This is a genomic window from Arcicella sp. LKC2W (genome assembly GCF_034931005.1).
GTDB lineage: Bacteria > Bacteroidota > Bacteroidia > Cytophagales > Spirosomataceae > Arcicella.
Window position 1 is genome coordinate 57,672 of the sequence record NZ_JAYGIN010000009.1, and the last position, 56,857, is coordinate 114,528.

At 35.3% G+C, this 56,857-nt stretch carries 64 protein-coding genes and 1 tRNA gene (2 of these 65 only partly in view); 9 read left to right on the plus strand and 56 right to left on the minus strand.

Annotated elements, in window-relative coordinates:
* Positions 1 to 1,104, minus strand: partial view of a DNA primase gene (gene dnaG, locus VB796_RS08555; protein ID WP_323346110.1) — the 5' portion only. It extends 990 nt beyond the left edge of the window; 1,104 of the gene's 2,094 nt are visible here — the first part of the coding sequence; it begins with the start codon at positions 1,102 to 1,104; its stop codon lies off the left edge, out of view.
* Positions 1,105 to 1,480: 376 nt separating this feature from the next.
* On the opposite strand from dnaG, the gene VB796_RS08560 reads away from it, so the two are divergent.
* Positions 1,481 to 2,407: a cation diffusion facilitator family transporter gene (locus VB796_RS08560; protein ID WP_323346111.1), complete on the plus strand. Its 927-nt coding sequence runs from the start codon at positions 1,481 to 1,483 to the stop codon at positions 2,405 to 2,407.
* 96 nt (positions 2,408 to 2,503) lie between these two features.
* On the plus strand, positions 2,504 to 2,986 hold the full coding sequence (locus tag VB796_RS08565) for a hypothetical protein (protein ID WP_323346112.1): 483 nt from the start codon (positions 2,504 to 2,506) through the stop codon (positions 2,984 to 2,986).
* Between the two features lie 95 nt (positions 2,987 to 3,081).
* Here the strand turns inward: VB796_RS08565 and VB796_RS08570 are convergent, their stop codons facing one another.
* Together VB796_RS08570 and VB796_RS08575 are read right to left on the minus strand one after the other, a co-directional pair.
* Positions 3,082 to 3,498 carry an OsmC family protein gene (locus VB796_RS08570; protein ID WP_323346113.1) on the minus strand — a complete coding sequence of 139 codons (417 nt, stop codon included), beginning with the start codon at positions 3,496 to 3,498 and terminating at the stop codon, positions 3,082 to 3,084.
* Between the two features lie 131 nt (positions 3,499 to 3,629).
* Complete coding sequence (locus VB796_RS08575) at positions 3,630 to 4,232, minus strand: Crp/Fnr family transcriptional regulator (protein ID WP_323346114.1); 603 nt, start codon at positions 4,230 to 4,232, stop codon at positions 3,630 to 3,632.
* A 154-nt stretch (positions 4,233 to 4,386) separates the two neighbouring features.
* Here VB796_RS08575 and VB796_RS08580 point away from each other — a divergent pair, with 154 nt between their 5' ends.
* The 4 genes from VB796_RS08580 (at position 4,387) to VB796_RS08595 (ending at position 7,468) form a co-directional block, all read left to right on the plus strand.
* Positions 4,387 to 4,806 carry a thiol-disulfide oxidoreductase DCC family protein gene (locus tag VB796_RS08580; RefSeq protein ID WP_323346115.1) on the plus strand — a complete coding sequence of 140 codons (420 nt, stop codon included), beginning with the start codon at positions 4,387 to 4,389 and terminating at the stop codon, positions 4,804 to 4,806.
* 131 nt (positions 4,807 to 4,937) lie between these two features.
* Positions 4,938 to 5,813, plus strand: coding sequence for an ACP S-malonyltransferase (fabD, locus tag VB796_RS08585; protein ID WP_323346116.1), 876 nt, complete (start codon positions 4,938 to 4,940; stop codon positions 5,811 to 5,813).
* Between the two features lie 252 nt (positions 5,814 to 6,065).
* Positions 6,066 to 6,136 (plus strand) — tRNA-Gln (locus VB796_RS08590).
* Between the two features lie 108 nt (positions 6,137 to 6,244).
* Positions 6,245 to 7,468 (plus strand): site-specific integrase, encoded by a 1,224-nt coding sequence (locus VB796_RS08595; protein WP_323346117.1) that lies wholly within the window; start codon positions 6,245 to 6,247, stop codon positions 7,466 to 7,468.
* Positions 7,469 to 7,519: 51 nt separating this feature from the next.
* On the opposite strand, the gene VB796_RS08600 is transcribed toward VB796_RS08595, so the two are convergent.
* The 47 genes from VB796_RS08600 to VB796_RS08830 all read right to left on the minus strand — a co-directional run bounded on the left by VB796_RS08600 (position 7,520) and on the right by VB796_RS08830 (position 50,007).
* Positions 7,520 to 9,439 carry a hypothetical protein gene (locus tag VB796_RS08600; RefSeq protein ID WP_323346118.1) on the minus strand — a complete coding sequence of 640 codons (1,920 nt, stop codon included), beginning with the start codon at positions 9,437 to 9,439 and terminating at the stop codon, positions 7,520 to 7,522.
* Positions 9,432 to 10,475 carry a hypothetical protein gene (locus VB796_RS08605; protein ID WP_323346119.1) on the minus strand — a complete coding sequence of 348 codons (1,044 nt, stop codon included), beginning with the start codon at positions 10,473 to 10,475 and terminating at the stop codon, positions 9,432 to 9,434. Before VB796_RS08605 ends, VB796_RS08600 begins: the two co-directional genes overlap by 8 nt.
* Entirely contained in the window at positions 10,472 to 14,386 is a 3,915-nt protein-coding gene (locus VB796_RS08610; protein WP_323346120.1) for a phage tail tape measure protein, read from the minus strand. Before VB796_RS08610 ends, VB796_RS08605 begins: the two co-directional genes overlap by 4 nt.
* Positions 14,376 to 14,804, minus strand: a complete 429-nt coding sequence (locus tag VB796_RS08615; RefSeq protein WP_323346121.1) for a hypothetical protein — start codon at positions 14,802 to 14,804, stop codon at positions 14,376 to 14,378. Before VB796_RS08615 ends, VB796_RS08610 begins: the two co-directional genes overlap by 11 nt.
* Positions 14,805 to 15,288: 484 nt before the next feature.
* The gene (locus VB796_RS08620; protein ID WP_323346122.1) at positions 15,289 to 15,837 is read right to left on the minus strand and encodes a hypothetical protein; all 549 of its coding nucleotides are present in this window, start codon (positions 15,835 to 15,837) and stop codon (positions 15,289 to 15,291) included.
* Positions 15,838 to 15,877: 40 nt separating this feature from the next.
* Positions 15,878 to 16,315, minus strand: coding sequence for a hypothetical protein (locus VB796_RS08625; RefSeq protein WP_323346123.1), 438 nt, complete (start codon positions 16,313 to 16,315; stop codon positions 15,878 to 15,880).
* A gap of 1 nt (position 16,316) precedes the next feature.
* Positions 16,317 to 16,889 (minus strand): hypothetical protein, encoded by a 573-nt coding sequence (locus VB796_RS08630; protein WP_323346124.1) that lies wholly within the window; start codon positions 16,887 to 16,889, stop codon positions 16,317 to 16,319.
* A gap of 185 nt (positions 16,890 to 17,074) precedes the next feature.
* Positions 17,075 to 17,491, minus strand: a complete 417-nt coding sequence (locus VB796_RS08635) for a phage holin family protein (RefSeq protein ID WP_323346125.1) — start codon at positions 17,489 to 17,491, stop codon at positions 17,075 to 17,077.
* Entirely contained in the window at positions 17,488 to 17,949 is a 462-nt protein-coding gene (locus VB796_RS08640; protein WP_323346126.1) for a hypothetical protein, read from the minus strand. Before VB796_RS08640 ends, VB796_RS08635 begins: the two co-directional genes overlap by 4 nt.
* On the minus strand, positions 17,946 to 18,377 hold the full coding sequence (locus VB796_RS08645) for a DUF5675 family protein (protein WP_323346127.1): 432 nt from the start codon (positions 18,375 to 18,377) through the stop codon (positions 17,946 to 17,948). The genes VB796_RS08640 and VB796_RS08645 overlap by 4 nt, the downstream gene beginning before the upstream one ends.
* Position 18,378: 1 nt before the next feature.
* Complete coding sequence (locus VB796_RS08650; RefSeq protein ID WP_323346128.1) at positions 18,379 to 18,891, minus strand: hypothetical protein; 513 nt, start codon at positions 18,889 to 18,891, stop codon at positions 18,379 to 18,381.
* A complete protein-coding gene (locus VB796_RS08655) occupies positions 18,888 to 19,760 on the minus strand; it encodes a hypothetical protein (RefSeq protein ID WP_323346129.1) in 873 nt (290 codons plus the stop codon). The genes VB796_RS08650 and VB796_RS08655 overlap by 4 nt, the downstream gene beginning before the upstream one ends.
* Positions 19,748 to 20,695: a DUF6712 family protein gene (locus tag VB796_RS08660; protein ID WP_323346130.1), complete on the minus strand. Its 948-nt coding sequence runs from the start codon at positions 20,693 to 20,695 to the stop codon at positions 19,748 to 19,750. Before VB796_RS08660 ends, VB796_RS08655 begins: the two co-directional genes overlap by 13 nt.
* Positions 20,695 to 20,940, minus strand: a complete 246-nt coding sequence (locus VB796_RS08665) for a hypothetical protein (RefSeq protein WP_323346131.1) — start codon at positions 20,938 to 20,940, stop codon at positions 20,695 to 20,697. Before VB796_RS08665 ends, VB796_RS08660 begins: the two co-directional genes overlap by 1 nt.
* Before the next feature lies 1 nt (position 20,941).
* On the minus strand, positions 20,942 to 22,348 hold the full coding sequence (locus VB796_RS08670) for a hypothetical protein (protein WP_323346132.1): 1,407 nt from the start codon (positions 22,346 to 22,348) through the stop codon (positions 20,942 to 20,944).
* 2 nt (positions 22,349 to 22,350) lie between these two features.
* Positions 22,351 to 22,713 carry a hypothetical protein gene (locus tag VB796_RS08675; protein WP_323346133.1) on the minus strand — a complete coding sequence of 121 codons (363 nt, stop codon included), beginning with the start codon at positions 22,711 to 22,713 and terminating at the stop codon, positions 22,351 to 22,353.
* A gap of 401 nt (positions 22,714 to 23,114) precedes the next feature.
* Positions 23,115 to 23,480 (minus strand): hypothetical protein, encoded by a 366-nt coding sequence (locus tag VB796_RS08680; RefSeq protein WP_323346134.1) that lies wholly within the window; start codon positions 23,478 to 23,480, stop codon positions 23,115 to 23,117.
* 1 nt (position 23,481) lies between these two features.
* The gene (locus VB796_RS08685) at positions 23,482 to 23,946 is read right to left on the minus strand and encodes a JAB domain-containing protein (RefSeq protein WP_323346135.1); all 465 of its coding nucleotides are present in this window, start codon (positions 23,944 to 23,946) and stop codon (positions 23,482 to 23,484) included.
* Positions 23,943 to 24,770, minus strand: coding sequence for a DUF932 domain-containing protein (locus tag VB796_RS08690; RefSeq protein WP_323346136.1), 828 nt, complete (start codon positions 24,768 to 24,770; stop codon positions 23,943 to 23,945). The genes VB796_RS08685 and VB796_RS08690 overlap by 4 nt, the downstream gene beginning before the upstream one ends.
* A gap of 99 nt (positions 24,771 to 24,869) precedes the next feature.
* On the minus strand, positions 24,870 to 25,262 hold the full coding sequence (locus VB796_RS08695) for a hypothetical protein (protein ID WP_323346137.1): 393 nt from the start codon (positions 25,260 to 25,262) through the stop codon (positions 24,870 to 24,872).
* A 262-nt stretch (positions 25,263 to 25,524) separates the two neighbouring features.
* Positions 25,525 to 27,141, minus strand: coding sequence for a hypothetical protein (locus VB796_RS08700; RefSeq protein WP_323346138.1), 1,617 nt, complete (start codon positions 27,139 to 27,141; stop codon positions 25,525 to 25,527).
* Complete coding sequence (locus tag VB796_RS08705) at positions 27,138 to 27,722, minus strand: hypothetical protein (RefSeq protein WP_323346139.1); 585 nt, start codon at positions 27,720 to 27,722, stop codon at positions 27,138 to 27,140. The genes VB796_RS08700 and VB796_RS08705 overlap by 4 nt, the downstream gene beginning before the upstream one ends.
* Before the next feature lies 1 nt (position 27,723).
* On the minus strand, positions 27,724 to 27,972 hold the full coding sequence (locus tag VB796_RS08710) for a hypothetical protein (RefSeq protein ID WP_323346140.1): 249 nt from the start codon (positions 27,970 to 27,972) through the stop codon (positions 27,724 to 27,726).
* Positions 27,965 to 28,408, minus strand: coding sequence for a hypothetical protein (locus tag VB796_RS08715; RefSeq protein ID WP_323346141.1), 444 nt, complete (start codon positions 28,406 to 28,408; stop codon positions 27,965 to 27,967). Before VB796_RS08715 ends, VB796_RS08710 begins: the two co-directional genes overlap by 8 nt.
* 97 nt (positions 28,409 to 28,505) lie before the next feature.
* On the minus strand, positions 28,506 to 29,189 hold the full coding sequence (locus VB796_RS08720; protein WP_323346142.1) for a hypothetical protein: 684 nt from the start codon (positions 29,187 to 29,189) through the stop codon (positions 28,506 to 28,508).
* Positions 29,190 to 29,257: 68 nt separating this feature from the next.
* A complete protein-coding gene (locus VB796_RS08725) occupies positions 29,258 to 29,485 on the minus strand; it encodes a hypothetical protein (RefSeq protein WP_323346143.1) in 228 nt (75 codons plus the stop codon).
* A 37-nt stretch (positions 29,486 to 29,522) separates the two neighbouring features.
* Positions 29,523 to 30,089 (minus strand): hypothetical protein, encoded by a 567-nt coding sequence (locus VB796_RS08730; RefSeq protein ID WP_323346144.1) that lies wholly within the window; start codon positions 30,087 to 30,089, stop codon positions 29,523 to 29,525.
* 39 nt (positions 30,090 to 30,128) lie between these two features.
* Entirely contained in the window at positions 30,129 to 30,467 is a 339-nt protein-coding gene (locus VB796_RS08735) for a hypothetical protein (RefSeq protein ID WP_323346145.1), read from the minus strand.
* Positions 30,468 to 30,526: 59 nt separating this feature from the next.
* Positions 30,527 to 31,552, minus strand: coding sequence for a hypothetical protein (locus tag VB796_RS08740; protein WP_323346146.1), 1,026 nt, complete (start codon positions 31,550 to 31,552; stop codon positions 30,527 to 30,529).
* A gap of 43 nt (positions 31,553 to 31,595) precedes the next feature.
* Positions 31,596 to 32,921, minus strand: coding sequence for a S49 family peptidase (locus VB796_RS08745; RefSeq protein ID WP_323346147.1), 1,326 nt, complete (start codon positions 32,919 to 32,921; stop codon positions 31,596 to 31,598).
* Positions 32,922 to 33,012: 91 nt separating this feature from the next.
* Positions 33,013 to 34,287: a hypothetical protein gene (locus tag VB796_RS08750; RefSeq protein ID WP_323346148.1), complete on the minus strand. Its 1,275-nt coding sequence runs from the start codon at positions 34,285 to 34,287 to the stop codon at positions 33,013 to 33,015.
* Complete coding sequence (locus tag VB796_RS08755) at positions 34,287 to 37,703, minus strand: hypothetical protein (protein WP_323346149.1); 3,417 nt, start codon at positions 37,701 to 37,703, stop codon at positions 34,287 to 34,289. Before VB796_RS08755 ends, VB796_RS08750 begins: the two co-directional genes overlap by 1 nt.
* Positions 37,704 to 38,603: a hypothetical protein gene (locus VB796_RS08760; RefSeq protein WP_323346150.1), complete on the minus strand. Its 900-nt coding sequence runs from the start codon at positions 38,601 to 38,603 to the stop codon at positions 37,704 to 37,706.
* Positions 38,600 to 39,058, minus strand: a complete 459-nt coding sequence (locus VB796_RS08765; RefSeq protein WP_323346151.1) for a hypothetical protein — start codon at positions 39,056 to 39,058, stop codon at positions 38,600 to 38,602. Before VB796_RS08765 ends, VB796_RS08760 begins: the two co-directional genes overlap by 4 nt.
* Positions 39,059 to 39,222: 164 nt before the next feature.
* On the minus strand, positions 39,223 to 40,956 hold the full coding sequence (locus tag VB796_RS08770; protein ID WP_323346152.1) for a hypothetical protein: 1,734 nt from the start codon (positions 40,954 to 40,956) through the stop codon (positions 39,223 to 39,225).
* An 18-nt stretch (positions 40,957 to 40,974) separates the two neighbouring features.
* Positions 40,975 to 41,505, minus strand: a complete 531-nt coding sequence (locus VB796_RS08775) for a hypothetical protein (protein ID WP_323346153.1) — start codon at positions 41,503 to 41,505, stop codon at positions 40,975 to 40,977.
* Between the two features lie 202 nt (positions 41,506 to 41,707).
* Positions 41,708 to 42,907, minus strand: a complete 1,200-nt coding sequence (locus VB796_RS08780) for a phosphoadenosine phosphosulfate reductase family protein (RefSeq protein ID WP_323346154.1) — start codon at positions 42,905 to 42,907, stop codon at positions 41,708 to 41,710.
* Positions 42,888 to 43,217 (minus strand): hypothetical protein, encoded by a 330-nt coding sequence (locus tag VB796_RS08785; RefSeq protein WP_323346155.1) that lies wholly within the window; start codon positions 43,215 to 43,217, stop codon positions 42,888 to 42,890. The genes VB796_RS08780 and VB796_RS08785 overlap by 20 nt, the downstream gene beginning before the upstream one ends.
* Positions 43,214 to 43,546, minus strand: coding sequence for a hypothetical protein (locus VB796_RS08790; protein ID WP_323346156.1), 333 nt, complete (start codon positions 43,544 to 43,546; stop codon positions 43,214 to 43,216). Before VB796_RS08790 ends, VB796_RS08785 begins: the two co-directional genes overlap by 4 nt.
* Positions 43,536 to 44,141 (minus strand): hypothetical protein, encoded by a 606-nt coding sequence (locus VB796_RS08795; RefSeq protein WP_323346157.1) that lies wholly within the window; start codon positions 44,139 to 44,141, stop codon positions 43,536 to 43,538. Before VB796_RS08795 ends, VB796_RS08790 begins: the two co-directional genes overlap by 11 nt.
* A 110-nt stretch (positions 44,142 to 44,251) precedes the next feature.
* The gene (locus VB796_RS08800; RefSeq protein ID WP_323346158.1) at positions 44,252 to 44,437 is read right to left on the minus strand and encodes a histone H1; all 186 of its coding nucleotides are present in this window, start codon (positions 44,435 to 44,437) and stop codon (positions 44,252 to 44,254) included.
* Between the two features lie 37 nt (positions 44,438 to 44,474).
* Complete coding sequence (locus VB796_RS08805) at positions 44,475 to 45,305, minus strand: hypothetical protein (protein ID WP_323346159.1); 831 nt, start codon at positions 45,303 to 45,305, stop codon at positions 44,475 to 44,477.
* A 37-nt stretch (positions 45,306 to 45,342) separates the two neighbouring features.
* Positions 45,343 to 45,549, minus strand: a complete 207-nt coding sequence (locus VB796_RS08810; RefSeq protein ID WP_323346160.1) for a hypothetical protein — start codon at positions 45,547 to 45,549, stop codon at positions 45,343 to 45,345.
* A gap of 396 nt (positions 45,550 to 45,945) precedes the next feature.
* The gene (locus VB796_RS08815; protein WP_323346161.1) at positions 45,946 to 48,825 is read right to left on the minus strand and encodes a DUF3854 domain-containing protein; all 2,880 of its coding nucleotides are present in this window, start codon (positions 48,823 to 48,825) and stop codon (positions 45,946 to 45,948) included.
* Positions 48,818 to 49,030, minus strand: coding sequence for a hypothetical protein (locus VB796_RS08820; protein ID WP_323346162.1), 213 nt, complete (start codon positions 49,028 to 49,030; stop codon positions 48,818 to 48,820). Before VB796_RS08820 ends, VB796_RS08815 begins: the two co-directional genes overlap by 8 nt.
* A gap of 11 nt (positions 49,031 to 49,041) precedes the next feature.
* Positions 49,042 to 49,440 carry a hypothetical protein gene (locus tag VB796_RS08825; protein WP_323346163.1) on the minus strand — a complete coding sequence of 133 codons (399 nt, stop codon included), beginning with the start codon at positions 49,438 to 49,440 and terminating at the stop codon, positions 49,042 to 49,044.
* A gap of 351 nt (positions 49,441 to 49,791) precedes the next feature.
* Positions 49,792 to 50,007: a hypothetical protein gene (locus VB796_RS08830; protein WP_323346164.1), complete on the minus strand. Its 216-nt coding sequence runs from the start codon at positions 50,005 to 50,007 to the stop codon at positions 49,792 to 49,794.
* A gap of 153 nt (positions 50,008 to 50,160) precedes the next feature.
* Here VB796_RS08830 and VB796_RS08835 point away from each other — a divergent pair, with 153 nt between their 5' ends.
* The 3 genes from VB796_RS08835 to VB796_RS08845 are packed head-to-tail and all read left to right on the plus strand — an operon-like array spanning position 50,161 to position 51,432.
* A complete protein-coding gene (locus tag VB796_RS08835) occupies positions 50,161 to 50,532 on the plus strand; it encodes a helix-turn-helix transcriptional regulator (protein ID WP_323346165.1) in 372 nt (123 codons plus the stop codon).
* A 32-nt stretch (positions 50,533 to 50,564) separates the two neighbouring features.
* The gene (locus VB796_RS08840) at positions 50,565 to 51,062 is read left to right on the plus strand and encodes an HIRAN domain-containing protein (protein ID WP_323346166.1); all 498 of its coding nucleotides are present in this window, start codon (positions 50,565 to 50,567) and stop codon (positions 51,060 to 51,062) included.
* Between the two features lie 4 nt (positions 51,063 to 51,066).
* The gene (locus tag VB796_RS08845) at positions 51,067 to 51,432 is read left to right on the plus strand and encodes a hypothetical protein (protein WP_323346167.1); all 366 of its coding nucleotides are present in this window, start codon (positions 51,067 to 51,069) and stop codon (positions 51,430 to 51,432) included.
* A gap of 191 nt (positions 51,433 to 51,623) precedes the next feature.
* Here VB796_RS08845 and accC read toward each other — a convergent pair whose 3' ends face one another.
* The 6 genes from accC to plsX all read right to left on the minus strand — a co-directional run.
* Positions 51,624 to 52,967 (minus strand): acetyl-CoA carboxylase biotin carboxylase subunit, encoded by a 1,344-nt coding sequence (gene accC, locus VB796_RS08850; protein WP_323346168.1) that lies wholly within the window; start codon positions 52,965 to 52,967, stop codon positions 51,624 to 51,626.
* A 119-nt stretch (positions 52,968 to 53,086) separates the two neighbouring features.
* On the minus strand, positions 53,087 to 53,542 hold the full coding sequence (gene accB, locus VB796_RS08855) for an acetyl-CoA carboxylase biotin carboxyl carrier protein (RefSeq protein ID WP_323346169.1): 456 nt from the start codon (positions 53,540 to 53,542) through the stop codon (positions 53,087 to 53,089).
* Between the two features lie 89 nt (positions 53,543 to 53,631).
* Positions 53,632 to 54,198: an elongation factor P gene (gene efp / locus VB796_RS08860; protein ID WP_323346170.1), complete on the minus strand. Its 567-nt coding sequence runs from the start codon at positions 54,196 to 54,198 to the stop codon at positions 53,632 to 53,634.
* Positions 54,199 to 54,408: 210 nt separating this feature from the next.
* On the minus strand, positions 54,409 to 55,572 hold the full coding sequence (locus VB796_RS08865; protein WP_323346171.1) for a hypothetical protein: 1,164 nt from the start codon (positions 55,570 to 55,572) through the stop codon (positions 54,409 to 54,411).
* 79 nt (positions 55,573 to 55,651) lie between these two features.
* Positions 55,652 to 56,641, minus strand: a complete 990-nt coding sequence (locus tag VB796_RS08870; RefSeq protein ID WP_323346172.1) for a beta-ketoacyl-ACP synthase III — start codon at positions 56,639 to 56,641, stop codon at positions 55,652 to 55,654.
* 179 nt (positions 56,642 to 56,820) lie between these two features.
* Positions 56,821 to 56,857 carry the 3' end of a phosphate acyltransferase PlsX gene (plsX, locus tag VB796_RS08875; protein ID WP_323346173.1) on the minus strand. Its footprint extends 902 nt past the window's final position, so only the last 37 of its 939 coding nucleotides appear in the window; its start codon lies off the right edge, out of view — the gene reads right to left on this strand; its stop codon occupies positions 56,821 to 56,823.

Genomic DNA, 56,857 nt, shown 5'->3' on the forward strand with positions numbered 1-56,857 from the left:
ATGCTTGACAAATGCGTCTGAACCAATTTTCTGAACATAACTATCAGGGTCTTCTCCTTCTGGAAAAACGACTAATTTTACATTCAGTCCTTCTTCCAAAATCATGTCCATTCCTCTTAAAGACGCTTTTATCCCCGCTGAGTCACCGTCGTACAAAACGGTAATATTTTGCGTAAAGCGACCAATCAAGCGAATTTGCTCCGTAGTCAACGACGTTCCCGACGATGCCACCACGTTTTCAATACCTGCTTGATGCAAAGAAATTACGTCGGTATAACCTTCCACCAAATAACAAACGTCTTTGGTTCTGATAGCATTTTTGGCTTGAAAAATACCGTAAAGAACATTCGACTTATGATAAACTTCGGTTTCGGGCGAGTTGAGATATTTGGCTTGCGATTTATCTGCTTTCAGAATCCTTGCCCCAAAAGCAATCACTTTTCCCGCAACGTTATGAATCGGAAAAGTTACCCGATTTCTAAAACGGTCGAAGGATTTTTGAGCATTTGGATTGGTAGTTTGTTCATTTTCTTTCAAAATTGTTAAACCTGCTTTTGCCAAAATATCTAAGCTATACCCATTTTTGAGAGCTTCTTTCGTAAATGCGTCCCAACCTTCAAGGCTATAACCCAATTCAAAAGTATTAATGGTTTTATCCGAAAAACCTCTTTCTTTAAAATACGGATAACCGATAGATTGTCCTTCTTCATGTTTGAAAAGATTATCTTGGAAGTAATTTTTGGCGTAATTTAAGACAATCAAAAGGCTTTCTCGTTCATTTTGAGCCAATTGTTGCTCGTCCGTCAAAACCGTTTCTTGAATTTCGATACCGTATTTTTTGGCTAAATGTCGCAGAGCCTCACCGTATCCCAATCCTTCAATATCCATAATAAAACGGATAGAATCACCTGCTTTGCCACAGCCAAAACACTTATAAATACCCTTTGCGGGCGATACCGAAAACGATGGAGATTTCTCTCCGTGAAAAGGACAACACGCCCAAAGGTTCGCTCCTTTTTTCTTCAAAGAGACATAATCGCCAATCACATCGGCGATGTCAGCACTTTGTCGGATACGTTCTATGGTTTGTTCGTCTATTCGCATGGGGTTTGATTATTTGTTCAAAATTACGTTTTTTTTGTGAAGATTTATTGTGTTTGCCACGAAGACACTAAGGCTCTAAGATTTATATTAGACTTTGCCACAAAGACACGAAGACACAAATTTTGCATTCTATTTTCAAAAACTTAGAGCCTTCGTGGCAGAATTTATTGGGGTTTAGCCACGAAGACACAAATATTTTCAAAAACTTTGAGCCTTCGTGCCTTTGTGGCTACAAATATTTTCAAAAACTTTGAGCCTTAGTGCCTTCGTGGCTACAATTAGTTAAAACCTTCTCAACAAAAAACAACTCATTAAATATCCTTTTAGGAAAGAGTTAACGTAAATTTGTTTTTAGAAATTCACTTACCTTATCATTATGTCAAAAGAAAAATCAAGCGACCACGGTACGGGTCACATCATTCAAAGTTTAATTGTTAATGTTTTAATCGCATCCTCAAAAGGTTTTGCGGCATTTATGACAGGTTCGGGTTCTATGCTTGCCGAAACAATTCACTCATTCGCCGACTGTGCCAATCAAGGACTTTTATTAATGGGCGTAAAACAAGCCCAACGCCCAGCCGACCAAAAACACCCTTTAGGATATGGACGTTCAGTTTATTTTTGGTCTTTCATGGTGGCAATGTTGTTATTTTCTATCGGTGGAATGTTCTCAATTTATGAAGGTGTACATAAATTTAACAATCCAGAACCCGTAGAAAATATCGCTTGGGGCGTTGGTATTTTATTATTTTCATTGGCATTAGAAGGTTATGCAACGTATTCAAACGTTGTCGAATTGAATCAGCGAAGAGGTACAACGGGTTTTGTAAAATATATCAGAAGCACCAAAGACAGTGATTTAATTGTGATTTTTGGCGAAAACTCTGCGGCAGTTTTTGGCTTAATACTTGCCATTACGGCACTGCTTACTTCGTATTACACAGGCGATGGACGCTATGATGCTTTAGGTTCATTGGCGATTGGCTTTGTCTTGATTGCAGTGGCTATTTTCCTTTCAGTAGAAGTAAAATCTCTTTTAATTGGCGAAAGTGCTGATGATGAAATTAATAATTTAGTAGAAAATGAAACCCAACAAAGCCCTGAGATTTTAGAATTAATTAACTGTATCACCATTCAACAAGGGCCAGGAGAAGTTTTAATGTGTATCAAAATTAAATGCAAACCCGATTTGTCAGCTCTGCAAATTAGCAAAATGATTAATAAATTGGAAAGCAATATTAGAAGTAAAGCCCCAGAAGTAAAATGGATTTATATCGAACCAGATTTACAAGAATGGAAGTAATTTTATTTAGTGATTTGTGAATGAGTGATTGTGTGAATTGGCAAGTCCTTATCTTAAATCACTAATTCACTCAATCTCAATTCACAAAATTTAATCATGAAAACACGAATATTTTGGATTGAAGAAAACCTCGGCATCATGTCCAGACCTTTGGGTGGCGACGACCTTCAAGAAGAAATTATTCATTGGAAAAAGTTAGGGATTAACACCATTGTAAGTTTTTTGACGGATGAAGAAAACGAAGAATTGGATTTAGAATATGAACGAATGGATTGCCGAAGAGAAGGCTTTGAATTCATCAAATTCCCGATTGAAGATGGTGATATTCCAGACAGTTATTTAAAAACGAAAGAATTAGTCATTTCTCTGGCTGTAAAAATGAGAGAAAATCAAAAAATCTTACTTCATTCAAGGGGAGGAATCGGACGAACTTCCATGATTGCAGCGAGTATTTTAGCCAAAAATGGATTACGAATAAAAGATGCTTTTGAATTCATCACGAAAATCAGAGGTATCAAAGTTCCTGATTCTGATGCTCAAAAAAACTGGGTAGAAGAGTTTGTTTTGAAAATAAAATAAAATAAAATTCCCCTTGATGTAATTTCAACTATCATCAGGGGGAATTTACTTTTTAGAACCAGAAGAAATTATTTCTAACAACCTCCTATCTAAATTTACACCAAAGTAGCAGTCAAAGTAATTTCGGTATTCAATAATTGAGAAATCGGGCAATTCGCTTTTGCATCTAAAGCCGCCGCTTGAAATTGCTCTTCCGTGATATTTGGAATTGAAGCCTGTAAATCTAAATGGATATTCGTGATTTTTCCATCTTCAAAAAGCACTTTTGCATTCGTGTCAATATTATCTGCCGTAAAACCAGCTTCATTCAAAACAAAGCTAAATTTCATTGAAAAACAACCTGCGTGAGCCGCTCCGATTAATTCTTCTGGATTTGTACCAACACCGTCAGCAAAACGAGTTTTAAATGATAATTGAGCTTTATCTAAAGTTGTGCTTTGTGTAGAAACAGTTCCTACGCCTTCCATTCCTGTTCCTTTCCAATTTGCCGATGCTTGTCTTGTAAATTTCATGTTCTTTGTGTTTTTGAGTTTTATTTTGTTTGATTATGATACAAATTTCGGCATCAAATATTACCAAAACTTTAACCCAAGTTAAAATCGTTTGAATTGATAAAAATAATTTAATATTTCTCTTAACCCTCCTAAGGATTAAAACTCCCCTTCCCTGATAACCTTTTCCTAATTCTACTCAAAGAAGGCCCTTGAATACCTAAATACGAAGAAATATGATATAAAGGAATAGCATTCATAATATCTGGATGTTGCGAAACTAAATCTATATATCGTTGTTCTGCCGTTTGAAAAAGTAAACTTTCAGTTCTATTCAAAGCAACATTTGAGGCTTGCTCGGCAATCAAACGTCCAAATCGTTCCCATTCGTGCGACTGCCGATAAAGTCCCAACAAATAGTCGATATGAATATAAATCACCTTTGAAGTTACCATTGCTTGCGTATAAAAATGACAAGGCACTTGATTGATAAAACTGGCATACGAAACCACAATTTGATTATGAGTATAGAAAAAAACATTCTTTTCATCACCTGATTTTTCATCTAAATAATATGTCCTAAAAACACCGTCCACCACAAAACCCAAGTATTTACACACTTGTTGAAAATCATTATAGAGTTCTCCTTTTTTGTATTCTCTAACTTGCCAATGTTGCTCCGACAAATCAAATGCGTCATCGCTCATTCCTGCAAATGATTTTAGGGAATTTCTTAGTAAATTTATTTCCGTCATCGTTTGTTATTTTGTACGACAGCTTTCTAAACTGTCAATAAACCTGTGGTACTTTAAAAAACAAGTTAAAAACCTGTGGTACATTAAAGGTAAAGCAAACAATCTTTTGAACAAGTTTCATGTTTAAATTATATACAAAAAAAATATCTTGAAAATGCAAAAATCAAATCAGTACCAAATAATCCTTTTTGATGGAGTTTGTAATTTTTGCAACGCTTCCATTAATTTCATCATCGACCACGACCCCGAAAAGCACTTTAAATTTGCTCCATTACAATCTGATTTTGGGCAAAAAATTTTAGGTCAATTCAATAAAAATACCGAAGATTTTGATTCAGTAATTCTTCTTAAGAATAATCAATTATATCAGAAATCAGAAGCCGCTTTAGAAATTACCAAACACCTTTCTGGATTTTGGAAATACCTTACAATTTTCAGAATTCTTCCTACTTTCGTTCTCAATTTTTTCTACGACATTATTGCTACAAATCGCTACCTAATATTCGGCAAATCAGATTCTTGTCGAATGCCCACACCCGACCTAAAAGAAAGATTTTTAGTAGAGAATAGTTAATAGCAGGGCAGAATAGTTAATTTTGTCATCAAGAAAATGAGATAATGCGAGCTTATGGGAAGTTGTATTCGCTTTTCGCAAATCGCTTTTCGCTCACTATATCCACACAATCACTCAATTACTCATTGAATATGAAAGCATACGTTTTCCCTGGTCAGGGTTCTCAATTTAAAGGTATGGGCAAAGACCTGTACGACAATTCAGCATCTGCAAAAGCTCTTTTTGAGCAAGCCAACGATATTTTAGGCTTCCGCATTACCGACATCATGTTTGAAGGTACCGACGAAGAACTCAAACAAACGAAAGTTACGCAACCTGCCATTTTCTTACATTCAGTTATTTTAGCGAAAGAAACTGCGGATTTTAACCCTGAAATGGTTGCGGGACACTCATTAGGCGAATTTTCAGCTTTGGTTTCAGCAGGTGCATTAAGTTTTGAAGATGGTTTACGTTTAGTTTCTGCTCGTGCTTTGGCAATGCAAAAGGCTTGCGAAGCGAATCCTTCAACAATGGCAGCGGTACTAAATTTAGCCGATAAGGTTATCGAAGAGATTTGCGCTTCAGTAACCGACGAAGTGGTCGTAGCAGCCAATTATAACTGCCCAGGACAAGTCGTAATCTCGGGTTCAAATGAAGGCGTTGCTCAAGCAGGTGAAAAATTGAAAGCAGCAGGAGCAAAAAGAGTATTGCCATTGCCAGTTGGCGGAGCATTCCACTCTCCTTTAATGCAACCCGCTCGTGAAGAATTAGCCGCAGCTATCGAAGCAACAACATTTGCAAGTCCATCTTGTCCAATTTACCAGAATGTAAATGCTCAACCTTCAACTGACGTGGAGACAATCAAAGCTAATTTGATTGCTCAATTAACGGGGGCAGTTCGTTGGACACAATCAGTACAAAATATGATTGCCGACGGTGCAACGACCTTTGTTGAATGTGGTCCAGGTAAAGTTTTACAGGGTTTAGTTAAAAAAATCAATGCTGAAGTAGAAACAGCAGGCGTTTAAATTTAAGAATGATATTCTGAGAAAGGGCTAAAAGGCATAAATGTTATGTTTTTTAGCCCTTTTTCTATTTTTCCTAATTTCAAACATTTCCAACCTATTTTTTTATCAATTTTAAATCCCACAATTTCAACAACTTAGCAAATATTATTATTTTTTTTCATTTTTTTTCTTGAATAGACTTGACACATAACGATTAAAAGCGTAATTTTGCATCACTTTTCAGAAGGACATTAAGTCAAAAAGAAAATAGATTGACCGATGGTGTAATGGTAACACAACGGTTTTTGGTACCGTTATTCATGGTTCGAATCCATGTCGGTTAACAATTTCCAAATTAAACGAATGAAAACCCCTCATACTACAAATTTGAGGGGTTTTTTATTGTGTTTTTCACTTTCAAATTATTCTACTTTCAAAATACTTTCAAGAAAATGAGCCTAATAACACAAGTGATTTGCCGTCAGAATAAGGATTATATTAAAAAAAATGGTCGGTCAGCCTTATACCTTTTAGTTCGGGTAAATGATGACTGGGATAAGTTTGCACTGAATTTGGATTGGCAGGCTGGCAAGTTTGATGATGCGACTGGATCTGTTCTTCCAAGACAGAAGAGTGATATTGATGTGAATGATTATAACTTAATCATCAGGACTGAAGTAGCAAGGGTAAATGAAATCTTTAAAAGATATCGTTTATCTGGACAGGATCTTACCATTGAGCTTTTGAATACTGAGTATTATGAACCTAACAAGGCAAAGGATTTCCTGGAGTATATGAGTTCTAAGATTAAGTCAAGGTTGAAAAATAAGGAAATATCTCAAGGTTCTCATAAAGTACATTTTACTGTGTATAGACAGTTACTTAAGTTCAGAACTAAGATTTCTTATCAGGACCTTACGGTTAAATTCGTTGAACAATTCCAGACTTTCCTTAGAAAACAGTTAGCTCAAAATACTTGTGCATCTTACCTCAGAACTCTCAAGAGTTACATCACCTTAGCAAAAAATGATTTCAGTTTGGCTATTGATAACCCTTTCGGTAAAGCAAAGGTTGACCTGAGCGATTCGGACACGGCTTGTGAGCATTTGTTGAAAGATGAATTAAAACTACTCTTCAGGTATTATGATTCTTTGGATGAGGGAACAATGAACAAAGTTATCTTGAGCCGTTTTTTTGTGGGCTGTTACACAGGTTTGAGAATTTCGGATATTACAAGGATTGATGAGAAAATGTTGGAGTCTGCAAAAACACAAAATCAGTTGGTTTTATTTCCGCAAAAGACTGCACGTTATAAAAAAATATTGTACGTAAATCTTCATGAAAAGGCTTTGTTCTTTATAGAGGAAATGTTTAGCAATTTGAAAGATTATCAAGCTATTCAGCCAAAACATAGAGCTACAGTTAAGGTTACAGAACAGGTTGCAAACAGGAAATTAAAAGAGATATCGGAAGAGCTGGAGTTAAATAAAAAGCTTACGTATCATGTGAGCCGTCACACTTTTGCCACAAATTATCTTAGAGCTGGCGGAAGAGTTGAACATTTACAAGATGCTTTGGGACATTCAAGTATCAGTATTACAATGCGTTATGTTCATATTGTTAATGCTGAGAAAGCAGATGCAATGAATAAATTAGCAGATTTTTATAATAGCTAAAAAATGAGTGGTAGCAATTTCGATTCCTACCACTCCTACAATTCCTACAAATTATCTTCTCCACAATCTTACTACGCAAGATTCCTTGAGTGGGAGTTTTACTTCAATTTGCCAAATAAACAAATCTACATTGTAAGCAAAAATTGGTTTGTCCAATTCAATAGCTGCTTGTTGGTAAGGATTTAATTTGATGGTGGTTTCGTATTCTTCGATGGTATTCAGGAAGTCCAAAAATTCTTTCAACCTTTTCTGATAAACACCTTTTTCACCGTTGATTCTCAAGTCAAGATTTATTCCATTGGTACTTATTTTTTCTCCTTTTTTATAGAAAATTCTATGCTGGATAGATTCTGAGTCTTGAGCATAGATAGGAGAATTTACCTTTTGGTCAAACATTAAAGTTTCAATTGGCTCTGGTAATATGGTTTGACCTCGGTTAATTCCCCAGTCGGAACCTGTTGAGGTTCTAACTTTGGTAAGTGCTGGAATAAATTTAATTGGTATAGTTTGGACAGATTCTTCGTTTTTCAAATTATCATCCGTAGGAATAGGATTATATCTTTCGTCTGAAATTGTTTCAGCAAATTTAACTTGGTACTTCTTTTTGTACAGAACATTATTACCTATCATAAAGCCAACAAATTGGCTTTTGTCAATTTTATTACTGTTTTTAATAACATCCTTTAAGAGCTTTACATATACTTTACTTTCAGATTCTTTAAAGTCTAATCCTGTACCTGTCAGTGCTTTGAAAGATTCAAGAAACTCTTTGATTGTCCAGTCTGGAAGGTAGTCTTTATATACTATCGTTTCGTCGTAGATATTGAATGGCAACTTTGTGGCTGGACATTGTTTGTCTTGAGCTTTGCTTGAGACAAGATAAATTGATTTAATATCCTCATCATTGAAAATATCAGTAACAATATTAAAGCCTAAGTATTTACATACTTTTTCAAAAATAAACTTGAGCTGAAAAGCTGGAGTTAATCCGAAATAGTCTCTTTGTAAATAGGTATTTAGGTAAAAAGAATTGGTAGTGGTGGTGGTGGTTTGTCCTCTGACTGGTGTTACTCCAGCTCCAGTATTGTTATTGAATGTTCCTGAATAACTTTCAGAATCGTAGGCTTTATCGTTTTGGATAAATGGATAAAAGAACGGTTCTGACCATGTTGCTTCTAAGGTTTTGTTTGGAAAATCTCCAATAGATTGGTAAGAAACTTGAACGGCCTTGTATTCTGTCGAGCTGTCAAAAATATCACGGGGTCTATCTTCTGTACCACCTCTTACATATCTATCAATTTTGATTTTGCAGGAATGTACAAGGGTATTGTTAAAGATAAAATGTAAGTTTTGTTCACTATCAATTACAGATAGGTTTTGTTGAGAATCATTGTAGGTTGTTCTTTTACTGTCCCAATCGTTAACTATTTCTCCAGATAGTTTTATTCTTCTTTCGGACTGAATAACAATAACATTATCGACGGTCACAGTTATTTTAACATGACCGATATTGAAAGAGTCACTAAACTTTTTGTCTTGAGTAATACTATCGTCGGCAATTGTCCAAATTCCTGTAATTACTTGAGATGTTGGTATTTTGTACTGGCCAAAATCAATGCTATTTACCTTTTCATCTAAGATAGATTTCTGAACATTACCAGGGGTTTTACTCAGGTCAATTGAGTAAGAAAAGTTTAGTGCTTTTCTAAGGTTACAATACCCATCGAAAATTACAAAATCATCAGCATAGAGTTGGCATCTATAGCTTTGAGTAGATTGTATGCCAACGTTTGGCATATTGACATTGCCAAAAACCTTAGTGGAGTTTTCATCTTTCGGAATTGTAAACTGAAAGCTGAAATCTCCAACTAACTCAATGGACATATAAGGGTTTTGAATCCTTAGTGTTGTGCCAAAATTTGGAGGTAAAAAGATACTTGTCTGTCCTATCTGAAGTCTGTAATTAGGCATAATTCATTTTGTTTTTAGCTACGGTAAATTCTAAATTAAGCACTTGATTGACTGCTTCTAAGTCAACTGAAGGAATGCTGTTTGTGTCGATTAGCAAAGGAATATACTTGGCTCCAGATAATTGATAGATTTCATTTGTCTGAGCTAATTCTTTCAGGATAGTTCCTGCTAAACTGGTTCTAATTGTACCTGTGGTTACTCCAATTTTATCACTTACTTCTGAATAAATGTACTGTTCTTCGTTGTTGGGAAGGCTTGCCTTCATTTTGTTGGCATCGGGTTTGAAGGTTCTTTGAGTCAAGGTAATGTACTCAAATACTCCTAAGCTTGACCGATAGCATAACGTAAAAGGATTATAATTCGGAGTCTTTTTGATGATGATATTCATTACTGAAGACAGTCTGAATACATTGTCATTGTCAACGAAAAGGGCCGTAAAGCTCTTGACTGTTTTAGCTGAAGAAACAACACTTTGAATACTCTCTAAACCAAAATTGATAAAGAACATTTGTTCATTTTCAATGCTTGTGAATTGAGGTATTAGATATGTTTGTGTTGTGCCATCATCAAAATAGATAGTTCCTGCTAAGGAAATACCATTTTGAATTTTGTTTAGATAGCAATATCTAATGACAGGTTCGTTTGGATAGGCTTCTATGGTTGTGGGTAGAGCTGTTAAGAAACGGTTTGTGTATCGGCTTTCAAAATCATAGTTTGATGAACCTGCAATTAGATTGTAGTCAGTTTCAAAGATTTGATTGCCTTTAATTTTTATCTGTATTTTGAAAAGCTGGATAAATGGCAAAACTTTGATGGTATCATCTACATCAGGAATTTGCATTTTTAGTGCAGCATAATACCTAAAAAATGATGATGGTTGAAAACTAAAATTACCTGCTAAATCCATTGTGGCAATTAATGGAGCATTGGGATTTAATACTACTTTGTTTTGTAGTATGTAAAGTTCAGCTCTTTCATTTTCGTAACCAAGAGCTGGGATTTTTAGGGCTTGTTCTGAATCTGCAAAGTATATCATTGTAAAGCTGATTTTTTAGATTGAAGGTTGTCTTTTTGTAATTTTTCTACTTCGTAAGCCTGTTCATGTCCGAAATATATTTTTGCCTCAAGATTATCCATCTTATCTGAAAGTTTAGTCAAGACATTAATGAGCATAGGGCTTTCGGTTGAAGTTGCTTGAGAAAACACAGGGTTTGAATTTGTGCTATTAGTAGAGGTATTTCCTCCAGCTTCAAAACCTGTAATTTTATTTACTCTTCGGTACTCAACGTAATCCATAATGTTAGCCACAACAGGATCTTGTAATTGCCAATTTGGAGTAATGTGTTCTCTACCTTTTTCTCCAATACGGGCTAAAAATCCTGGTCCTTTGTCGTACATTTTTTGTTTTACATTATCAGTATATCCACCTTCTTCAAATGCTGGAGCTTCGGCAGTGGCAATGGTTGCAATTTGGATTGCTCCTAATGCTGACACAATTGGAATCATCCACGGTTTTGCTAATACTTGGATAATTTGTGAGGCTAAATTCATGGTAGCATTAGCTAATTGTTCGGCTCTGTTGGCTTCAAATTGTTCTTTCTTGAGCTTCTTTTGAGCTTCGTTATGCTTTGCATCTTCTTCTTTCTTTTTCTGACTATACTGTTTGTCAGTTAAGATTTTAGCTTCTTTTTCTCTTTCAAGATTTTGAATGGTTTTATCATAGGCATTTTGTTCAGATTGGATTCTGTTATTAATATTAGAATTCAACAAACCTGAGATAGCCGTAAATGCTTGTTGGAATGAGCCTAAAATAGTAGAAACTAAGTTTTTATTGTGTGTTCTGGTTAGGTTCAATTCTTGCTGTCTGTAACGTTCACGGATGTTGGCTTTTTCCTGTTCGGTCAAATCTGTTGCACTCAGCTCAAGTCTCATTTCTTCGTTCATGAGTGCGATTTTCAACTGGATAGGATTTTGTCCTGCATCTTCTTTAGCAGATACTGCTAAACGCAACCGTTCCAACTCAGCGGCTTGCATCTTTCGGATTCTTGCCTGTGAGTGCTGTTCAAAAAGCTGATCAGATTGAATGTTGTATTCAGCATTGATATTCAACAATGCTTGAGTATGGTTTTTCTCAAGCATTGAAAGTGCATCTTGATTGCCTTTTAGTTTACGTTTCTGCTCTTGATAGTGGGCTTCTTCAGCATTAGAATCTTTGATTCTGTTTTCCATTAGTATTTGTTGACGTAAAACAAATACTTGGGCTTGATTACCTTTTTCTTGAGCTTGGTTTAGTTGAGCATTCAGTTCTTTTGTTCTGGCATCAAGCAATAAGGCAAGAGAACGGTTTGTTTCTTCTTTGAGTTGTGCTTCTCTCTCAAGGGCAAAAGCTTTTCTGATTGCCTTGATTTTTGCATTTTTATCAATTTCAATCAGTTGCTCTTCACTTTGGAATTGTTTTTTCTCAGACTTTGAAAGCTGGAAGAACTCTTTAACTAAACCGTTTTCATCTTGAAACTGCCGTTCAATTTGCTTGTGACGTTCTGAAGCATGAAATTTGGCTTCAATGATTTGCTTATCTTCTTCTTCAGCTCTGGCAATATCAGCTTCGTAAACAAGTTTTGCCCGTAAATCAATTTCAGCTTGAGTGTCATCCTGAATTTGTTTTAGTCTTTTGATTCGTTCTCTTTCGGCTTTTTCAGCCCTTGCTTTAGCTTTATCATCACCACCAAGATTGGAATTGAACTTATAATCTTTTGGTGGTTCTCCTGTGTCAGTTGTATTCGTTACTGATTGTTCACGGAATAGATTTTTATTGTTATTGACAGCATTTAGAATATCCTTATCAATTTGTAATAATCTATTCTGACGGCTTCGGATTCTATTTCTTAGATTCTCTTCAGCTTGTTCCATAGTTACACCAATTCCAACTCCTGTTATTTTTTCAGGATTCTGGAGTGTGTTTAATAATGAAGCTCTTTCAATCTTGAGTTTTCTCAAGGTTTCGTTGTTTTCCTTTACAGCATCCCACTTCATTTTCTCGACTGTTTGCTTTCGTTGGTCAAGGAATTTATCTACAAGTCCGATATTGATTGATAATGCTCTACCAAAGTTATCAACCTGAGTGATGGCATCTGGAACAATTTCTCCGATACCTCTAATAACTTCGTTGAACTGTCTTTGACTTTCGGCACTGTCTGCAATTTTGGGTTGAAGCTCTTTGTATTTATCCATCAAGGGCTTTAGTTTGCCATCGGCAATGGTCAAAGCTTGGTTTTGTTGCTGGTACTTTTCAGTCAGGTTTTCAGTTTTATCACCGATTAGAATGATTAAATCGGTAAAAGGCTTCAGGTAAGTTGTGAGGCCTTTGCCAATTGATGCCATCCATCCATCCCAAATCTTGCCTGCTTTTGCTAATTGTGCAGCTGTATTCGTATTCTTTTCGTTGAATACTTCCTGTAGTCTGGTAGCTTCAGCAACGGCTTCAGAAGAGATTTTTTGTTTAACCTGAAACTTGCCTAAATTATTGATCATGTTACCAATTACATCCACTGACTCCTTAGAAGTTAGCTTGAGTTTTTGGAGTGATTCAATTAATTCTGTACCACTGGCATTCCGTAAACGTTGGGCTAATTTTACGATTACTTCAGTTGGATTTTGATTGTATAGATCCTTAAACTCTTTGGTTGTCATTCTCAAGATTTTGGCAAAAGCTGAAGAGTTTTCACCTGCTACTTGAATAATATTGATAAGTCCTGAAGAGGAACGTTCTGCGGTAATACCTGCTTCTTCAAAAATGGCCGCAAAAGCTAAGACATCCGAAGCCGCTGGTTTGATGACGTTGGGAATTGAACCAATACGGGTGGTAAATTCTATGATGCCTTTGGTTGTAGCTGGCCCATCATCATTTAGTTTTTTGATAGCTGAACCAATACCATTAATAAATTCTGGCATGGTTTGGCCTTTGGTTTCTGAGAAGAAACCTTTCATTTTTCCGAAGGTGTCGGCTAATTCTGAAACGTTTGAAAAGTCTCTTTCGAATACGATTGAGGCTTTATCCATCGACTCAACAAAAGCTGTTCCGTCAGTTTCATTTAGATCACCTGCAATGATTGCCAATTCACGGAGTTGTGAATTGCTGGTACGGGTGTCAATATTTTTTAGATCTTTATTAAGTTGGTTGACCTCAGCATCAGATTTTTGAAGTGATACTTTAAGGTCTGAGTTTACATCAGATAATTTACTATAAGAATCAATTGCTTTGCCAATAGCCGCTGGTATTTGCTGAATAGCTTCTAAACCAAAGGCCGCCACTCCCCCGCCGATTCCTCCAGCTAAGGCAGCAGGCATTTGACCAAACACCTGTTCCATTACAGATTGCGTGCCTTTAATCTGTGATGTTCTGGAAGTGATTAAAGCATCAACTTTTTGAGCATCGGCAATTCGTTTTTTAGTAGCATCTGATTCAAAATCAGCTGAGGCCTCAATTTCACGGTTGAGCAATTTATAGTATTCTCTAAGGTGTTGAACTGAAAGGGCCTCAACTCCTTGAGCTTTTACCGTTTCTTTCAGCTGGTTGTCGTAAGATTTTTGATTACGGGTAATTTCTTTGATTCGTGCTGAAACATCATCGTAGTCTTTACGGGCTTGTTTCCACTGTGGTGAGCCTTCAGTAAAAGTTGTTTGCCATGCTTGAGCATACTCTCTTTGTAGCACACGTAGGTTTTTGAGGGTTAGGCCTGTAAGTCCTAATTCTTTTCTTTGAGCTTCAATTTGTTCACGAACAATGCCCATGCCGTCGGCAATGGATTGCTGGTCGGTATAGGATTTAGCCTCTTTTTGGGCTTTTGAAAGTTTTTGATAAGACTCTTCTAACAAGCCTAATTTGTTGATACCCTCAGAGGTATCAACTTTGATTCTCATCAATATTTCTTCTACTTTATAAGACATTGATTGTTGTGGTTAGTTGTCTGAATTTTTCGATATTAAAATCAGCCATTTGGGTTACGTAAGACACTAAGACCGATTGAAGAGAATTGAGCCTACTGAAGAAAGGTTTGGTAAGAATCTTTTTGGGCTTTCTTGCTGAGGCTGTGGGTTCTCTGGTTGATTTTGAGGGTTGACGAACACCTTTGTTATATCCTGAGCCTGCTCCCATATCCACAAAACGGAGGGATTCACGGGAGATGAAAGTGATTTCGTACAAACCTTGTCCAAGGTTTTGGAGGATGAGCCTAATGTTTTCTTGGTCGGGGTCTGAGACTTTAACACCTTTTTTAATGATGACAGAACCAATGATTTTTTCGGTCGATTCGATCCATTCATAGAGGAAATCTTCAGCAAGGAGTATGTCTTCGGGAGTTACCATATTCCGAAGTTATGGGAGGTTTTGAGGGGTAGAAAGGACAAAAAAAGACCCCTGCTAAACTCATGTTAGCAGGGGGATGGATTTGGGTTGAATTATTAGAGTTGCCTAAGCTCTAATTCTATTTTCGTCCTTAAATACTGAAAGGACTCGGCCGCTGGTTATATAGTTATTTTTTCTGCAATAATATAACAGCCTTCTTGTGAGAGTATGTTTATATTATTGTCTTTACAGTATTTTTGAAAATTAGTCCAATTGAATTCTTCTATCATTAATAGAAATCTGTTTGGAAAAATCTGTCTAATTATTTTAGTAGGGAATCCTATGTCATCAATTAGATTGTTTATTTCAACTGGATTTGCAATACAAGATTTCATGATTTTCTGTTTAAGAATTTGCCTAATCTATACCATCCGTATAAACCAAGGGCTGTGATTATTATTGCTGCCATGGTGTAGTTATTTTATGCGTTAAAGATAATAAAAATTTATATTGGATTTATAGGCATTGAGAATGAATCTGGAAATGGATTCCTTATGGTGTAACCATTATTGATATTCATTGCCCAATTACTCCTTAAAGAGCCTTTTAAGTAAAGATAAGTATCAATTATTTTATAGGGCTTTTCATCTTTTACATTTTCATAGATATAATCAATAAAACGATAAAATCCACAAGAATAAAGCCTTTTTTCTATTTGTGTTGAAGCAACAACAGATTTTAAAGCTTTGTTATGAATGATGTTTTTTTGACTTTCATAACACTCTAAAATATATTGATAGTCAAAGCCATCAACATTGTCTGGAGTAGATAGTTTCTTTTCATAGTTTTGCCAAACTGTCCATCTTCCTGGAGAAACTCTTTCTGTAAAAAATAGCAAGTTTTCAAAGTGCTTTTCCAGTTGCTGTTCTGCTGAACCATAGGGGCTTGATACAAAAATATGGTCAAAGTCCAAGAGGTTGATTTCAACTTTATTTTTACCAATTATGACTTGGTTATAGACTTCGTTCAGTAATCGTAGTTGGCGTTCTTTCATTGTATTTTTTTTCTTAAAGATACAAAAAAGCACTCTAAAATTAGAGTGCTTTGAATTCATCTTTATATGGATTTCTATCTTCTAATACAGTAGGATATAGTTCTTCTTGTTTTGATAGCCCAGTGCAAAGCTCAAAAATGATAATTGCAAATTTAAAGCCTATTCCCATTTCTTGCGTTTTAGAACTGACCATCGCCCGTAGTGAGCCGTCTGAGCAATCTAATAACTTAGCAATGTCTTTATACGTCAAAGAAAAATGATTCCTAAGACGTGTGAAGCGTTCTGACCAAGATAGGGTTTTACTTAAGCTATCTTTTTCTTTGGGTATTTTCTCAAAAATCGTAGCTATCCCATCATTAACAGTATAGTAATTCCTATCTGTTTTGTATAATGTTTCCCCTTCGTGTTTTAATTCAGTAGGTGAAACTTTTATTTCAATTCCTCCTGCCTGTATTAGTTTTGCGGTTATTTTTTTCATGCTATGCGTATAATTGAAATGAAGAAACAATAAAATTATATCTGTCATTTAATCTACTTCTCATTTCAGATATATCTTCTTGGCTTGCATATTTATTGAAAGTATATCTATATTGATTTAACTCAAAATTAGAATCATCTTTCATATATTTAGAAATAGAAGCAGTATATGCTCCACTTCTAATTTCAAAAACTGGACTTTTTGAAAAATTCTCAAACACTTCATTGAAGTGGACATCTTCAAGCATCATTACTGATAAGATGTATTTTTCTAATAAATTAAGCTCATTGTATTTCATGTTATTGTTCGTTGTATTTGGAGTAGATTCTTCTTCAATTTCAACAGAAGTAGAATCTAAAATGTCTTGATTTTCTGGGATAGCTACCTCAATAAGATATTCCATATCTATTTGATTAGTAAATCTATTAATTCCAGATTTATTTCCCGATGCTGTTATTTGCTTATCAACAACCACCTCCCCATCATTTATATCCAATACGGTAATTTCTGTTGCTCCAAATTTTGAATAAGGAGTGTTAGGCTTGATTGCGAATGTTTTTCCTATTAATCCCATCGTTTTATTCGTTTAAGCATCAAAGTTCGTTCCTTGATTACCTTACAAAGATAGGAATAATATTTTAAATGTTATTATATATTAACATTTATTTTTTAATTAATTTTTATTTGCTGACAAATGCAAGCAAAAAAGCCTCTAAAATTAATTTAGAGGCTTTTTTGTGTTTGTTAAATTTCATTTCTTTAGCTTTTCGGCAAAAAGAATTCGGATAGTTTTTGCCAAATATCTACTCCTGTTATTGTTTTGATGTTTTCGGCAAGGCTTTTTAGTTCTATGGTTATGATAGATAATGATACACCGTAGGAAACTTTGAGGTCAATGTCCTTAAAGTAGGTTATTTTGATTTTCTCACAAACTATTATGAGTAAAGCATATACTACTACTTTGGTTGCTGTTCTTCTCCAGCCTTGTGAGGTTATTGCTTCTCCACGTTTTTTAGCTGCTTGAACTCCTGTGATAAAGTCAAGAATCATTAATAAGAATATTGCGACTATAAAGTCTGCAATGGGATAAAAGAATTGAGCTAAAGCACCAAAAATGAGGTAAACGATTACTTTCCAGTTGGGAGCTACAAGGATTTGTTTGATTAAAGTGGTCATTGTTTTTTTTGATTGTGGTTAAGATAATTAGAAAATAAACTCATTAGAAATAATCCTAAAAGCACTAAGCAGGCGTCACGGAAATAAGGAGATGCTCCCCATGTGTTGACTTCTTGAGGTACTTTTAGAGTGACTGTTTGTTGTGCTGAAGCTGAGTCACAGTCGGCTTTAACTTTTAGGATTCTATCCTTATACTCAATTCTTACTTTTGCTCTTCCCTGCTGGGCTTCTTCGTAAAAAGGGATGGTATCATTAAAATCTTTATGAGTGTAGATGACTGAATCTTTAGGGATTGATACGGTAACTGTTTTTTGGACTGTTACCGTATCAATTTTTGTGTTGGCATAACGTCGTTTTGCTTTGTTGTAGGTCATACAAGCGTTAAGTATTAGGGCTATGATTACGGCAAATAGTATGAGTAAAAGCCTTGCAAAGTTGGTTGTGGTTAGGTATTTCATGATTTGTACGTTATCCAGATTTCTTCTTTCGTTTCGGCTATTAAGAGTTTGGCCATCAGCTTGTCAAAAGCTAATCTTGAGTTAATGACCGTATTGTTTTTGTACTGAGTACCTAATAGAAGACAACCTTCAGTATCTTGAGCTGTGTTACCAGAATGGATTCGGATTCCTTCAAAACCTTTGACATTATGAACTTCTGGGAGATACCGTTTAAATCTGTTTGAGAAAGAAATAGATATTCTGTATCGACCTGAAGGGATTGCCGTTTTACCAAATACTTTCTTTTTCTTGATTTCATCGACTGGCATAGAGTCGGTTAATCCTCGGTCAACATCTTCAAGACCGTAAGAAAATAGCACTCCATCAATCAAAACTGTTGAGATGGTTGATTCTTGGGTTTTTAAGAATCTGTTGACTGTTATTTCCATATTATTGAGTGGTTGTAAATGACTGATATTGTGATGATATGCCTATGATGGGTGCTTTGAAGGTTAGTTCTAAGCGGTAACCACAAAGGTTTTCTACTCCTCCAGATGTACGGTTTTTACGTACATTGGTAATAGTAATTGTGCCTTGCTCAAAAGGTGCTAATCTTTTGTTCTTCAGGAATAGAATTTCTCTCCAAAATTTTTCAATGATTGGTTTTGCTAAGTTTTGGGTCGTTCTGACTGAGTTTTCATCTTTGGCAGATTTACGGGCAACTTCTACAGAAACTTTGGTGAAATCAAAGAATTGTCCAGCCGTCGGTTCTTCCGTAGAAACTGAAAAGGTTTCTGGAGAAAGAATTACACAAAAGTTCTTAGCATCTAAGTCTTGAGTGATTTTAGAAAAGATTTCTTCACCTTTGATGGTAAATCTGTTTTTACCGTTGGCTTGGTGTTGTATGTCTGGATGATTGATGGCAAATGTTTCCATCAGATCAATAAACTTATCTTCTGTCATTTTTTGAGCTTTTCTAATTCTTCTTTTTGAGCTTTATTTTCCTTGATGGTTTTGTCTAAATGCCGTAAAACATATCTGACATTTAGATCATTGAACGTATCGTACTTATCGGGTGAACCTGAGATATTGTCAAGTGTATCTAACCAAGAATCTCTTGTTTCTTCCACATTTATTTCATTGGTGCTTTTTGACTTTACAAAAGCATTTGGAAACTCGGACATTATTTGATTGATGATACCTGAGAATGACCACAAGATTACTTGTTTTGTAGGGTCTGAGATTCGGGTAAACCTCCAAAAATACACCGCATTTGAGTCTGACAATCGGAAAAACCACAACCTGAACTTAGGGAACAGCAGGGACAATAGACTTCTGAAGTTGTCTGAACTGGGATTAGATTGATATTCAAGAAAGGCAACTGTGGCTTGCCAAAATTGTCCGAATGAAAATGTTTCTCCGAAATCGGACATACCTGAATAAAATCCAAATATGCTGCACTGAATTTTTTGAATTGGTGCTGTATAGATTTCATTTCTTCTGCTGAAATAGAAGTCTGTGCAATGGCTGATAAATTCGGAGTTGTGTTCATTGGCTAAATTGTAAACTTTTAGGTTTATGAATTTTGACAAAAATTGTCCAATCTTGGTTTTGCTGAATTTGATTGAAAGCTTTACTTTCAGCTTGAGCTTTAGCACTTGCCATTTTGGATTTGATTGTTCTAACATGGCAAGGAATGCAAAGAATCTGAAACGGCTTTCATCTAATTGGAGCAAACTCATTTCTGCAATTTTGATTAGGGTTTTGGCAGTAAGCTTGTTAATATCCTGTTCAATCTTGAACTCTTGGTTATCAATTTCTATTCGTAACATCCTGTATAGTAAGAAGCTGTATTTGCTTCGTTTTGATAAGCTACAACTGTTTGAGCATTGTCCTGTAATGAAATAAGAGCATTGTTGACTTCAGCACAAATAGCTTTTGCAGTTTGCAGTTTTTCTTGTCTGTTATTATCAATACGGGCTTGTTCGGCTGTAATGTAGCTTGCCGTTTGTCGGTTTGCTCCTGTGTTGTTAGAAGTATAAACACCATCGCCTAAAACAATTGCTAAATCGTTGATGCCGTAGGCATAGGCAAAGTGACACAAGGCACGTTTGAGATTGTTAGTTAGAGAAACCTTTTCTACTTCCTGAGAATTAATTAATGCCTGTACTCTTGTTAGAAGTGGTTGAATGTCAGTATCTAAAGCCGTTTGTAAGTATGGTTTTAGGGCTAAGAAAGCAGCTCTTGAATTGTGGATGTACAGATACTGTTGGAAGTCTGTCAGCGTGCGAATTGGCAGTTTTGTGAAAACTGTATAAGCCTCTGAGTCCATCCAGATTTCAAACTTTTTAGGAACTATTTTAGTGGCATTTTTCTCCAGGTATTTGAGCAATAAATCAACTTTGTTATTAGCTGATTTTAAACAAGCATTTTTAAAGTTTTGCAGAACTTCTAAACGAACTGGCTTACTGTTGGCATCGGAATTTTCAAAAATGCCATCAGCAGACAAGTTCACAAGGCCTTTGTCTGCATAGATTGCACCTGCATAATTGATAAGACTGATTTTAGTCCAGCCTTGTACCGTTGTGTCTTCTTCTGTACCATCAATAATTTTCTCAAGAAACTCTGGAGAAAGAATATTGTACAGATAAGTTTCAGCAGCATCTTGAATGTTTGGTACAAGTTGAGCTGGCTCAAAAGTGGTAGTTGAGCGGATATGCTTGTGAATATCCGCTTCAGTTATGTATGTTGAAAAATCAAGTATCATTATACGTATGGTTGAGTATCGTAAGTCTTTACAAAATCTTTATTATTAGCAATTTTTGCTTCAAATTCCTCAATAGTTTTATCAGATAAATAACCTTTCTGAACACATTTCCCATCAAGAAATAAAGATCTTCCTGGTCGAGCACCTCTATTGTATTCCAAGTGTGATTCAAGATATTCCTCAGTTACACCATTGATTTTAATATCACCATTTGCGTAAACTCCGATTGTTGTATGTATTTTCATTTTATGATGGTCTATCAGATGCTGTAATTTGTCTGTCTTTCGGGTTTACAGTTGCCAACGTTGGCATATTTGGCAGGTTAAAATCAAATTCCATCTCTTCAGACCAGCCGTTATAGTCACGGATGAAATAGAATTGTTCACAGATTAGTGTCCGTAAAAATTCGTCTAATATCAGTTCAATGGTTTTGGATTGCTGTTTTGCTGAACCACCCGTTTGGTTTTCTTGATTTGGTCCACCTCCAGTCATCCAGTCAAGGCCGATTCCGAACATGATCTCTTTCCTTGCAGTATTGGCATAGGTTGAGATACTGCCATCTAATTTCGCAACTTCTAAGAAAGTAACTTCCCATGCCTCTTGAACATTATCAAAATTGGTTTTTCCAATGATTTGGCCGTTTGCTGACCGATTCTGAAGAAACTCTGTTTTGACATCTACAATGAGGGTTTTACCTGCATTGTCAATTCCAGAAAGCATTTTATTGAAATCTGTAATCTCAAGTTTCTTTTTGGACTGACGTTCAGTAGGTGTCATTTCTCCCCATTCTTTTTTGCCAAAACGGGCTTCCCAGTACCAATCCTTTATTTTTACTACTGTCAGGACGGTAGCTTTATTTTGTATTAGAGCTTTGATGTAACGGGGTTCATCGTTAGAAATGTCTATCCATCCCATATCAATGAGTGCTTGAATTGATGATTTAGGATAGCCGTTTTTGGTGTGAGGGAATTGGATTGTTTTGACGTATTTCTTATACTTGATACGTTCTTTTAGGCTTTCAACAGCAAAGTTGGACTCGTAAATAAGTGGGCGTTGGATAGCGGTTTTAGGGATTGACATTCCATATTTATCCCACTGAGCATCCATCCAGATAGTTCCGTCTAACACTTTGTTCTTATCATCCCATCCGTAACGGCATTGTTCAGCATTACGGGCAAAGATGCCTAAAACTTTCTCACCTTTATTGTCGAAGAAATACTCCATCGGTGACCATCTGAAGACTAACATATCACAGATCTGTTGATAAATCTGTGAGGCAAAAGAGGTGTGTGAGCGTTTGAACTTTGTAAATTCACCGTAATTGACTGGGTTTCCATCAGGATCTTTTGTGATGATACCGTTTGCAAAAATTGAATTGGCTCTACGGAAAATACCTGCATCTAAGGTGTTGTTTCCTTCGACAATTGAACGGATGCCCTGTGGATAGGTATTGTTTTCACCGTATTTGAGAACTCCAGCGGTATTTGGTGAAAATACTTCACTTTTCAGTTCTTCAGGTTTTGTCAATAAAGCAGGTGCATTTAGTCTGCTTGAGACAGAAGACATTTGGAACAAAATATTATTGTTCTGGTCAAATATACTACCGCCTTGAAGGTTATATAATCCTGAGTCTGGGTCTTGAGTAATTTCCATGCTTAGTATGCAATTCGGGTGAATGTTGGTTCGTGGTGAAACTTAAAATGAGTAATAAAACGGATGTTTACGTTTCTGATTTCTTTAGAATCAAGGAAGAAAACCCGTCTTATTCTGTTTTGAAGTTCTGGCCTTACGGTACTGATTATTGATTTTGATACTGAAATGTTGATGTATTTCGGTACAAGCTTGATGAATTTGGCCTGTATGACATTTTCGAATAATAGAATTTGTCCACCTTGATTTTTAGAATAATTGCAAGTGGAAACGATTATATCAAAAGGTATTGGCTCATGCTTGACTGAAAATGCTTCCATTTTCATTGGTAATTCCGCAATGGGAATAGCGTTTTTGTTGAATTCCATAGTTGAAATTAGCTATGGCAAAAGCAGATAGAAAGGACAAAAAAGGGTTGAAGTTGGTTTTGTCGTCAGCTATTGAGCAAAACACTTAATAGGTTGAAAGAGAGGGGATGTTGCGAAGGAAAGAAGCCTATTAAGTGTTTTGCTCAATAGCCTCCATAGTAGGGGCGACGGCTTTCTTACTAAGGTTATTAGCAAGGGATTAGCCGTGAAAGATTTACAATTAATTATAGATAAAAATTGAGGTTTTGTTTTTGAAAATAATAAGATGCTTTACTTTCCCATTTTTGTTAATACCTAAATTACTGATATAGGTTACAAATTTACTGTGCCTTAGCTTTCTGTATTGTTGTGGGGAAGTCATAACCGTATTATTTAACTTTCTCATTCGGGCGTAATATTTTTTAGTTCTCATTTAATAAGTAGGAAGGGAAACGGTTTAACGTGTTTAAAGATTCTTTACCGAAATAATTTTCTACGATTTCAAGGGCTTCCGTGTCGTCTCCTGTGTATTCACATTCATGATTAACAAACTCATAATTATAAATTTCTTGCGGAGTGCATTGTTCTCTGATTTTATTCTGTACATTTTCATAATGTGCTTGCATCTCGTCTAATCCTTCTTTTGTTCCAAATAGTCCATACATAGCTTTTAAAATTTTCTTGCCTTCCAAGTTTTTTTCTTTTACTCCTTCGGCAAATTGTTGGTTAGAGAATGCGTAAAAACATTCTTTTAATTCGGGGTGTTGGTTCTTTAGTTCTTTGTACATTTTAGAAATTATTTAAAAGTCCATTTACGGAGAATGAGTAATAATCCTCTTGTGTTAAAATCATGTGTTCAATTAGTTTAATATTCAATAGTTCGCCAATTTTTTGAACTCGTTTTGTGGTTTCTTTGTCGGCGGGACTTGGTGTTCTATTTCCGCTCGGGTGATTGTGTGCTAAAATTATTCCTGTTGCTCCTGCATTTAAGGCAATTGTAAATATTACTTTGGGGTCGCATATTGTAGAGTTAATTCCTCCAACTGATATTTTATAACTTCCTACTACTTTATTGGCACAATTGACACATAATAAAAGCAATTCTTCACGCCACAAAAAAGTAGAACTATCAAATATTTGTCTGAGTACTATTTCACAATCTTCTACAGTTTCAATAGTAAATAGTTCTGATTGCTTAACGTTGTTCTTGTATTGTAGCGAAATTTCTATTTCGGGAATGATTAATTTTTTCATTTTCTTATCTCAATTAAGTTTTGACAAAAATTTAAGGTTTTGGCATTTAGTTCTGCGTTTGTGCCTATTGCATTACAGAAAGAAGCTTCTTTCTGTTTTCGGGTGTGGGTTGTATTGTGTGTAATTCCATTAAATAACCCGAAAAGGTTATTTCCTAATTCGTTGGTTTCGATTCTTATGCTCTCGTTAATATCTCTTATGATGTTGTTTTTTCGGGTTGAAATCAATTTATTGTCTTCTCGTTCATGTGGTGTTACATCAGCAATTAAATTGACTAAACTTTGTTTGTCTTCTTCTACTATTTCAAAATCAATGTACTCCGCAAATTCATCATAAAAACGTTGTCGTTGTCTTGTATAGTTAGAAAATGAACCCGCCAAACTGTCTATTTTAAAACTATGGTTTTTTGTGTGGTTAATTTGGATTTGTCTAAACTGCTTTGTAAAACGGTTCTCACAACGTACCATTATGTTGGAATTACCAACAAAAAACCCTGTACTTCCATCGTGTGAATTACCGATTAAAAGATAATCTTTGAAATCATAACCGTTTATCCTGGAAGGCTCTAAACATTTGAGAAACGCAAGCGTTTTTTTACCTCCTGCAATCTCATCGTATAGTTCTACTGGATAGCCTGTAATTTGGCTTAACCTGTAAACAGTTTCTAAAAATCGTTCGTTAGTTGTGGGCGTATAGCTGTTTTTTGCTATGTGTAAAAGTTCGTCTGTGTCGCTTCGGTAAATAGCCTTATATCCGTTTACTTGCTTGAAATTGCTAAAAATAGGGCGTTCGATTACATCCCAATTTAATGATTGAGTTTGCATAATATTAGAAAGTTTTGTTAGTTTTGTATGTTGTTCGATGACATTTGAACAATGTGTTAGAGACGGTTACAGGTTCTTCCCCTGTAACCGTTCTTTTTTCTACAAAGTGTGGTTTGTGATTTTTTGCTCTAATTCTACTAAAGCAATTTCGCCACCTTCAAAAGCTTCTATTATAAATTTCTTGATGCTATCAACATTTTGGAAACTTATTTCTTTTCCGCTTGCATGGGTTATTTTCATAGTACAACCCGAACCATCAATTAACAACTGTTTAAAGTCGTGAATTTCAGATAAGCGTACTTGGAAATTTTCATGTTGCTTTAACAAGCTACTAAGATTTATTACGGATTTTGCAACGTCCGAAACGGACTTTAGAGGTTTAATTTCCTCTAAACTTGGGTGAATGATTACATCTGTTTTAGATGCTGAAGACTGAGGATTAGGCAATACTTGAGCCTGCTCCTTTTTAGGGGTGCTTTGTACGTTTGACATTTTTATTATGTGTTAAAAATTAAAAATAATTATCCGAAATAAGCCCTCAAAACTGAGGTTCTTCCCTCATTTCGTTACACTAAGTTACGAAATGAGGGCACTTAAACAAGCAAATTATCGAAAAAAAATGTATAAATATTTGATTTTCAAACACTTGTAAGAAAAATGAAATATTCAAAAAATTTAAAAAATGAAATCGGACGTAACACGCCCTATTCCATCCATGCAACTGCATTTTTAAAAATGCTTTAATATGTGAGTATTAGGCACTAACTGTGCTTTCAGCGTATTTTATCATTCCGTTAAACATAGTGTCAAAAGCTTCAGTAATATGCACCGAATTTTCAGGCCTAACTTTGCGGGCTTTCTCTTGCCTCTTATCTTTTTCAAATTTCATACGGCCGTTTTTATTAATTAATTGAGTTTGTACTCTTGTTGCACAATATTCAAATTGTCCTGCATTTTCCATGTTATAGGCAAATGTAAAAGGATATTGCAACGTCCCCCCTGTAAGCACTGCCGCTATCATGTTATATCTAAACTCGTGGTCAGTTTGTACTAAGTAGATAGGTGTCACTTTGAATCCTTCTTCTTCCAATTCATTCACCGTATTGGCCGCATAGGTTTCTTCTTCGTTCTTATCAGCATCGGTTGCAACGGCTGTATTGTCATAGAAGTATATTATTTCCATGTGCTTTAGAAAGGAATAATAGTTCATGAAGTCTCTGAGTACATCGGCTCGCTTGAGCGGTGCTAATACCCAAAATACTTTTAGCAGTGTTATCTGATTTCCTTTTAGCTGGCCAACTGAGATACAAGATATATCACTGTTGTAGTCCATACCAATGAATAAAGGCTGGTCTTCATCTATATCACCATCCCATCGACAATCTCTTTCCTCACGGTAGTCTATTACATCACTGTAATCACTCTCAGGTGTAATATACCCGTGCTTATCCTTATCTAAATCAGGATAGAAACAATTGGCTACCATCTTAGGAATCTTATTCAGTACAGATGTGTCAAAGATTGGCTTTTCATCAGACCTTAACCATTGCTTGATTGTATTGTACCCTAAAGCATAGATGTTCTCAAGGCTATCAGCTAAACTAACGTATGTCAATTCAGTACATAAAGTATTCAGCTCTTCATTAATCAATAAAGACTGATCAATATAGATTTTCTTCTCTGCCTTATTCTTTGTAGTAGCAATTTGAGTATCTAAATACCCTTTAATTTCTGCCAATTCTTCAACCTTAGCTTTAGTATCTGTCTTTTCCTGGGCAAAGAATTTAAACAACCAGAACTCACTTGGTGTAGATGGCATATCTGTCACAAAAGTGATAGACTTGTGTTGGCTTAAATGTCCAAAATGCTCTTCATTGCCTCTCAAACATTTGATGGCCGCTGAAACTTTTTCTTCCTTGCATAACCTTGCCTCATCAATAATCATCCAGTCGATAGAATCACCATTTGATAATGAATTGTAATTGAAACTAAACAGCTTTACCACCGATCCATTGCGGAAATGTATACAACGTTTATAGTCTTTTTGTCGAATATGCGGTCTATCAAAGTGTGCTGGAGGCTTTTCAAAACAAACAAAGTCTTTGCCTTCTACCAAGCCCATTGTTTCCCATCCTTTCACTACCTGAGGAAAGATATGTTCCATCATGTGCTGATAGCTCGGACAGCCAATTGCTCCCACACTTCGTGGCATCGTGATAGCAAAATAGTAAGATTTTGGGCTGGTAACTCCGTATGTTTTACCTGTACCCCTTCCCCATATATTTAAACTGATTGCGGCACAAATCAGGTTAGTTAAGATTTGTGCCGCATGGTAGTAAATGTACTTTAAAGTCTTCAGCTGTTGTTTCATAATTCTTCATGTGCAATATCCTCAATTGGTTCTGCTTTCTTAGCTCTAAGAGTAGCTACTAAAGCATCAATTTTGGCTTGCATTTCTGGTTTGTAGTTAGGTAAAAGTGTTGGTTGTGAGCTAAATATTGGTACTGGTAATTCTTCTTGTTCCGTAGGCATATCTACCCAATTCTCTTTCAATTTTTGCAATCCTGCTAAAAGCATAGCAATTGACTTAACATCCAGCTCATCTTGATCATAAGCTGCATCAATGGCGGTTGTGTATTCATCGTAAAGGAATATCTGTATTTCGTACTTTGTAAAGCTCTCTTGTGGATTAACTTCCGAAACGACTTCATTGTAAATTTTGTAGGCATTTGGACGGGAAATATAATACTCCTTAATTATCTCAAAAATCAAGTCTCTACGGGTTTTTCTCTCAGCTGAAGGAACTGTCAATTCATCCAAAATGAAGTCTCTGACTGACTTCTTTTCAGCTAATTTTTCAGAAAGAGTATAGTATTTCTTTTTTGTGGCTAATACTAAAGCACCCTTAATTCCCTTACTTGTTTTAACCTGCTTAACCTGCTTCTTTGCCATATTAGAACCTTTTTTTTTGTTTTTGTTTAATCAATTTTTCAACCTGCTTTTGAGCTTCTGAGCTCCCAGATTGTGCTAAACTTATCTTGCTTTGCATCACTCTTGCTTTACTCAAAAGTTCTCCTTTTATGATGGCATCATCAAGCTCACTATCGTTAATGTCAACGCCTGTAATTTGGCAAATTTGTGCTTTGGTGAATGTGAATAATCCAGCAAAGTTTTCAACTTCAGCTCTTTGTTCGTTAGTCATTTTTGTCTATCATTTTTTGCATGAAAGCTTTCGATGATTGACCAATTTCGACTGAATTAATGATTACTCCAGCTTCATTTTTGTTATTTCTTGTCCAATTCAATGAACCTACAATAGTGATGAATTGACCATTTTGAGTTTCAATAACTGAAACTTTTTCATGACTTTTCATCAATCCTATTTTTGTCGAAATACCTTCACAAAGCTGGAAAGCTTTAGCTTGTCTTTCCTTGATTCTATAATCTAATAAGCAATATAAATCACTCAATAGACCTTTTTCTTTTAGGTTGTGCAAAGCACGTAAAGGCTCTTCGGATAACCCCCAACTGGAGAAATACAAGCTACAAACTCCGTATTTCTCAATAATCTTACAGACTAATGTATAAAGCGACCATCTCCCTTCAGTTCTGAACATAATCAAATTATACTCAGTCATTAGCTCAACAATCTCTTTAATTTCACTACTGTAATTAATACTTGTATCTGATATTAAACTTGGAAAAACAATACATTCAGACTTCTTTTTTAATTCGTTAAATTGGAATAAACTCATCTTCGATTTCACTTAGTTGATTATCAATATCTCTAATTTGTGCTTTTATTTTAGCTACGTAGTTAGTTCTATCGGGTTCAGGTTTATCTTTTAGTTTACTGGGTGCTATGTACGTTCTTAGGTTGTATTTTAATGCTACTAAACTTTCTCTGCTTTTAGCTTGTATAGCAATCGTCTCAGGCTCTTCAATGATAGTTCTGTCAGCATCATATTGATTAATTACATCCCAAAGTTTATCATGTTCCAATAGCCTTCTCTGAAGCTCTAAAGCTGTCTCTTTAGCCTCATCGTCACTCATTGAAGGTTTATTGTTCATTATACTCTCGGCGTGCAATACAAGCTGAAAATGAAGTCTGTTCATTTCTGAATAACATCTAACTCTCCTTTGCCTTTTCTCTTTGATGATATCAGGTGCATTTGATTGCTCTGAAGCTCTAAGAGGCTTTGCTACTTTCAATTCAGAATGTTTACCCTTCTTAACCTTTTCAGATAACTCATCACTCACGGTTTGTAACTCCCGAATAAGTACCCCTCTGGAGTAGTCAGTTTCACCAATTTGAAAGATTATATTAATCCAAATGGATGACTGACAATACTTTCGCATTAGGTCAATTCCTTCGTTAAAACTTCTTTCAGATGATAACCAAGCCTTTAAATCTTTCATATTCACGAAAAAAAAGGGTGTGACGTTAGCCAAACCCTTTTTTGATTATTTGTTTCCAGATGGCTTCTTTACTCTGCTAAGTCCTTTTTTTTTTCGACTAACATCGGCAAGAAATCCCGTGGCTGATCATCGTTATTTCGTTTCCACTCTTTCAATCGTTTTACGTCAAAAAGAGTGATTGTTTCTAAGTCGATTTTTCCATCTTGAATACCAGAAATGTCAAAGCTCTTAGCTTCCCATTCAGGATTTACCTCATAGATTTCATCTACCTCTGGAGTTAATTTTATTTGTCCCATTTTGCTAAAATTTTAAGATGAATTATGTAGCCTATTACTAAGCTACATAACTGATTGTTGTTCCAGATGGTAAGTAAAGTGGAGATAATACCCCAAACTCAATTTTCACCGAAATCAATCCTTTTTCTGAGGCATTTTCACGGCTGACATCCATCAATTTTGCGGCTTTACCTGCATCACCACACCACAACATTTTTCCATTGTTTTTCTCTACAACAGTATGCAGTGGAGCATTTGAAAGCAACATTAAATACCCGTAATTATCTTCATTGTCAACTACTTCAAATGTTATTTCGGTAACAACTGCTGAAGAGTCCTTAAAATTAGATTTTGGTTTTGTTACAACTTTTAATGAACCTTCTTTGACTTCTAACTTACCCCAAACGGCAGTTGAACCAAAAGCAGTGGCTGGAGTAGCTGCAACTGCTGTGGCATAATCTTTTCCAGTAATCGTAGCTGAATATACAGGACGGCTTGGCATCGTTGTTACATCAGCTTGTAAGGCTAATGCAATGTAATCTTTGTAGCCTGAGAGATTATCCTCTGGATTTGGGCAAAGACTAATATTTTGAATTTTTGGCTTTATACAAGATTGCGTTGGCATCGTATTAAGTGGTTAAGCGTTAATGTTTAATTGAAAACCCTATTTCTTAGCCTTTTCAGCAACTGGTATTGCAGGCTTTTCAGCTTTTTCTGGAATTACTACTTCTTCAAATACTCCAGCATCAAATTCTAAAACTTCAGCCGCCAATTTTTCATTAGCAATAAAATCTTCAGCTTTTATTTTTTTGCCTTCGTGGGTAATTTCTGGGTATAAAAGAACATATTGCTTTTCACCAATTTTTACGGTTTTCTTTCCTGCTACAGCTGTAGCTGAGGCTACTTGTGCAGTCAATTCTGAAATTGCAGAATCCTTATCCTTATTGGCTTTTTTTAAGGATGCATTTTCATCTTGTAATTTTTTGATTTCTTCTGGAGTCATTGTCTTGAGTAATTATTAGGGTAATCCATTACAGATTACCCTATTGAAGTGGTTAGATATTAAGCTAAAGTATTGGTTTTTACTCCTTCAGGATTCACGATTTTCACCCCGAAAATTGACTTACATAAGAAGTGGAAAATAAAACCAATTTTTTGAACGTCAAGAGAGCTAATCATTCCAGGAATATCACAGCCTCCAACGATAGAACCGTCGATTACATCAATAATTCGGTTTGATGTACCTAACCAAGTAGCTGAAGCAATTTTTACTTTATCGTTGGTATCATCCATCATCACAAATCCAAAACGTCCACCATTGAATTTTTCATAGGTAGGGTTTGTCTTGTGTCTTCTCTTGTAATCCTTGTTGTATTTCTTAAATACGTGAGGAGCACAAAAAATAGTTCTATCTTCTTTAGCAGCAGCTCCAGTAAACTGATCATCAACTGCCTCAAAACCTTCAATCATATTTCCAGATGTGAAGTTTGCATTATCTCCCGAACCTGCATCCCAAGCAGCTGTAGTGGCGGGAACAATACCATCATATTTGTCTGAACCTGCGGCAATACAAGCCAACAAGTCCTTTTCAAGACCATCTGCCCATCTCAACACCTTATTACCTGGTGCAACGGCTAATGATGTATCTCCTTTATAGAAAGTATTGTCATTCAATCCAGCTTGCAAACGTCTCATAAACTCCCCTAAAAGCAAAGCTTGATCTGGAACTTGCTTTAAGCTTGTAAGAGAAGTAACAATTTGATTAGCACGAACCGTAGGTCTGATTGTTTCAGGATCAAAAGCTAAGTTTGCCTGTCCAACTTTTACGGTTAATTTTCTTTGAGAATAAGTAAATTCTCCACCGTCATTTTCAATCTTTCCTGTGTATGGCCCTAACATGCCATCTGTGCTAATTTTCATGAATCCCATTTCGTTGACTACTCCATTGTAAATTGGGAAGTGAGTAGCAAACTCAGAATCATTCATAAATTCACGGAACATATCTGGTCCGTATTTTTGGGCAAACGTAAGAATCTTGCTAATGTTAACAGATTCATTCGATTGGCCGAAAGTGTTTATTACTGGCATTGTATTAGTGGTTAAGTGCTTGAAAAAATAAGTTTAAGCTAATCTATTTTGAGATAGTTGGATTAGCTTTTGCATAACTGTAAGTCCATTCTTCATCATCATCTTTTTTTGCTGATAAATCATTCTTTCCATCTTTGCCTACAAGAGCTTGACCTTGAGCATCACTACGGTCATTTTTACCCATCAATGCTTTATGGTCTTCTTGAATTGTTTTTAATGAAGCCGTAATTGGTTTCAATTGCTCTGCAATAATTGCCGCAATACCTGGAGTTGCTTGATCTTGTGTTCCTGCTGGAGGAGTAGCATCATTATTGTTTGCTGAGGCATTGTCATCATCAGCTGGAGGAGTTGTTTCATCTCCTTCAATGATAGTGGCATTTAGTGCTTTTGCAGCTGCTAAAAGAACTGGATTGTCAGTTCTAAAGCCTACTATCTTTTTATCAGTTTTGTTACTCATGTCTGTATTGTTGGTTTGATTTTGTGCTAATTCTTGTACTTTTTGTACGGCTTCTTTTAGTGTGCCAATGCTATCCACTAATCCATTCAACATACCTTTATCTGCTGTCATGTCAGCACCATCCAGAACATCTTTTGTTACGGCTGGTCGTTGAGTTTTGATAAAATCCATAAAGGTTGTGTCCATGCTAAATAATACCCCATCGGTATATCCAGTGTCATTTCCTTCAGCTGCTAAACGGGAAGCTTCGTTCTTTTTCGGACTTGCTTTTGAGTAGATTTCACGGATGTCAATACCCTGCTTTTTGTAGTATTCTTTAAAGCTTCTGAAGGTTGTCATTACACCGACTGAACCTACTAAACAGTTTTTTGAAGAGCATTGAATATGATTTGAAGAAGAAGAAATATACTGAGCCGCTGAACAGTTCATTCCTGTTACCTGAGTAACAATCGGCTTTGGGTATGATAGCTTGTAAGTAGCTAATTCGTCAGTTCCAAAAACACTTCCTCCAGGTGAATTCATCAACTCAACTACTCCCAAAATTTCAGAATCTTTAGCAGCCATTTCGTACCATGCTGTAATGGTGTTTGTGCCTGCAACTCCACAATAATCTTCTTGATCAATCACTTCCATGATTGGAATAACAAGAACATTATCTACCAAAAATGGAGGATAATCATAATACCAAGATTCAATGTAAGGTTGAGAATCTAAGGAATAAGCAGACACAAAACGTTGTATTGCTTCTTTTGCTTGAGCTTCTTTTCTTTCTGTATCACCAAATGCAGATGGGGAATTTGTCAAGCCTAAAAAGTTGAGAGCTGACGGTAAATAAGCAAAAGCGGAATCCTTCCGAATATGCCAAAATCCCGAATTGAGGGAGTGTATTAGATGTCGATTTCTGAAACTCATGCTCAAAACTCAACATATAATTATGTTTTAGAAAGGACAAAAAAAAACGTAGTATGAAGCCATACTACGTTTGAATACCATCTTTCCAAATTTAACGAATTGTCACCGCAACTGAGACTGAAAGCGGTTCATTTTTCATTCTTGCAAAAATAACAGAAGTTGCAGACAAATCCTCAACTGTCTTAATTTTTGCATAAGGAATAGAGTTTGACACTCCAGTTTCAAAAGGATTGTACCAAGTTGTCGGCTGTACATCCTGTGAGGTTGACATGCCAAATTCCAAATCGGTTATTTTACTACCACATAAATTTAGCATATCTATCTGAAGAACTTTTTCAGTTTTTGGAACGGATACATCTGTTACGTCAATTGTTGAACTTAATTCAGAATCGTTGTAATTAAGTTTATGACCGTACACTCTGTAACTTCCAACGTTTAGGAACGTAATTACTCCTCCTAAAAGGCTGTAATCACCTGCTAAAACTGCTGTACTTTGCCCTTTCTTTAGTGAAATACTGTCAAATTGAGCAATATTTGTAACGGTTATTGTTCCGCCAACGGTTACGGCATTTCCACTTAATGTTGGTGTTGGCAAATTTGGTTTCACACCTTCAGCTACACTTACTGCTAATTTTGCAGAATCTACAAAAGAGGCTTTAGTTTGCCAAATTTTGTAGTCTCCTGCCTTCAGGAACTTTATATTAATTCCAGTAAGCTGATAATCTACATTAATCGTAGTTGGCAAATTATTAAGTCTTACGACTAAAGTTGCTCCACTGGCAATGCCTAAAATATCTCTGCTATCATTTACAAAAAGTTGTCCTAATCCTCCTATTGCTAAATCTGCCAACTGGTTAGTAGCAGAAACTACTACAACTTCAATTGAAAATGCAGATTCTTCAACTCCTCTAATTGTTTTGAAAGTATAAGTGCCTGGGCTTGGTGGAGCATAAGTTATGGTTGTTCCTGTAACCGTCAAAGTATCAACTGAACCTGTTGTATTACTTCGATAAACCTTCACAATGTCCGTTGCTTGTACTCCAGAAATTGTCAAGTTAACCCCAACAGTTCCATTGTTTGTGTTAATTGTCGGAGCTGGTACAGCATAGGAAGTCACAAGAATTTCACCTGAAAAATCTGTAATTTCATCCCCTGCACTTTTACGGAATTTGTACCTACCTGCTACAGTGGGCACGTATTTCCAAACTGGTCTAAAAGCAATGTAGGAGATTACATCTACAATTACAGATTCATAGTAATCACCATCCTTGAAAACATCAATGTTTTCATTGACTTCACAGTCGGTAAGGGCAATAAATTGCCCTACCTTCCTTTCTTGTGTTGTGAATAAAAGCGGTGTTATCATTATTGTGCGGCTCCTCCTGTACCTGATAATTTTACTAAGAAATAGTGATAATCTTTCTTATCGTCGGGCAAAGCTGACAAAGCTGTGTTACGATAATTGTAGTCTGTAGTTTCCCACATGTCGGCGGTAACTGTATATGTGTACGTTTGACCATTGTAAGTAACTCTCAACTTGCAAGTTTTATCCTCTGTATTTTCAGGTCTTGCCAAAAAACCACCCCAATAACCATCTGAAGTAATAAATTGTCTCTGTGGAATGTTTCTTCGGTTCTTCAAATACTCCTGAGCCTGTTGTTTTACATACGTAGCTCCGTTGTCATAGCTAATTTCAGAATCCCACAAAAGAAAATTGGCCGTTGGCTTCAGGTCAACAAAAGATTTTGTTACACCATTACTGAAATTCTTTCTTTGATATAGCAAATTTATGATGCCGAAAGCACCGTGATACCCGTCCAGATATTCATCTGTGTTGCGGTCCCAAATTTGCCACTCACATCCCGTCATGGCCGTAAAAGCACCAATATCAAACCCATATTCTCTATCAAAATGCTTCATCTTCAATCCTTCATTAGCTAACGAATAGCCATAAGTGTTCGTTGTCAAATTGTTTGGATCTTGAGAAGTAATCCCGAGCTGAAGTCTATCACAGGTAATTTTGCTCTGTAATACTACTTTTCTATTGTCTAACTTGTTCTTAACAAACCATTTGATTACTTCTCCAGCATGAATCGTATTAGCAACAATATGATCAGCATTTGGGCTTGGATAGAATTTGTTAACAGTTCTAATTTCTCCACTTCCTGAAGCATCAAACGTTTCTCCTTGATGAAATGCAGCGTCAGCTAATGAGCTAACTTCTGCACATGGCAAAACATTTTTATAATCATTTAAGCTTTTATTTGTAAGACTTAATGTATTGCTAAAATTCCAGTCAGAAGAGTATGGCACATTGTTTACATCATTCCCTGCCCCCCGTAAAGAACCATCAGGATTGAGCTTCAAAGCAGGGTATGCAGATGAAGGGCTTGAAGAATTGAGTGGGTAATTAGCAGGGTCTAAGTAGGCAACATTCAAGGGAGCAGAATACTGAGAGAACACATACCCCTGAGAACTCGCCCCCATGCCTTGAAGAAATGCAAGGTGTTTGTTCGAACCATCCTGAGCCAACTCAAAACCATTTTCAATATCAGCGTTTGACAGTCCTGTATTGGACTTATTGTTAACTCTATCTCCCCAGCCGTACTGAACAGCTCCTGTGGCATTAATGCCTTCATTGTACAACTGCTGAAGACTATAATTTTGCCAAGTTTGAACATTAGTTTCTCCGTATGTAGCCCATCCACGTTTCTCAAAAGGGATTGCTGAAACAAATTCGGTAAACTGATAAGGCTGAGTTGTGTTTGGCTTTAAGCAATTTTCATCTGAAGTAGCAGGATGGTTAAAATATATATAATCAGTACAACGTTGGCCGTACCCTCCATAAAATCCATTTATTTGGTCATACATAAACGAAATCCCTAAATCAAAGGTTTTCATATTATGTACAGCAAAATTAGACCCTTCAGCTTGCCAAGCAATTGCCCAATTTGGGTAGGTTTTTCCTAAGATTGCATCAGTTGAATATACTGTTCCAATCTTACTAAATAGATTCGGATTATACTTTCCTTTGGTAGTTTCAAAAGGAACAGACTTGATTGGATTAGTAAAAGAACTAACGACAGGAATTGTTACAGGTCCACCACTTCCACCCCCATTATCAATAGGCACCGAAACATTCAGTAAGCCCATTGCATCCAAAGCTCTTCTTGGTATTTCCTTAGTTCCCGATGCTGCAACATGGAGTCCATCACCCTGAATTGCTAAATCACTTGTAGTAAATGAACTATTAAGCGGATTGGAGTTGACAATATTATCAATTGCGGAATTAAGATACGTACCATACGAACCCCAAAACTTCATTACCGAAATTTGTGTATCAGTGCCTAAAAGAGTTCTGAGATTATTAAAATGAGCTGAAGTAGCTGCTTGCCAATAATTGATTCCAGTTAAGTTCGGGTAATTAAGTGAGTCTCTTAATGTAGGAAAAACAGCATTATTAATTCCCTGCGAATAAATAACCTTAAATTTTGGTGTTTTTCCCTGGGCTTGTAAAGCAGTTTTTACGGCATTGATTCTTGTCTGTAAAATTGACCAATATCCATTTGCAATATTGGTGTTATACTGACCTACAAATGCACCACCTTGAGCTGTTTTTACAATAACAACATCTTTTGCTAATGCTCCTGAAGCTCTCAAGTTTGCTATACCAACTTCCCAGCCCCATCCTCCAGAGATTGCAGCATTTTCACCTAAATTGCTATTTGATGGAATGTTGATTGCTTCTAACTGAAGGGTGTTATTATTCAAAATTGTTACCCCTGCTCTTAATCCTAAATCACCTGCTGAGGCATCAGCTGAAGGTACTCTACTACCTGCATTACTCTCACCAGCCATCACAATTACAAGCTGTTCATTGGTCGGACTGGTGTTTGATACAACATTAAACGAATAAGAATTACTTGTTCCGAAACAGCTTTTTCCAACAAATTGAAGTTTGTAAGTATCGGTACTCAATAATCCTAAATCAATTAACTGTGGCCGTGCAGTGATTGACTGTGTGAAATCTTTTACAATTGCATTTGAACTATTTTTCAGGACAACTTGAGTATTTGAAAGATTAGCTGCATTAAAATCAACATTGTATAATGTTCCAGAAGTGTTTGTAACTGAGGCAATTGTAAAATTACCACCGTTGTTACAACTTGGTCTTGTATCTACATCTACGGGGTCTAATGTTACAGTTTTGTAACTCAATCCTGCTAAAACAGCTGTTGCATTTGTTGCCCCAACGGGATTTAGAATATTATGATTTAGTCCCGTCCAGTCCTTGAATACATTCTCAACTTTAAGTACCAAAATCCAATTGATTGAATTGGCACTTTCAGGCTGTTTTGAGTAATAATATTTGAAGGAATCTCCATTTTTTTCAATCTTAATTCTACACGGCAACGTAATGCCTGGAGTGCTGGCTACGAAATCCATCGTAGTGTTATTCTTATATCGAATGACACACTTCATACTATCTCTTTGTAGAATTACTCCAGCCGTTGCAAGGCTTTTGTTAGAAGGTGTCCCTTCATTTCGAAACAAAAAACCAACGGCTGAATTTTTGTTGGAAATAGATCTAAAATAACCTGAAAGCTCAAAATTTCCTTGAGAGGGAAACTTGTATCTTCTTAATTGAACATTATCGTTCAATCCGCCAAGTGTTCCCTTTCCAGAAAGCACAATACTACCATCTGGATTCTTGACAGTAGGTGAAATTTGCCCAAAAATAAGTGTGGGCAAAAGCATCAATAAACTCAGTAGTTTTTTCATTTAGTTTATTCGTTTTGCAGTTTTAATCTCAATTCTGCACGTGGTTGTTAGTTCAATATCTTCGTAATTATCCTCCTGACCAATTTCTCCATCAGTCAAAATGTCTTCGTACTCTTCCACAATAGGTTTTACAGATAGTGCTACGATTGATTTAATCGTAATTCTACATCCACCATAATTACAGTTTAGTTGAAATTTCTTAGATAGAAAATCACCAAACGGTTCGTTTTCATCTCTCACAAAAAAGTAGATCGATCCATTCCCTGTAGGAATTATCACCTTCCCTTTTGACCATGTGCTAACAGTTTGAATATTGTCAGTCAGACTATATCCAAATTCATAGCTGTCAGAAGGTTTTGTAGTTTTTACAAGGGCTTTTTTATTGCCACAATCAACTTTTACGGAAATGATTTCATCTTCAAGGATTCTTGAGGCAGTGTCCAGCTGGGCAACTGGAGAAAATGTTAGTTCTGTTGTAGTAGGTTGGCCAACATCTTCTTTTACGGTGTATTTTCTACTAAGAGTGAAAGGGTTTAAATATCTGATTTCTCCAGTTTCAAGTTTAGCTTCGATGGCTAATTTTCTGTTTCTAAAATTAGCCTCTATCCAATCAAGCAATTGAATAGAACTTGCTTGATCATGTCTGAAATAGAGTTTTAGGGTATATTGGTCAACTGATTCTACATCCAATTTCCTTTCTTCGATTGATAAATCTCCTGTCATATCGACTGAAGTATAAGTAGCAATCCATTTCTCAATACCACCTTTAAACACAAAAGCAGTAGCAAGTTCAGATTTCCGAACTTGATACTGCCAAACAATATTTTCAGCAAGGGCTATCCTTACTTTCTGTATTCCAGAAAGCTTAGGAATACCCATACAAAAATTTAATTCATTCATGCCGACTTGAAACGATGATAATATCTTATCAAATTTTCACTTTTTATGTCGTCATCTGAAAGGTCATAAAGGCCTTTGAAGTTCTCTACCGATTGCACAACAGTTTGTTTTCCGAAGGTTACAGCTCCCTTCATAAAAGCCATAAACTCTATTTTTAATTGCTTACGTAGAAAACAATTAAACTTTACATTGGCCTCCCAATCTACTTCTTGTTCATCTCTAAACTTTCTTATCTTATCTGCGGATAGCTCAATTAAATAATCATTTGTCAAACGATTGCTTGCTTTTCTTTTTAATAGGTTAGGCAAATAGGTTTTTCGACGTAAAGAATTTTGAAAATAGCTTAAGCATACAGCACGATAAACCTCTTTATCTTTCTCATTATACTTATCGTCTGACATCTTTCTTAACAGAAATTTATACGTGTCAGGGAACATTGCTACTGTTAATTTCATATAAAAAAAATTATATTAATTGTTAGTTTTAAACAATGACACCGTGATGTGTTTATTTTTCAGAAATAGTCAAATATTCTTGAAATATTACAAATATATTTTTCATAAAGATACAAAAAATTAGCCTTACCTAAAAGTAATTTTAGGTAAAGCTAATCTCAAATTTAAAGTTCTGAAATCGTATAAAAACTATTAGCTTGCGAAACACTTACTGAAGATGTCGCATAAGTCTGGTAAATAGAAAGCGATATTGTTTCACCTACATTTAATATGACGTCGCAACTTACTGTCCCTCCCTGGAATTGCTCTGAATTATTAGGTACATTTTGAACTAAAAGGTTTTTAGGGTTAGTTAAAAAATTTCCGTTTGTTCCGCTTATTTGTAAAATAATTCTTCCGCTACTGGTCGTTGTTCCACTCAGAGAAACACCAAAAGAAATCCTATATTTTGAATTTTTAGTTGAAGTAAAAACGGTGCTACTTAGTGTCCCACTACCCTGTGTTACTTTTGGTACAAGTGTTAATATAGAAGATGAACTGTTTGCAATTGTTCCCGTTAATTCTCCAGTTGAAAAAAACTTATCTGGTTTAGTACAATTAATATTCTTCGCAAAAGCGTTTGCAATATCAATTTGTCCTCTTGAATTCGGGTGTATATTATCTGTATCTACATCTTTAGAAATGTCATAAAATCTATCAACATTTGCGAATGAAATAGGGTATCCAGATAAATTTCCAATACTTTCTAAAATATACTGATTAGCAATATCTACGACCGCATCATTTGATGCGCTTGGCGATGTAGCGTAACCAGTTGGGTTCATACGGGGCACTAATCCCACTATCACAGGAGAACATAGCTGAGGGGCTTTTAATTGTCCTATATAGTCTATGTAAATATTAGAAGACGACTTTTGAACTATTTTTAGGGTGTGGCTGCCGCTTGTTAGTCCTGTAATAAATATTGTAGTAGGGTTTCGTGTATTATCATAATCCCCATCCGAAATACCATCCGTCAGACCATTGCAATTAAAATTTTGATACAAAACATTGTCAATTAGTATATCAAAATTCCCGCTTGCTTGTGTAACTCCATCCGTTACAATTGTTCCAACAACAACGTTATCCCCCGTAAATGAATAAGTTATAAAATCATTTACTGTGCTAGTAAAAATTCCATTCCCACCAATAAACGAAGCCTTACCGCCAATTCCTGAAAAAGAATTTTCACTCCAAGTCCCTGATTTTGTTATTAATGAACTATTTGCAGGAATCGCAGAAGCTAAAAACTGATTCGCAAAAACAGTTTGCAAACCGTACTTAATTTTATTAAAAGTTTTTACATTATTACCACCTCTACGCAAATCATTAAATCCTATTAATGTTGATATTAGTGTTTTTTTTGTACCTATTACAAAGTCTGAATTAATAGAAGATGATACTTTAAAGATTCCCTTGCCAGGGTAAGACTTATTCGTTAAAGACAATCCGTATTTATTTGCTAAAATAAAACTGTACGGGTTGGTACCATATGCCGTAAAACTATCGCCAAAAGCCCAGTAATTTGTACAATTAGAAATATCTACTGCATTAGAAATTAACAATGGAGATAATTCTTTGTCAATTCGTTGAATCTTATTATCTGTGTTACTAAAAAAAGTAGATAAATTTAAAACTGAATTTACAGGAATTTTAATGCGTTTATTCATGTAAGATTCAAGAGTATCTATCGTTAAATCAAAACCCACTTTTACAGCTGGGCAACTTGGACAACGTTTACTGGCTGTCATGTAACGATACCGATATAAACCATTACTCAAATCAGTAGTTGAAAGTAAGTTTTGAGCTTGAGTAATAAAGCTCAAAAACAGTAATACAATTGATGCTATTTTTTTCATTGATTGAATTGTTTATAATTAAGAAGCCGTTGGCATTTGAATAATTCTCACATTACAGTTTACCGTAACATTGTTTGTCATACAGGTTACGTTAATGTCACCATTCACAATTTCACTATCAAGTAATTCTATTCCATAATTACTTTTACAATCTGCATTAATGACGGCAATACTATTGTTTGTACCAACTGCATCAGTCATCCAAATAGTAAATTCAAATTCTCCTTCGGGAGCTGTAGCAAGTAAATCGTCATCAGCAATAAAATCATAGAAAAAAATGATCCTATTGGTAGCAGCTTCCGAAAGAAAAACACCTTGACGAACCCCAGTAGCTGTTGAGTTAAGATCTGAAGCATCAAAGATTGAATTGAGTAGCAAAGTATTTGAGCCTTTCAGCTTGCCAATTACCTTGAAATTGAGAGAAGAAATGTCTAAAGGAATGCTTACTCCAGCTTGATTTTTAGTGAAAAAATTAATGGGAACAACAATTGTTGTACCTGCACGGAGTTTGAAAGAAATGATTTTTGGACTATTATCAATAACTGCCATCAGCTTTTTTTCCGAAAAATAAAGGCTTTATGATGGCTCAAAAAGGACAAAAGCAATGAGTTAAAACTCATTGCTTTTGTCCTTAAACATATTCGTAAATCTGTATAAAAGGATAAATACTATTAAAATAATTAGACATTCAATTGCTAAAACTTGAGCAATAAGATTCATTGTTTCTTTTGAAATCATACATTAAGTGTTATTAAAATAATAAAGGTTGACTACTACCATCTTGAAAAACCTGAATAAATTTTTCAGTTCCTAAAGGCTCATCACCATTCCACCCGTTTGGCATTTGATTATTATCAATCAGGAATTTGATTCTATCAACTTCTTGCTCATTCAAAATGTCAACTTTTGGTTTGTTGCTAACTTCAGCCCATTCGTTAATTAGCTTTTGAATCATTAATATCCTATTTAGAAATACTATTCTGGATTCAATCGTTAAAGGACCTAAACGATTCTGATTTTTTGCTAATATTCCTGATTTAAGTCTTTTCCCAGATGGTTGTCTAAGCCTATTTTTAGTTAATCGCATTTCGTTATAAATAATCCGTAGGTGCATCAATGGCTTTAGATAATTCCATTGTGGCATTTGAATAATAGTTTCAAGTGCTTTGTCATGACTCGCTAAAGGACAGCCAATACAACCAGTTCTGGCATTTACTTCTTCAGCTTCATCACCACCATAAGCATCTGCCAACAATTGTGTTTGCCAACAGCCATGTTCTTTTCGTGGAGCAAATATTTTTAACCAATCCCAAACTGTACAAACTCGCCAATGAAGTAAAGGAGCTAATTTTGCTCCAACAGTATCAGATAAATCTTTCTGAAACCATCCCTGTCCACATTCGGCACCATTTTTACCGCAACTCATTGCAATTCTACCATCACGAACCGCCGATTCTCCTTGTCTTACACCAGTCAAAATTAAAAGACGTTCACCAAACTCTTTATAAAGTTCATCAATTGCTGTCTGCATCGGGTCTAACTTAATCTGTCGAGTACACCATCTAAGTGTATTATTATTCGGAGGTGGTACACCACGACCCAAAATATACACTAAAAACCGTTTATCCATTTCTGCTGTTACGACCCTAACATCAATGCCTCTTGCTTTTAATTGATTGATAATAGAAAATGCTGAATATTGAAGTGGTGTTAATTCCATACGGGTATCTGCATATAAAACTGTCAACGACTTAGGTTTTGGAATCTGTCCCGATTCTATCAAAGCAATAGTAAGTGTCAATAATGCAGTTGAATCTTTTCCACCAGACCAAGCAATGCACCAGTGTTTATAGTCATTTGCATACGCTTGAAAACTCCTTATTGTCAGCTCTATACATTCGTCTAAGGTAACTCTCTCAGAGTCCCAAAAGCTAAGTTGTTTTCTTGACATTTTTCTTATGTTTTCGTCCAATGTGTGCTTTTAGGCTATACTGACTTATACCTATAAAATCATCACAATGAGGACATTTTAAATTAGTTTTTACAAATTCCTGTAATTCGTTTACGTCGCTGGCGGTGTCTTTTGCTAACTGGAGGAGTGATGAAAACTCAACTATAACATTCTTACCTAAGAAATTACAATTAAATGAAGCATCTCTAACTACTTGATTTGCCTTTTCTATTTCTCCAGTTTTAAGGAAGTCAGCAAACTTTTGCTTACTGACTTCCAATTGGTTAAGTCGGGTTTGGTAGTAGCTCACTCTTTTCCTACATAAGTTTCAACCTTGACTTGCTGAGAGATTGCTCTCATAAATTCACTCATCATCCAAGAAATATGCTCTTCTTTATCCCAAACCTTAGATTTATGCCCTCTTTCAATAGATGCTCTCAAACCTTGAATAAAAGCATTTGACAAAGCTTTAAAACCTTCTTGATTCATTTCAGCATCATCATCCAAAAAAACAGTTAACATACCTAAATCATCACAAGAAAAAGCCACATCTACTTCACTTAGGATAGCTTTATTTGTCAATTCATCTAACTTAAGGTTCATTGTTGACTCTGCTTTGATGCTGAAATTAATTTCCATTACTCACCTCCTTTTCTTCTGAGCCTTCTTCAAACATTTGAGATTCTAACTCATTTAACACTTCTCCCAGTGCTTCTATTTGTTGACCATCATCTTTCTTAATCTGACTAAGAATATCTGGAATGTTTATAGCTACTTCAGTTTTATTAATCTTTGGTAAATATGGTATAGCCTCTGGAAAATTTTCTGTTATTCTTTTGTAAGTTCTCAGGTTAATTAGTAATGATTCAACTTGAATAAATAATCCATTATAAGCTTTTTCTGCATCTTGTATTAGATTATACTCCTGCATTAATTTATTAGAAATATCCTCATCTGGAGTAAAGTTTACTATGTAAATTTCATCTGTTGGAATCCTATCTACATGAATTTCAACATAGTTCCATCCGTTACCACATAACTTTATAGTATTTGTAGATTTCAAAAAAACATTATCATTTGTTTTAAAAACATCCTTTATTTTTGAAGGGACTGTTTTTAAATATTCAGTTCTTAATTTATCTGCAAACTCTTTCTTCAAATCATCAATTTCTTTCTGATTTAATCTAAGAATACTTTTCGTAATATCATTTGCTGTTGATTTTGAAATATTCATTTTACTTTTGTTTTTGAGTTTTAAAAATTCGATTGAAGTCGGGTAGTGGATTGAACACTACCTGACTTTTTTAATTAATAGCCTCCGAACTGGAGGTATTCTGATTCTCTTCAAGCATTGATTCTATCCTCTTTAATATTTTGAATAGTAGTTCTTAATGCTTGAGCATCTTTCTTTACTTTTTGCAATGCAACTCTGACTCTTGTTCCAGCAGCTGCATTTCCACCTTCATCAAACTTGATGACATCTTCTTCTAAAGAGTTCACAAGTGCTTTTAATTCATCGTAAGCTTTCATAATTGTATTTGTTTATTGTTAAAAAATTGATTGAAAATTAAAATGGTAAATCGTCATCCTGAGCCGTTCCATCACCAACAACAGCAAATGGTAAAGCTGAAGCTTGTGGATTGGTAGAAATTGGAGCTTGAGCTTTGGGAGCTGGAGTTGAGATTTTTACTTGAGAAATAATGTGCTTTTTGTAGTCAAGAAAATTCTTATACACTATATCTAACCTCAATTGATTCTCAAGCTTTGGAGTTATCACTTCCTGCTGAACAACTTTTAAGCAAGCTGGATAATTTTTTTCGTCCATCTTCTCATAATACTTTTCTTGAATATTCATGAAAGGTTCTTCCTTTGGTTTGAATCTCACTGGAGATAATTCAAACATATAGTCCAAATGGGTTTGGGCTTTCACAAATGGATAAAACAATTGAATCCACAAGTATGAGTTAGTTTTTATGGTAACAATCCCTTGAGGTGTAGCCATCACCACAATACACTTTACGGAAGGATTAAGATTTTTTCTGATCAATAAATTCTTACCTTCTTCAACGGAATACATTCCTTGAATGCTTTTGTTTTTATCATTGATATAGACATGATTTTCGTTGGTGAAATATGGACTTGATTGATACCTTATTTTACCGATATTATCCCAAGCCTCAAAAATCATAAATGAACCAATGTAAAAACCTTTGAGTGAAGGAACTGGAGTATCTACAAATGTTCCATTTTCTAATTTTGTAGATACCATTACTGGTGTAATTTCACCTTCAGGTGTTGTGTTTAATCTTACTTCTAAACGTTCAAAAACATTTAACGTTGGCTTTTTTTCGCCAATACTTTCCTGCTGGAGTGTTCTCCAATTTGATACTTGTGTCATGAAAATTGTTATTTAATTGTGAATGATTTGGAATATGTTAACCTACTTGTATAAGCTTTCCTGAGTCGATAGCTGCTTGAATATCTTTAACCGAAAAATATAATGTTTTTAGGGTTGCAAAATCAGCTACTTTAATGTGTGATACATGGGCTTTATCTCCAGTGCCTTGATAATAATACTCTGAGATATAGATTACGGAGTTCTGTTTTTCACTGTACCAGAACGTATTTAGCTTAGGTATCATCTTGTACTATTTTTAGAATTGAATGAAACATGATATTTATTTAGAAAAAATATTATTACTCAAAAAAAACAGACACACACATATTGCCTTCCTACTTTTCCTACAATCCTACAACTCCTACATTTCCTACACGTTTCCTACACTTTTTAAATAGAAAATATATGTTTTAAAAAGAATAAAATATTAATAATCAGTTTCTTATAAAATTTGTAGGAGTTGTAGGAATTGTAGGAATGGATATTTTAACTTTTTTTTAAAAATATTCATTTTTTATATTTCTAAAATCAGCCTAAAATGGCTAACCTATTAAATTTCAATTCTTTAGACTAAATACTACTGTTTCCTACAAAAACTACACTTTGTAGGAAAAGCACCCTATTTTGTAGGAAACTTCTTTTAAAACTTCGGTTCTGCTGTATCAAAAGGTAATTGTGAATCAACTTTTTGCAAGTTTCTTTCAGCTTCAGCAATCTTATTCCGCTTGTATTCCAAATTACTGGCTAAATAAATATTGCACTTTTTGTAGTCAAATACCATTACAGAGGTCACAGATTGCTGTCCTGTCATTCTATGTGATTCCTTATGCTCAAGAAAGCCGTTCCAGTCCTTTAATTTTTGTCTCAAGGTTGCTAACATCAGTCCAGGCTTTCGGTGAATTTCATAATGCTTTGTCAGGTAATAAGCATGAATATCTTTCACTTTGATTGCTATTCTGCTACTGTCAATCATTTCAAACTCTCTGCAATGCTGAACCAATCCTTGGTTATGAAGGAATAATATAATATCCCAAAACTGTTGTATTGTTCCTCCAGTATCTCTTTTTTCCGTTTGTGAAACTAACGTTAGTTTCATATACGTAAGTAGTTTTTCATGTGTAAAAGGCAACTGATATTTCGTTTCAAGTAGCTTGTACATCGTTGAAATGATAGAGTAATTTTCCAGAATACGGTCTGGAGCTCCAACGTCGGCAAACTTCTCTCTGCTATTTTTGTACTCCTCCTTAAAAAACTCTCTGAATTCTCCAATTATCAATTCTCTATTCTGGAGCAACTCACAAAGTACACTTGTTACACCATCTTCCTCCAGCTCCTGAAGAGCATTGAAATTCTTAATCGTTTCTTCAGAACGGATGTTAGTATTGTAGTCAATCAAAATCAAACGTTGTAATAAAGGGTCATCAGCTGGGTATTCGTTACCTGTGATGATTACACCTGAGTTAATTGGTACGGTTTCTGAACCGTATCGACTGCCTAAGGTTGAACGTTCATAACCGAAGCGGTCGTAAATACCTGTTAAGGTTTTGATAACAGACATCTCTAATGAGTTTACAAACTCTTCCATCACTGCCACTGCATTGACATACTGAGCTAATTTTCTGATTTTGGCCTTGTCAGTATTGGCTTTTTCTGAAAGCTTCAACGGTGGTTGTGGATCACCAAAAAGCATTTGTATTTTGAGGGCCAAAGTTGACTTTCCCGAACCACCTTCACCGTAGAGAAACAAAAGAGGAAAATTATTTCTAAACTTGTAAATCACATCCGAAAAAATACAAGCAACTGAAAACAACATGACTACCATTGAGGCATCTCCAAAAGCTTTGTAATAGAGGTTTGCCCAATTCTCAAATTTAACTTTGCCTTCTTTAAAGGTGAATTTTCTTTCATTCAAATACTGAGTGTCATCGGCTGGCTTTGAGTAAGGAATAAAGTAATTAGCTTCGTCCATCGTTACGATTCCATGCTCATCAACTTCATTGAATTTGTCAGTTAAGACACCATTGGCAAACGTAAAGAATCCATCTTTATACCAGCCTAAAGTATCTAATTGAAAGCAAGGTTTTTCATCAGCAAACCATTTACCTTTTAGTTTCTCAAAGATTGCTTTTGAACCCCAAAATCTGTAATCACCTTGAGCCTCAGTAAATTCCTTAAACAAACCTTGAGAAGTAAGCTGTTTGGTTTCAATATCAATATTAGCTTTTCGGTTTCGGTGGTTGGTTAGTTCAATTACTCTTTTTGCTCCGTTTGCCATTCGGATATGATAGAGGATTTTGAGGGTAAAATTTGATATTTGATTCAGGTCAATTACTCTTTCTGAGTAATTAAATGATGCTTCAAAATATCCGTATTCGGTTTCAATTACTCCAAAGTTGAGGGCTTGAAGCTTCCATCTGGAAACCATTTCTCTTTGCTTTTCCTGATTTTGTCTGAGTAGTGTTGTCAGTTCGTTACCGTATCTGAATGATAATTCGTTTCGAGAATCATCCAAAACGACTGGCATGAATTGACCGTCGATAAACTCAAAAGCCGTGCCTTTCCAAACGAAATTTCTTTGCTGAATATATTCTCCGTAGGTCTGATAAAAAGTATTTACATGGTTTGTACCAAAGTAAATCTTGAGCATTTTTTCAGACTTCTGACCAACGTTTAGGCCTGCAAAGTATTCACTGGCTTTGTCAAGTTTCTTAATGTCATCTAATATCTTGTCTTGTTGATCCTTAAAGTGGATCAGTAAATCATCTAAACCCTTACCATGTTCTATAAATTCTTTTTTGATTGACATAAAATACACTCTCTTGAGTGTAGAATTATCATCATTCATTAGGGTTTCACAAGCATGAGTAAACTTCTGTACAGCTGAAAGAAATTGAGCGGGTCGTAAGCTTAAATCCTTGTTTTCTTCCCAGCGGATAGTAAAGGTATCTGCATCTGTAAGATAGACAATTGTCTTTACTTTACACCGTTTTATCAGCCTTGCAATATCACTGTGAAGGTCCTTTGAACCTTTACCGTTTATGAAGGCTTGAATTCCTGGAATAGCTATGATATCACAACCCAAAAGGTTAGCTTTGAAAGCTTTCTTTTCACCTTCAGTAACGTACAAAATAGGAATCGTTGTACTATCTTGAAACTTCTCAATTATACCTTTCGGAAAGAATGGTACAAGAGCTGCTCCAGCTGGATGCAGATATTTTGTATCATCCATCGGCTCACGGAGTCTCTCACGATATAGCCACTTGGTTGGAGTGTTTTTTGTACCAGTTTCGTAGGTGTAAACACCTTTGTCAAGGGTCGGATATAAGATTCTTAGATTACCGTAATTACTTTCAACAGAAAAATAGTTTGTTCTACCACCATGAGTTTCATCATCGACAGCCAACTGGAGTAAATTATCCTCTTCAGATATTCCGTATTGATCAAGAAAGGCTTTGAATTCCTTTTGATAGGTTTCTATGTTATCAGAATTGGAGTCTTTATTAAGTTTCTTATTACTCATTGTGGTTATCGGTAATGAATTTTTGATAATTTTCTTGAAGTTTTATTAAGAGCTTTCTATTGTAGTTAATCTCTTTCTCAGCTGTTAATAAATTATTGGGGTCTTTAACTTGTTTTCTGAAATTTTCCCAGCCTGTTATTTGGGACTTTACAAAAGCCATTTGTTTGTCCAGTTTATCTTTCTCAGATTTTTTGTTAATTACCATCGTCGTATGGATTAGATTAGCAAGTGAATCACGGTGAAAATCATTGCTACAACTAAACTACCCACAACAATGTCCATCCAGAAAGGCATTTCATTTTCGTTGATTTCAACTACTTCATTAGTGTTTTTCATTTCATATCTTACTTCACGGTAAGAATATGGAACAATTGCAGGTTTATTCTCAAGCAAAATAATTGCTTTGTGAATAGCTTCGTGATGGCTTGAAAGCTCTTGTCTTACTGACTTATGAGTATCTGCTTCAGATAGTTTTCTTAGACAGATTTGCTTAGAAAACTTTAGAGACTCAAGGTTATTATTAACCTCATCAGCTGCCCATTTTTTATGTTCTCCAGCATTAATTTCTTGAATCAACTGGACTGCACTTTTTGTGATTTTGAATGATGTTTTCATGATTTCTAATTGTTTAAAAGGTTAAGAAATAACTGGGTGAAAGTTTCACCCAGTTATTTCTATCACTAACACACCACGTAGTCAAAATTTTGATTACGTTTAAAAATGTCGGCAGGAAAGAACTTTTCTGGAAGGGCCGTACAAACTTCCATAGTAGTAGTGTGATGGCTGGCACACTACTGTTTTAAATACTTCAATGGTATGACCAGATGGTATTTGTACACAAGCGTAATTAGATAACCTATTTTTTTTGATGGTTTCGAAGCCATCGTTTTAAATCCTTAGTTTGTTCGTAAGCCATTCCAATGGCGAAGGCTATTAGGAAAATGCAAAGGCAAGCAGTTGTTAAAATCATAGTATTAGTTGTTTAATTCTCTTCATTTGAGTTGGAGAAGGAGTTGCTACTCCTTTACTAATATTTTGTAAGTTTCTATCAACTCTTACTGGAATAATGCCTCTATCATTTGCGTGAAACTTTTCGATATAAGCAAAAATCCATTCGTTTGGTAGCTTATCTTTTATTGACTTAAATTCCTCTTTAAGTTCTCTTGTTGCTGTTTTAGACATACCGTTTAATAGAATTATTGATTTTTGTTAGGTATATGGTTGATTCAATATTTATATTTGTATCGTTACATATATAACGATACAAAGGTTAAAAAATAGTTTAATATATTCAACTATTTTAACCAAAATATTTAACTATTGCCTTAATTTAGAATGAATATAAATAAACACTTCGGTCAAGCTCTAAAAAAATATATAGAAGAGAAGGGTATTGCAATAAATAAACAAGCAGAGAAATTAGGAGTGTCGTATCAAGGATATTTAAAATATTTTGAATCTGAGAATCCTCGTTTATCTACAAAACAAAAAATACTTAATAGTTTAGGTATTACAGAAGCTTTGCTACTTGGAGATTTAGGCCATGATGAGATGGTTTCAAGAAAAGATTATGAAAAGTTGTTAGTTGAAAAAAATCAGCTACTTGAAGAAGTTGCACAATATCGATTAGAAAAAATAAAAATGTTAGAGGCACAAAATATCAGGGCGGAAAGCCCTATTCATCAAGCTTCTACACTTCATCAATAAAATATTTTTTAGAATAAATTAAATCTACCTATATGTTTGAATTTATTGGGCTACTGTCAATAATAGTAGTTGTTTTATATTTTATAAAAAGGAATGATAATAAGTTTATTCAACAATCTAAAAAAGTTGAGATTCCATATATAATTGATAATAAAATTGAAATTTCTCCCGAAATGTGGGAAAAACTTAATGACTCATACTTTGAAGATAATTCGATTGATGACATCTTAAATGTAAATGATGATTTAATAATCAATTGTGCAGGCTTTCAATATAATGAAGCAAGTTTAGTTAAGAAGTTTAAAAAAGGTTCAATAGTAGAGTTAATCCCTGACCCTAATAATAAAGCTGATAAAAATGCCATAAAAATATACTATGAAGGATTTCTCATCGGCTTTGTTCCAAGAGAGTATTGTAATGAAGTTTATGAAATTTTATTGGGTGAATATTCAGCTTCCATTTATCATTATGATGGTCGTCGCAAAGATTTTTTTAAGTTACAAATAATCATAAATAAAGTAAAAGAATAATTCTATGAAACATTTAAACAGTATGTACAAGCCACTTCCATTAATCATTTTAGCCTTATTGTTAATCGGTATTTATAGTAGTTTTAAAAAAATGGATAGACCTGTTGAGGAATATGCAATGTTAATTATTGAACCAAGGTTAATGTCAAATAAAGTTACGATTTCTGTTGATTATGGAGAAAAGAGAGGAATTTTTGAAAGAGATATGATTAAAGATGAAAATGGAAGGATTGTGAAATTTAATACTGCAATTGATGCTATGAACTGGATGTCGTCGCAAGGTTGGACTTTTGTTTCCGCTAATGCAGCTGGTTCTGCAAATTCGTCTCAGTATTCTCAGCAAATGATTTTTGCTCGTCAACGTCAATAAAAAACGGTTTTTACTTTCAAATTTTATATAACACGCTCGTAGTCAATAATGATTGTGAATCATGTCGGTTAACAAAACCTCTCAGCAATGAGAGGTTTTTTGTTTTATAGCCAATCTGTTTAAGCTAAACTTTTCGGAACAAAAAAGCCCTTGAAAATTAATTCAAGGGCTTTTTACTTTTTTCTATCTTCTTACAAATTAGTCAAATCAAAACCTTCCATAAAAGCAGTTGTGAAATTTCCTGATTTGAAACGTTCATCATCCATCAATTTAATATGGAATGGAATCGTTGTTTTAACCCCTTCAATCACAAATTCTTGTAAAGCACGTTTCATTCTTAAAAGCACTTCTTCACGGCTCTGACCCGATACAATCACTTTCGCAATCATTGAGTCATAGTTTGGTGGAATGGTGTATCCAGAATAAACATGGCTATCAATACGTACTCCGTGACCACCAGGCAAATGTAAATTAGTGATTTTTCCTGGCGATGGACGGAATCCATTTGAAGGGTCTTCAGCATTAATTCTACATTCTAAGGCGTATAATTTCGGGAAATAATTTTGTCCAGAAATAGCTACACCCGCTGCCACTTTGATTTGCTCCTTAATTAAGTCAAAATCGGTAACTTCTTCTGTAATTGGGTGTTCTACTTGAATACGAGTATTCATTTCCATGAAATAGAAGTCTCCGTTTTTATCCAATAAGAATTCAATCGTTCCTGCACCTTCATATTTGATGGCTGCTGCACCTTTTACGGCTGCAATACCCATAAGCTCACGTATTTCTGGCGTAAGAGCTGGAGAAGGCGTTTCTTCACAAAGTTTTTGGTGACGACGTTGAATCGAACAATCACGCTCTGACAAGTGACAAACTGTACCGAATTGGTCACCCACGATTTGAATTTCAATGTGACGAGGCTCTTCTACATATTTCTCCATGTAAAGTCCATCGTTTCCAAATGCCGCTGCTGATTCAGTTTTGGCATCATCCCAAAGTTTTTCAAATTCGTCTTCGTGACGGATAATACGCATACCACGTCCACCACCACCAGCCGTAGCTTTGATGATAACGGGATATTTAATTTCTTTCGCTAAGACTTTTGCTTCCTCAACCGTATCAATCAAACCTTCAGAACCTGGAATAACAGGTACTCCAGAGTTTTTCATGGTTGCTTTAGCAGTTGCTTTATCTCCCATTGAATTAATCTGCTCAGCAGTTGCTCCAATAAATTTGATACCATATTCAGCACAAATTCTTGAAAACTCAGCATTTTCAGACAAAAATCCATAACCTGGGTGAATGGCATCAGCCCCTGTTACTTCGGCGGCTGAGATAATGGCAGGAATATTCAAGTACGATTGACGACTTGGTGGAGGTCCAATACAAACAGCTTCATCAGCAAATTTAACATGGAGACTTTCTCGGTCGGCAGTTGAGTAAACTGCTACCGTTTTGATTCCCATTTCTCGACACGTTCTAATGATGCGGAGGGCAATCTCACCACGATTGGCAATAAGTATTTTTTTAAACATTTTTTTAGGTATGAGGTATGAGATATGAGGTATGAGATATGAGGCAATCATCTAATAATTCTGACAATAATATCAGTGATGGACACCTCATAATTCATACTTCATACCTCATACCTAAATTATTGTTCTACAACAAAAAGAGGTTGGTCAAATTCAACTGGCGTTGCATTTTCTACCAAAACTTCAACGATTTTACCTGAAATTTCAGCTTCAATTTCGTTAAATAATTTCATTGCTTCGATGATGCAAACAGTTTTACCTTTTGAAATCTCTGTTCCAATTTCCACAAATGAAGCCTTATCTGGACCCGCAGAACGGTAGAAAGTACCAATCATTGGAGATTTGATAGTTACTCTATTTGAAGCAACAGGTGCAACAACAGGTGCTGCTGCTACTACTGGAGCGGCTACGGCGGCAACTGGTGCAGCTACTACTGGAGCGGCTACTTGTTGCACAACTGGAGCAACGCCATATCTTTTTACTGATAATTTTAATTCTGAGGTTTCAATATTTACCTCATCAAGCGTTGACTGTGCAATAAAGTCAAGGAGTTTTTGAATTTCTTTATTTTCCATGTTTTATATTAGGGGTTAGGAGTTAGTATTTAGGTTTTAGTGGTTGGCGACAAACCTAACTCTTAAAACCTAAGCACTAAAACCCAAAATTAATTTTTCACTCTTTCAACATACTCATAAGTACGAGTATCTACTTTAATTTTTTCGTCTGTCTGAATAAACAACGGAACAGTAATTGTTGCTCCAGTTTCAACAGTAGCAGGTTTTTTAGGGGCATTGGCTGTGTCACCTTTGATTCCGTGTTCTGTATAAGTCACTACTAACTCAACAAACATTGGCATTTCGCAAGAAATAGGCAAATCAGTTTCTGTATTAATCAAAATTTCAACTTCTTGCCCTTCTTTCATCAAGTCCGAAGCCTCAACCATTTCTTTATTGACAGTAATTTGCTCAAACGTTTCATTATCCATGAACGTAAAACCAAATTCTTCGGCATAAAGATATTGAAAAGCACGACGTTCTACACGTACAGGGTAAATTGTTACACCTGAGTTGAAGGTATTGTCAATTACTTTTCCAGAAGTTAAAGATTTCAATTTTGTTCTCACAAAGGCTGGACCTTTCCCTGGTTTTACATGAAGGAATTCAATAATTGAAAACAAATCGTTGTTGTATTTAATTACTAATCCGTTTTTAATGTCTGCGGTATTTGCCATTTTTGTTTAGTTATCAGCTATCTGCTGATATTTGTTTACTTTGGTATTTTCTTTATTTCAATATTATTAAACGGAAGTATATACTTAGTGTCGCAGGTTAAATTTGAGTCGAAAAAACCTCACTCGTGCGACGGTCGCCCCAACCCCTCTCCGATGGAGGGGTCGGGGGTGAGGTTTTGCGACATTAAGTACATACTTTCGTTATTAAAATTATCGTATTTGATACTTTAAAAACACGTTGTAATTATATGCATCCTGTGCAATATATAACCAGTTCATCATATCAGCCATTTTTTCAGCACGTATTTCAAATGCCCAACGATTTTTTGTCAAGCCAAATCCAGCCAAAAAGCCTGTTGTATTTATAAAAAAGTTGGAAATTGAACTAAAGTTATCAGATTTAAGTAATTTACCAAATCCATAACCTGCCGCAACATAAGGTCTTACACCTTGATTTGCCAGAATTTGATACTTAAATAATAAATTAATTTTGACAAAACTTGTATATGTTTTATTTCTTTGCCCAGCACTTTGCAACCAAGTCTCAACTCCAATACGCCATCTATTTCTATTACGAGGGATTACGTAATCCAATCCAATTCCAACTATCGGATATATATCTTGTGTAGTTTCAGTAAAATAATTTTGTTTTATCGTTGTTGAAGAAATACCTGCCATTATAGAAATTTCTGTTGAACTTTTTCCTTTTTTTTCACTTACTACGGTCTTGTCTCCAACACATTGATTATATTTCTTAAAAAACCTTTCTAAATCATCAGCAGTAAAGGCTAACATTGGATAAGTTTGTGTAATATCACATTCATTAAGAAATGTAAGTTGAGTTTTATATAGCTTGTTTTCTCCTAAATACTTCACTCCATTTTTAAAGAATACCGACTTTTGAAGAATTAACTCCTCAACAGTATTAACGCCCTTTTTTGAGAAATAAAAATGCTGTTTTTTATCTTTATCTGTAAAAGAATATAGGGTCGCACTTCCTTTAACTAAAATTCTCAAAAAAAGCGTTGTATCTGGAACAACAAAATTGGTTTCTGTTGTAATACCCGCTTCTAAAATTTTTTTATCTTCATAAGGAGAAAGGTCTATTGAAACTTTATGGCTTTCATAAAGTTCATTATTATCACTCACGTAAAAAGACTTTATTTGTAGAGGGTTTTTCCTTTCTATTTTGTTATTTATATTATGTATAAAAGAAATAGAAGCAGGATTTTTCAACCAGTCTTTATTATCAATATTACCCTGAAGTGTATCTCCTGTATTTGTAACAATATACCCTTTTACGAAATTTTGTTGTGAAAAAGAGTTTAATATTATAGTGGTTGATAACAGTACGAGTAATATTAATTTTCTCATTTTGTTTAAATCTTGTGGTATAAATTAATTGTTTGTACTATATTTCACTATTTATATCAAGGTTTCTTAATTCAAAACCCTAAATCGCCCATTTCAAGTAAATACTTCCCCAAGTGAATCCACCTCCGAAGGCAGCTAAGATTAAATTATCTCCTTTTTTCAATTGAGACTCATAATCCCACAAACACAATGGAATGGTTGCTGCGGTTGTATTTCCGTATTTTTGAATGGTCATCATTACTTTTTCGGGCCCCACTCCCATTCTATTTGCCGTTGCGTCAATAATACGTTTATTGGCTTGGTGTGGTACTAAGAAAGCGATATCGTCGCCCGTCAAATTATTCCTTTCCATAATTTCGGCTGAAACATCTGCCATTCGGGTTACAGCAAATTTAAAAACTGCCTGACCTTCTTGGTGAATATAATGCCATTTATTATCAATCGTCTCATGAGTTGGCGGATATGCACTTCCACCTGCTTTTTGAATCAAGTGGTTTGCTCCTGCTCCGTCCGACTTCAAAATAAAGTCCTGAATACCAAGTCCTTCATAATTTGCTTCTAATAAAACAGCCCCTGCTCCGTCTCCAAAAAGTACACAAGTGGTACGGTCTGAATAATCAACAATTGACGACATTTTATCGGCTCCAACCACAACTACTTTTTTGTACCGTCCTGATTCTATGAACATTGCACCTGTTGTAAGGGCATTCAAAAAACCAGAGCAAGCAGCAGCAATATCATAAGAACCCACTTGTGGAATACCTACGGCATGAGCAATGATATTAGCAGTTGCAGGAAAAAAATGGTCAGGTGAAATAGTGGCACAAATGAGCAAATCTATTTCTTCGGGATTTGTATTGGTTTTAGCTAATAAGCCTTTAACCGCCTCGATTGCCATTACAGATGTTCCTTTTCCTTCTCCTTTCAAAATATGACGTTGTTTGATTCCCGTTCGAGAAGTTATCCATTCGTCATTGGTATCAACAAGTTTTGCAAGGTCAGCATTCGAAAGAATATCTTCGGGAACGTATCCCTGTACACCTGTAATTGCAGCAGTAATTTTGGTCATAATGTTTTTTGAGGTATTAGGGATTAGGTATTAGGCAGGCGAATTTCCGCTGTTGGGTGATGGACAAAATTAAGGATTTGTAAATGTATTAATAAAACTGAGTCATATTAATACCCCAAAATACGTTTGTAAATCCTTAACTTAATACCTAATACCTACGACCTAATACCTAAAAAAACCTACCGTAATGCTTCTTTAATTTTTTCAGTAACTTTA

Bases quoted from the DNA above. Each gene is read 5' to 3' on its own strand.
- VB796_RS08815 (WP_323346161.1), bottom strand. From the start codon at position 48,825: ATGAGTAATAAGAAACTTAATAAAGACTCCAATTCTGATAACATAGAA.
- VB796_RS08685 (WP_323346135.1), bottom strand. From the start codon at position 23,946: ATGAAAAAATTAATCATTCCCGAAATAGAAATTTCGCTACAATACAAG.
- VB796_RS08750 (WP_323346148.1), bottom strand. From the start codon at position 34,287: ATGATAACACCGCTTTTATTCACAACACAAGAAAGGAAGGTAGGGCAA.
- VB796_RS08570 (WP_323346113.1), bottom strand. From the start codon at position 3,498: ATGAAATTTACAAGACAAGCATCGGCAAATTGGAAAGGAACAGGAATG.
- VB796_RS08820 (WP_323346162.1), bottom strand. From the start codon at position 49,030: ATGGTAATTAACAAAAAATCTGAGAAAGATAAACTGGACAAACAAATG.
- VB796_RS08755 (WP_323346149.1), bottom strand. From the start codon at position 37,703: ATGAAAAAACTACTGAGTTTATTGATGCTTTTGCCCACACTTATTTTT.
- VB796_RS08770 (WP_323346152.1), bottom strand. From the start codon at position 40,956: ATGAAAAAAATAGCATCAATTGTATTACTGTTTTTGAGCTTTATTACT.
- VB796_RS08725 (WP_323346143.1), bottom strand. From the start codon at position 29,485: ATGGGACAAATAAAATTAACTCCAGAGGTAGATGAAATCTATGAGGTA.
- VB796_RS08715 (WP_323346141.1), bottom strand. From the start codon at position 28,408: ATGACTGAGTATAATTTGATTATGTTCAGAACTGAAGGGAGATGGTCG.
- VB796_RS08825 (WP_323346163.1), bottom strand. From the start codon at position 49,440: ATGAAAACATCATTCAAAATCACAAAAAGTGCAGTCCAGTTGATTCAA.
- VB796_RS08695 (WP_323346137.1), bottom strand. From the start codon at position 25,262: ATGTCAAACGTACAAAGCACCCCTAAAAAGGAGCAGGCTCAAGTATTG.
- VB796_RS08720 (WP_323346142.1), bottom strand. From the start codon at position 29,189: ATGAAAGATTTAAAGGCTTGGTTATCATCTGAAAGAAGTTTTAACGAA.
- VB796_RS08605 (WP_323346119.1), bottom strand. From the start codon at position 10,475: ATGATATACTTTGCAGATTCAGAACAAGCCCTAAAAATCCCAGCTCTT.
- VB796_RS08740 (WP_323346146.1), bottom strand. From the start codon at position 31,552: ATGCCAGTAATAAACACTTTCGGCCAATCGAATGAATCTGTTAACATT.
- VB796_RS08640 (WP_323346126.1), bottom strand. From the start codon at position 17,949: ATGAAATACCTAACCACAACCAACTTTGCAAGGCTTTTACTCATACTA.
- VB796_RS08565 (WP_323346112.1), top strand. From the start codon at position 2,504: ATGAAAACACGAATATTTTGGATTGAAGAAAACCTCGGCATCATGTCC.
- VB796_RS08635 (WP_323346125.1), bottom strand. From the start codon at position 17,491: ATGACCACTTTAATCAAACAAATCCTTGTAGCTCCCAACTGGAAAGTA.
- VB796_RS08845 (WP_323346167.1), top strand. From the start codon at position 51,067: ATGAAACATTTAAACAGTATGTACAAGCCACTTCCATTAATCATTTTA.
- VB796_RS08800 (WP_323346158.1), bottom strand. From the start codon at position 44,437: ATGAAAGCTTACGATGAATTAAAAGCACTTGTGAACTCTTTAGAAGAA.
- VB796_RS08675 (WP_323346133.1), bottom strand. From the start codon at position 22,713: ATGGAATTCAACAAAAACGCTATTCCCATTGCGGAATTACCAATGAAA.
- efp (WP_323346170.1), bottom strand. From the start codon at position 54,198: ATGGCAAATACCGCAGACATTAAAAACGGATTAGTAATTAAATACAAC.
- VB796_RS08700 (WP_323346138.1), bottom strand. From the start codon at position 27,141: ATGAAACAACAGCTGAAGACTTTAAAGTACATTTACTACCATGCGGCA.
- VB796_RS08810 (WP_323346160.1), bottom strand. From the start codon at position 45,549: ATGATACCTAAGCTAAATACGTTCTGGTACAGTGAAAAACAGAACTCC.
- VB796_RS08665 (WP_323346131.1), bottom strand. From the start codon at position 20,940: ATGAAAATACATACAACAATCGGAGTTTACGCAAATGGTGATATTAAA.
- VB796_RS08690 (WP_323346136.1), bottom strand. From the start codon at position 24,770: ATGCAAACTCAATCATTAAATTGGGATGTAATCGAACGCCCTATTTTT.
- VB796_RS08765 (WP_323346151.1), bottom strand. From the start codon at position 39,058: ATGAAATTAACAGTAGCAATGTTCCCTGACACGTATAAATTTCTGTTA.
- VB796_RS08730 (WP_323346144.1), bottom strand. From the start codon at position 30,089: ATGCCAACGCAATCTTGTATAAAGCCAAAAATTCAAAATATTAGTCTT.
- VB796_RS08680 (WP_323346134.1), bottom strand. From the start codon at position 23,480: ATGTACAAAGAACTAAAGAACCAACACCCCGAATTAAAAGAATGTTTT.
- VB796_RS08625 (WP_323346123.1), bottom strand. From the start codon at position 16,315: ATGAAAAAAATAACCGCAAAACTAATACAGGCAGGAGGAATTGAAATA.
- VB796_RS08580 (WP_323346115.1), top strand. From the start codon at position 4,387: ATGCAAAAATCAAATCAGTACCAAATAATCCTTTTTGATGGAGTTTGT.
- VB796_RS08735 (WP_323346145.1), bottom strand. From the start codon at position 30,467: ATGACTCCAGAAGAAATCAAAAAATTACAAGATGAAAATGCATCCTTA.
- accC (WP_323346168.1), bottom strand. From the start codon at position 52,967: ATGTTTAAAAAAATACTTATTGCCAATCGTGGTGAGATTGCCCTCCGC.
- accB (WP_323346169.1), bottom strand. From the start codon at position 53,542: ATGGAAAATAAAGAAATTCAAAAACTCCTTGACTTTATTGCACAGTCA.
- VB796_RS08660 (WP_323346130.1), bottom strand. From the start codon at position 20,695: ATGATACTTGATTTTTCAACATACATAACTGAAGCGGATATTCACAAG.
- VB796_RS08790 (WP_323346156.1), bottom strand. From the start codon at position 43,546: ATGGAAATTAATTTCAGCATCAAAGCAGAGTCAACAATGAACCTTAAG.
- VB796_RS08600 (WP_323346118.1), bottom strand. From the start codon at position 9,439: ATGCCTAATTACAGACTTCAGATAGGACAGACAAGTATCTTTTTACCT.
- VB796_RS08575 (WP_323346114.1), bottom strand. From the start codon at position 4,232: ATGACGGAAATAAATTTACTAAGAAATTCCCTAAAATCATTTGCAGGA.
- VB796_RS08650 (WP_323346128.1), bottom strand. From the start codon at position 18,891: ATGACAGAAGATAAGTTTATTGATCTGATGGAAACATTTGCCATCAAT.
- VB796_RS08615 (WP_323346121.1), bottom strand. From the start codon at position 14,804: ATGGTAACTCCCGAAGACATACTCCTTGCTGAAGATTTCCTCTATGAA.
- VB796_RS08710 (WP_323346140.1), bottom strand. From the start codon at position 27,972: ATGACTAACGAACAAAGAGCTGAAGTTGAAAACTTTGCTGGATTATTC.
- VB796_RS08780 (WP_323346154.1), bottom strand. From the start codon at position 42,907: ATGTCAAGAAAACAACTTAGCTTTTGGGACTCTGAGAGAGTTACCTTA.
- VB796_RS08830 (WP_323346164.1), bottom strand. From the start codon at position 50,007: ATGTCTAAAACAGCAACAAGAGAACTTAAAGAGGAATTTAAGTCAATA.
- VB796_RS08835 (WP_323346165.1), top strand. From the start codon at position 50,161: ATGAATATAAATAAACACTTCGGTCAAGCTCTAAAAAAATATATAGAA.
- VB796_RS08805 (WP_323346159.1), bottom strand. From the start codon at position 45,305: ATGACACAAGTATCAAATTGGAGAACACTCCAGCAGGAAAGTATTGGC.
- VB796_RS08745 (WP_323346147.1), bottom strand. From the start codon at position 32,921: ATGAGTTTCAGAAATCGACATCTAATACACTCCCTCAATTCGGGATTT.
- VB796_RS08795 (WP_323346157.1), bottom strand. From the start codon at position 44,141: ATGAATATTTCAAAATCAACAGCAAATGATATTACGAAAAGTATTCTT.
- VB796_RS08865 (WP_323346171.1), bottom strand. From the start codon at position 55,572: ATGAGAAAATTAATATTACTCGTACTGTTATCAACCACTATAATATTA.
- VB796_RS08595 (WP_323346117.1), top strand. From the start codon at position 6,245: ATGAGCCTAATAACACAAGTGATTTGCCGTCAGAATAAGGATTATATT.
- VB796_RS08630 (WP_323346124.1), bottom strand. From the start codon at position 16,889: ATGGGATTAATAGGAAAAACATTCGCAATCAAGCCTAACACTCCTTAT.
- VB796_RS08645 (WP_323346127.1), bottom strand. From the start codon at position 18,377: ATGGAAATAACAGTCAACAGATTCTTAAAAACCCAAGAATCAACCATC.
- fabD (WP_323346116.1), top strand. From the start codon at position 4,938: ATGAAAGCATACGTTTTCCCTGGTCAGGGTTCTCAATTTAAAGGTATG.
- VB796_RS08620 (WP_323346122.1), bottom strand. From the start codon at position 15,837: ATGAAAGAACGCCAACTACGATTACTGAACGAAGTCTATAACCAAGTC.
- VB796_RS08870 (WP_323346172.1), bottom strand. From the start codon at position 56,641: ATGACCAAAATTACTGCTGCAATTACAGGTGTACAGGGATACGTTCCC.
- VB796_RS08775 (WP_323346153.1), bottom strand. From the start codon at position 41,505: ATGGCAGTTATTGATAATAGTCCAAAAATCATTTCTTTCAAACTCCGT.
- VB796_RS08610 (WP_323346120.1), bottom strand. From the start codon at position 14,386: ATGTCTTATAAAGTAGAAGAAATATTGATGAGAATCAAAGTTGATACC.
- VB796_RS08760 (WP_323346150.1), bottom strand. From the start codon at position 38,603: ATGAATGAATTAAATTTTTGTATGGGTATTCCTAAGCTTTCTGGAATA.
- VB796_RS08670 (WP_323346132.1), bottom strand. From the start codon at position 22,348: ATGGAAATTACTCAAGACCCAGACTCAGGATTATATAACCTTCAAGGC.
- VB796_RS08560 (WP_323346111.1), top strand. From the start codon at position 1,481: ATGTCAAAAGAAAAATCAAGCGACCACGGTACGGGTCACATCATTCAA.
- VB796_RS08840 (WP_323346166.1), top strand. From the start codon at position 50,565: ATGTTTGAATTTATTGGGCTACTGTCAATAATAGTAGTTGTTTTATAT.
- VB796_RS08705 (WP_323346139.1), bottom strand. From the start codon at position 27,722: ATGGCAAAGAAGCAGGTTAAGCAGGTTAAAACAAGTAAGGGAATTAAG.
- VB796_RS08655 (WP_323346129.1), bottom strand. From the start codon at position 19,760: ATGTTACGAATAGAAATTGATAACCAAGAGTTCAAGATTGAACAGGAT.